Below are 56291 nucleotides of genomic sequence, written 5' to 3'. Positions count from 1 at the left end.
TGTCCGCCCCGCGGACCGCGGCCGACAGGTCCGCCGTCCGCGAGTGGCAGTACGTCACGGTGGCATCCCGGGCCAGCAGCAGCATGCCCACCGGCTTGCCGAGGATCGCGCTGCGGCCCACGACCACGGCCCTCCCCCCACGCTCGGCTTCGCTCGCGCGGGGGCACCCCCATCCGGCGGGGTCGACGCCGTACTCGTCCAGCAGCCGCAGGATGCCGCCCGGCGTGCAGGACACGAAGCCCGGCAGGCCGAAGCTCATCGTGGCGAACGAGGCGAAGGTGACGCCGTCGACGTCCTTCTGTGGCGCGATCGCCTCGAACGCGGCACGCTCGTCGACGTGGCCGCCCACCGGGTGCTGGAGCAGGATGCCGTGCACGGCCGGGCCGGCCGACAACTCCCGCAGCACGCCCACCAGTTCGCCGGTCGTCGTGGCGGCGGTCAGGGCGACGTGCCGGGACTCGATGCCGGCCTTGCGACAACGGTTCTGCTTCATGCGGACGTAGGTGACGGACGCCGGGTCCTCGCCGACCAGCACGGTCGCGAGGCCCGGTGCCGTGCCGGTGCGTTCGGTGAGGCCGGCGGCCTTCTTCGCGGTGTCCTCGACGATGCGGCGGGCGAGGGCGGTGCCGTCCATGAGGCGGGCCTGGGTCCTGCTGCACACTCCTGAGCTGGATCGACTCTCTCGCCCAGGCGCGCGGCATCCACCACGGACCGCTCCCCGGTGGTACTCCACCTCAGCGCCGGTCACGGCCCGGGTAGAGGGTAACCGAGCGCGCGTACGACCCCCGGCCGGCACCCACCGATGCGGGGGCCGTGGGGGCTGGCCCGCACGTACGGGCGGGGCCGGGCGCTGTCGGCACAGTGCAGACCGGGAACCTGGCACATCCCCGTCCGGCGCCTGACACGCCGGAGTGTGCCTACTCGTCCCAGGCCTGGATGATCAGCTGGTCGACTATCCTGCCGTCACGCAACGTGACCATGGACTCGGCGAGGACACGGGTGCCGTCCCCGTACTGGCAGGTCTCGCTGAACGCGGCGTGATCGCCCTGAACGACGCACTGGCCGAGCTTGTGCGTCATGTCGCGGCGGTAGACGTCGTCCAGCAACTCGGCGATCTGCCTCCGGCCGCGCAGCACGGTCGGATGGCTGGGCTGGTTGTTGCGGTCGACGATACGGATCTCCGCGTCGTCGGCGTAGAGCGACAGAAGGGTGTTCCCCGTGTTCCCTTCTATGCCCCGGCGCAGCGTCTCGACGTCGAAGGCGGAACCTGTCGCGGTGCCCATGGTGACCTCCTTCGGGCGCCCGCGGCCCGTCGGGGCGCGGGCCGCACGGACCCCCACCCTTCGAGGCTCCTCCGGCCCGGCGGCCACGGCAAGCGCAGCGGACCGCCCCGAGTCCCAGTCATGCTCACGGGACCGTCCTGCTGCCGTCGCGCTGCCGGCGGGCCCTCACCGCTGCGCGGCGCCGGAGCCGGCGCCCGGCCCCGACCGCAGCACCGACCAGTCGCGGGACAGCGCGAAAGCCGAAGCCTTACCGCCCGGGACGCACTCCGGGAGCAGGCGGGTGAGCCGGTCTCCGGGCCCCAGTTCCAGCCAGGTGCGCACTCCGTCGCGGTGCAGCAGGCCGACCGCCTCCGGGAAGCGCCCCGGCGCGCGCCGCACCCAGAAGGCCGGCTCCGCGGTCTCGGCGCCCACCGGGCGGGCGGTGACGTCGGAGACGAGCGGGAGGCGCGGCGCGCACGGGTGAAGGGTGGCGAGGGTCCGGCCGTAGGCCTCAAGGACCCCGTCCGGGTGCGGGGAGCGCGGTGCCGGGTCCGGGTGGCCGCCCAGCAGCCGGGCCAGGGTGCCGACCGCATGGCAGGCGTCCGCCAGTGAGAAGACGCCCGCGGCGTAGGCGGCGGCCATCCGCCCGGCCGCCTGCCCGAACACCACGTCCGGCCGGACTCCCCAGCTGCGCAGCAGCCGGTACTGCGCCACCTGGAGCGCGAACACCGCGGGGCCGGCGAAGGAGTCCCGGCCCAGCAGCTCGGCCGTATGTGACCCGTCGTCGGCGAACATCACGCAGGCCAGGGGGAGTTCGAGATACGGGTCGAGGCGCGCACAGATGTCGTCCAGCGCGTCGCGGAACACCGGGGAGGCGTCCCGGAGTTCACGCCCGGCCCCGGGCAGCGGCGCTGCGCCGCCCGAGAACAGGAATGCGGTGCGTCCGTCGAGGCCGTCAAGGGGCATGTCTCCATTGAGGCACGTCCGGGCGGGACGCACCCACCAGGCAGAGTCCCGCACCCTGCAAAAACATTTCCATCATGCAATGACGTTGTCCGGTCATCTTCTTTCATCCGTGGTCCGGCCGGCGGCCGGAAAGATCGGCGATCACCGCCGTGGTCTGCCCCGCGACCCATCGGTGGCGCGTAGGGTCGGCAGCGAAGGCAATCGAGGAAGGGGCCAGAGCATGGCGCAGGAAGTGCGCGGCGTGATCGCACCGGGGAAGGACGAACCCGTACGCGTCGAGACGATCGTGGTGCCGGATCCCGGACCCGGCGAAGCCGTGGTACGCGTCCAGGCCTGCGGCGTCTGTCACACCGATCTGCACTACAAGCAGGGCGGCATCTCCGACGACTTCCCCTTCCTCCTCGGTCACGAGGCCGCCGGTGTCGTGGAGTCGGTCGGCGAGGGCGTGACCGAGGTGGCGCCCGGCGACTTCGTCATCCTCAACTGGCGTGCGGTCTGCGGGAATTGCCGGGCCTGTCTGCGCGGCCGGCCCTGGTACTGCTTCAACACGCACAACGCCCGGCAGAAGATGACCCTCGCCGCCACCGGGCAGGAGCTGTCCCCGGCTCTGGGTATCGGCGCGTTCGCGGAGAAGACCCTCGTCGCGGCCGGCCAGTGCACCAAGGTGGATCCGGCCGTCTCCCCGGCGGTCGCCGGCCTGCTGGGCTGCGGGGTGATGGCCGGCATCGGCGCGGCGATCAACACCGGGAACGTCGGTCGCGGGGACACCGTCGCCGTCATCGGCTGCGGCGGAGTCGGCGACGCGGCCGTCGCAGGGGCGAACCTCGCCGGCGCGGTGAAGATCATCGCCGTGGACATCGACGACCGCAAGCTGGACAAGGCCCGCACCCTGGGCGCCACCCACACCGTCAACTCCAAGGAGACCGACCCGGTCGAGGCGATCCGCGAGCTGACCGGCGGCTTCGGCGCCGACGTCGTCATCGAGGCCGTCGGCCGGCCGGAGACGTACCGACAGGCCTTCTACGCCCGCGACCTCGCCGGCACCGTCGTCCTCGTCGGCGTCCCCACCCCCGAGATGAAACTCGAACTGCCGCTGCTCGACGTCTTCGGCCGCGGCGGCGCCCTGAAGTCGAGCTGGTACGGCGACTGCCTGCCCTCCCGCGACTTCCCCATGCTGATCGACCTGCACCTCCAGGGCCGGCTGCCGCTGGACGCGTTCGTCACCGAGACCATCCGGCTGGACGAGGTGGAGAAGGCGTTCGAGCGGATGCACCACGGCGACGTGCTGCGCTCGGTGGTGGTGTTCTGATGACCGTACGCATCGAACGCCTCGTCACCTCGGGGCAGTTCACCCTCGACGGCGGCACCTGGGACGTCGAGAACAACGTGTGGATCGTCGGCGACGAGCGCGAGGTGATCGTCATCGACGCCGCCCACGACGCCGAGGCCATCGCCCGTGCCGTCGACGACCGGCGCCTGACCGCCATCGTGTGCACCCACGCCCACAACGACCACATCAACGCCGCACCGGCACTCGCCGACCTCACCGGCGCCACCATCTGGCTGCACCCCGACGACCTGCCGCTGTGGAAGACGACCCACCCGGACCGCGACCCCGACCGGCATCTCCTCGACGGCCAGGTCATCGAGACGGCCGGCGCCGACCTGAGAGTGATCCACACCCCGGGCCACGCCCCCGGCGCCGTCTGTCTGTACGACCCCGCCCTCGGCACCGTCTTCACCGGGGACACCCTCTTCCAGGGCGGCCCGGGCGCCACCGGACGCTCGTACTCCCACTTCCCGACGATCATCGCCTCCGTCCGGGACCGCCTCCTCACCCTCCCGCCGGAGACCAAGGTCCTCCCCGGCCACGGCGACGCCACCACCATCGGCGCCGAGGCGCCGCACCTGGAGGAGTGGATCAGGCGCGGACACTGAGACCGCGCCGGCAACACCGACAGAAGGTGTCCGGCTTTCCCGTGACAGTGGACGGCGACAACAGTCACAGAACACGGGAGGCCGGACATGTCAGGACCGCTGACGGACAGGGTGGCGCTGGTCGCGGGGGCGACCCGGGGCGCCGGACGCGGCATCGCCGTGGAACTCGGCGCGGCCGGGGCCCTCGTCCACGTCACCGGCCGCAGCACACGCACGCGCCGCTCGGAGTACGACCGCCCCGAGACCATCGAGGACACCGCCGACCTCGTCACTGCGGCCGGCGGACACGGGATCGCGGTTCCCGTGGACCATCTGGACACATCCGCCGTACGGGCCCTGGTGGACCGCGTCGACCGGGAACAGGGCCGTCTGGACGTCCTCGTCAACGACATCTGGGGCGGCGAGAAACTCTTCCGGTCGGACACACCGGTCTGGGAGCACGACCTCGAGGCCGGTCTCCGGCTGCTCCGGCTCGCGGTCGAGACCCACGCGATCACCAGCCACTTCGCGCTGCCCCTGCTGCTGCGCCGGCCCGGCGGCCTGGTCGTGGAGATGACCGACGGCACCGCCGAGTACAACCGCGACACCTACCGCGTGAACCTCTTCTACGACCTCGCCAAGGCCTCCGTGCTGCGGATGGCTTTCGCCCTCGGCCACGAACTCGGCCCGCGCGGCGCCACCGCGCTCGCGCTGACCCCGGGCTGGCTGCGTTCGGAGCTGATGCTCGACCTGTGCGGCGTCGGCGAGGACGACTGGCGTGACGCCCTCGCCCGCGAACCGCACTTCGCCATCTCCGAGACTCCTCGCTTCGTGGGCCGTGCCGTCGCCGCCCTGGCCGCCGACCCCGACGTGGCCCGCTTCAACGGGCAGTCGCTCTCCAGCGGCGGACTCGCCCTGCTCCACGGCTTCACCGACCTCGACGGCAGCCGCCCCGACGCCTGGCGGTACCTGGTTGAGGTGCAGGACGCCGGCAGGCCGGCCGACGTCGCCGGATACCGGTGACCGGACGCGCGCGGGGCCGTACGGTCGGCGCATGACCGATCACACCCGCTTCGCGGGACACGGAGTTCTCGTCACGGGCGCGGCGCGCGGCATCGGCGCCGCCGTCGCGAGGAGGCTCGCCGAGGAGGGCGGCAGCGTCCTGGTCACCGACCGGGACCTGCCCGAGGCCGAGCGGACCGCCGCCGCGCTGCATCGACGGGGCCTGGCCGCCGAGGCACTGGCGTGCGACATCGCCGACCGGGCCTCGGTGGAGGCGGCCGTCGCCCACGCCGTCACCGCGTTCGGCTCCCTCGACGTGCTGGTCAACTGCGCCGCCCACTGCACCCCGGACGTCCCGCTCTTCGAGGACGACCCCGACGAGGCGTGGGCGCGCGACCTGGACATCACCCTCACCGGCGCCTACCGCTGCTGCCGCGCCGCCCTGCCCCATCTCGCCGCCTCCGGCCGCGGCGCGATCGTCGGCATCGGTTCCGTCAACGGCCTGCAGGACTTCGGCAACCACGCCTACAGCGCCGCCAAGGCCGGACTCGGTTCCCTCACCCGCACCCTGGCCGGGCACGCGGCGGCCAGGGGCGTGCGGGTGAACCTCGTCGTGCCGGGCACGGTGCGCACCTCGGCGTGGGAGGGGCGCGACGACGAACTCGACGCCGTCCGCCCGCTGTACCCGCTCGGCCGGGTCGGCGAGCCCGAGGACATCGCCGCCGCCGTCGCCTTCCTCGCCTCCCGCGACGCCGCCTGGATCACCGGCACCGCCCTGGTCGTGGACGGCGGCCTCACCGCCGTGAACACCGGCTTCCACGCGGCCGTACGGCACCCCTGAGCCGTCAGCCGGATGCCGCCGCCAGCGCCCGGAGCACCCGCTCGGTGTCGTCCTCGGTGGTACGCCAGTTGCTGAACGCGGCCCGCAGCCCGGGCACCCCGCCGTACACCGTCGGCGTCACATACGTCTCCCCGGACGCGGCGACCGCCCGGGCCAGCGCGTCCACCCGGTCCGGCGTGGGGTCCTCGCCCAGGGTGAAGCAGACGACGTTCAGCCGGACCGGCGCGAGCAGGCGCAGGCTGGGCAGCGCGTCGATGCCCGCCCCGAGCCGGCGGGCCTGGGCCACGTTCCGTTCGACGATCTCCCGGTGCCCGGCGCGGCCGTAGGCCACCAGCGAGAACCACGCGGGCAGCGCACGCAGCCGCCGGGAGTTCTCCGGGGTCAGATGCAGGAAGTCGGGCTCGCCGGCGGGCAGGCCGAGATACGGGGAGGCGTTGTGGAACACCCTCACCTGAAGGTCGCGCCGGCGGGTGAACTGCACGGCCGCGTCATAGGGGACGTTGAGCCACTTGTGCAGGTCCACGCAGACCGAGTCGGCCGCGTCCAGCCCGTCGACCAGCGCGGCGTACGCGGGGGAGAGCGCGGCGAAACCGCCGAACGCGGCATCGACGTGCAGCCAGAAGTCGTGGCGCTCCTTGAGGGCGGCGATCGCCCGCAGATCGTCGAAGTCGACGGTGTTCACGGTGCCCGCGTTCGCCACGACGATCGCCGGCCGGCCCTCCAGCCGGGCCAGTTCCGCCTCCAGCGCGGCCACGTCCACCGCCTCCCGGCCGCCGGGCAGCAGTGGCACCGGCCGCAGCCGGTCCCGGCCGATGCCCAGCACCGACATCGCCTTCGCGACGCTGGAGTGCGGACTGCCCGACAGTACGTCGACCGGGCCCAGCGCGGCCGTGCCCTCCCGTGAGACGTCCACACCGAGCCGCTCCCCGAGCCACTCCCGGCCGACCGCCAGCCCGACCGTGTTGGAGACGGTCGCCCCCGTCACGAACGCACCGCTGTGCGCCTCGCCGAGCCCGAAGAGTTCCCGCAGCCAGCCCACGGTCTCCCGCTCCAGTTGCTGCGCCCAGGAACCCCCCGCCCCGGACAGGTTCTGGTCGAACGCGGACGTCAGCCAGTCACCGGCGACGGACGCCGGGGTCGCACCGCCGGTAACGAAGCCCAGGTAACGGGGGCCGGCCGAGCCGGAGAAGCCGGGCGCCCACCGCTCGGCGAACCGCGCGAGAGCCGCCTGCCCGCCCTTGCCCTCCTCGGGCAACGGAGCCCGCGCGGGCGCCGGCCCTGTCGCGGCGACCGGCCGCTCGGCCGGCTCCGCCGCCTCATGGGCGGCGAAGTCACGGGTGGACTGGAGCAGCTCGGGTAGCCGGGTCAGGTCGTCGGCGAGCGTGGGATGCATGTGGCGCAGCGTAGACAGGCGGGGGAGTCGTAGGCGCGGTCCAATCCGGGGAAACTGGACCGGCAGGCGCGTCGTCAGCGACCCGAAGAGGCACGGGGACCCGCGCGAGCAATCCGCCACGCACCCGCACCCGCACCCGGCAACGGCTGGACCCCCGCGCCGCTCACCCGCCCCCAGCCATCCCCGCCCGCAGCCGTCCCGGGAGTTCCCGCGCCGCCGGGAGCAGGGGGCCGGGCACGACGGTCGCCCCCAGCCCGCGAGCCGCCGGCCGGCACAATGCATCCGGCAACGGCTGGACCCCCGCGCCGCTCACCCGCCCCCAGCCATCCCCGCCCGCAGCCGTCCCAGGAGTTCCCGCGCCGCCGGGAGCAGGGGGCCCTCGGTGCGCCATGTCAGGGCCACCCGGCCACGTGCCCGGGGGTCGTCCAGCGGCAGGACGGCAAGGCCGGCCCGGGCACCGAGGCCGGGCACGACAGCCGCCCCCAGCCCGCGAGCCGCCAGCCGGCACAACGCATCCGGAGTCGCCGCCTCGAACCCGATGAGCGGCCGGAAACCCGCCTCGGCGCACAGCCGTTCCAGCACCCCCCGCACCCCGGTGCCGCGCGGCAGGCCGATCAGCCGGTGCCCGCGCAGCGCCCCCGGCGCGACCGCATCCGCGCCCTCGTGCTCGACGAGGAGTGGGTGCCCGGGAACGGCCGCCACGACCAGCGGCTCGTCGATCACCACGTGCCGGCCGACGCCCGGTGGCGGTGCCTCCTGCGCGACGCCGACCACCGCGAGGTCCAGCTCGCCCCGGCGCAGCGCCGCCAGCATCCGGTCCGAGGTGTCCTCGGTGAGCGTGACCTCCACGTGCGGGTGCGCGGCGTGGAAGTCCGCCAGCAGCCCGGCCATGTCGAAGGGATGCGCGAGGGTGCCGGGTATCAGGCCGACGGCGACCCGGCCCCGCAGCAGGCCCGAGAACTCGTCCACCGTCTGGCGCACCCCGTCGACGGCCGCGAGCGCCGCCCGCGCGTACGGCAGGACCGCCTCACCCACCTCCGTCGGCCGCACCGAGCGGCCCGAACGGTCCAGCAGCGGCTGCCCCAACTCCCGCTCCAGCCGCCGTACCTGCGCGCTCAGTCCGGGCTGGGCCAGATGCAGCCGTTCGGCGGCCCGGGTGAAACCGCCCTCCTCCACGACCGTCACGAAGTACCGCAGCTGCCTCAACTCCATAACGGATCATGCTAGATGGCAGACGGATCATGTCTTGGACTTCCGGCAGGGCCGTCCCCACCCTTGAGACATGGGGAAAGCAGCGCTCACCGCAGCAGACAGGTCCGTCACGACCGCCGCCATCACCGCCGAACGTCGAGAACTGGCCGATCTGTTCGAGGAGTTGACTCCCGAGCAGTGGGACGCGCCCAGCCTGTGCGCGGGCTGGCGGGTGCGCGAGGTCGTGGCCCACATGTCGCTGGGCTTGCGCCACTCCACCGGGAAGGTGCTGGCGGAACTGGTCAGGGCGCGCGGCAGCCTGCACCGCATGACCGACCGGCTCGCCCGCCGCGACGCCGCGGCCCACCCGGACACCGAACTCGCCGCGTTCCTGCGCACCCACGCCCACCACCCCTGGACGCCCCCGGTCGGCGGTCTCGCCGCCGCCCTCGGCCACGACGTGGTGCACGGCCTGGACGTCACCGTCGCCCTGGGACTGGACCGCGAGGTCCCCGAGGACCGGCTGCGGATCCTGCTCGACGCCCTCGACCCGCGCGCCTTCCGCGTCTTCGGCACCGACCTCACCGGCGTACAGCTGTGCGCGGACGACCTCGACTGGTCCTTCGGCACGGGTGCGCCCCTGTACGGCCGTGGCCAGGACCTCTTGCTGGTCGCCTACGGCCGCAGGCTCCCCGCGGGCCGGCTGCGCGGCGAGGTAGTTCACCGTTTCGTCACAGTCTGACCGGAACCACAACCACGGGGCCCCGGCACAGGTCTAGAAGTCCGAGATCGTGGGAATCGCGCAGGGGAGCACCTGGGGCAGGCCCTGGGCGAACTGGGGAGATGAGGTTGCACATGGGGGACATACGCAGACGGGGCGTCGTCGCGCTGGGCGTCACGGGACTGGTGGCGCCGCTCGCGGTCGCACTCACCGCGGCCCCGGCCCAGGCCGCGAGCTGCACCACACAGGCGGGGCCGTACCAGAAGCAGGTGGAGAGGTTCCTCGGCCGGCCGGTCGACGGCAAGCAGTCCGCCGCCGACTGCAGCGCCATCAAGGCCTTCCAGGACAAGCACGGCATCACGCCCGACATCGGCTTCGCCGGCCCCGTCACCTGGGGCGTGATGGACCTGATGAACAAGCAGAAGGCCGTGGGGAACAATCCCAACAAGGACGGCAAGTGCCCGGTGAACAAGGGCCGGATCGCCTGCGTGAACCTCACGCTCCAGCTGAGCTGGATCCAGGACGGCAAGAAGCTCGTCCACGGACCGGTCCCCGTGCGCACCGGCCGCAAGGGCTACGTCACCCGCACCGGCCTGAAGAAGATCTACTGGCGGGACATCGACCACGTCTCGACCGTCTACAACGTGCCGATGCCCTACAGCCAGTTCTTCGACGGCGGCCAGGCCTTCCACTCGGTCGGCCTGAGCATGTGGAACCCGCCGGGCTCGCACGGCTGCGTCAACATGACGACCGAGGACGCCAAGGCGTACTGGTCGCTGCTCAGGACGGGCGACGACGTCTTCGTGTACGGCCGTAAGCCGGGCACCTGAGCCGTAGCCGCCCGGGGTTTCACCCCTCCGGCGCGTCCCCGAAGCCGGGGATCTCCAGCCGGACCCCGCCCTGCCGGGCGGACTCGTGCGCGACGATGCCCGGCAGGGTGTAGCGGGCGGCCACCCACGCGTTCACCGAGGGCAGCGAACCGGTGCCGACGGCGGTGACGAAGTCGTCGGCCAGGAAGTGATGGCTGCCCTCGTGGCCGTTGGGGAGGTGGTCGAACTCCCGCGGCAGCCGCGCCCGGTCGTGCACCGGCGCAGAGCCCGAGGTGAAGGCCGCCCGCAGCTCCGGCGCGACGTGCGCGAGCGACGGATCGTCGGGGGCCAGGCTCCGCTTGGGCTCCAGCAGCTCGCTGATGTCCTGCACCCCGTTCTTGTCCTGCCACAGCGCCACCGTGGCCAGCTGTTCCATGCTGGCCTGCGTGCCGAAGAACCGGATCCGGGACTCGCGGAGGTGCGAGGGGTAGCCGACCCGCCGGAACTCGGTCGTACGGAACGAGCCGCCGCCCGCCACCTCGAACAGCGCGGTCGCGTGGGAGACGTCGTTGTCGAACCGGCTGACCGCACGATCGAAGACGCCGTCGCCGCGATCGTCCCGCACTCCGATCGCCGACACGCTCACCGCGTGGGTCCGCCACGCTCCGAGCACCCCGCCCACCGAGTGCGTCGGATACAGCAGCGGCGGATGGCCGGCGGTCGCCTTCCAGTCCTCGCCGCCGCTGTACCGGTACGCGTCGTAGAAGCCGAGGTCCATGCCGTGGACGTAGTCCCTCGGCGTAGAAGAGCCGGCCGAAGGCGCCCTCGGCGATCCGGTCGCGGGCGTGCACGGTCGAACAGCTGTCCCGCACCGAGCTGGCCCGGCGCCTCGGCCTCTCCCAGGGCAGTCTGACCCGGCTGGCCAAGCCGCTGATCGAGTCCGGACTGCTGGCGGAGGCCTCAGAAACGGTTGGCCCGGCGCGGGCGCGGCAGGGCCGGCCGTCCCAGCCGCTCGGCGTCGTGGCCGACGCCTGCTCCTTCCTGGGCTTCAAGATCACGGGGGACATGGTCCACGGCGTCGTCACCACCCTGCGCAGCGAGGTCCTCGGGCGGCTCGGCCGGCCGCTCACCACGCGCGATCCGGGTGCCGTCGCCGCACTGCTCGCCGAGATGGCGGTCGCCCTGGCCGGCGGGCACCCCGCTCCGGCGGGCGTCGGGATCGGCGTGGGCGGGCTGGTGCGGGGGCGTGCGGTGGTGGCCGAGTCGCCGTTCCGCGGCTGGCGCGACGTGCCGCTCGCCGCGCTGGTACAGGAGCGCACGGGTCTGCCGGTCGTGGTGGAGAACGACGTGGCCGCCCTGGTCGAGGCCGAGACCTGGTTCGGCGCGGGCCGCGGACTCGACCGCTTCGCCGTCCTGACCATCGGCGCCGGCCTCGGCTACGGGCTGGTGCTCGGCGGCGGGCGCGTGCCCTTCGCCGAGGACGGGCACGGCTTCGGCCGGCACTGGATCATCGGCCCCGGCGGCCCGCTCACCGCGGACGGCGCACGCGGCAGCGCTGTGTCCATGCTCACCATTCCCGGCGTCGAGTACCAGGTCCGCGCCGCCACCGGCCGCGACACCACTTATGAGGAGATCCTCGCGGGCGCCGCCGCCGGCGAGCCCATGGCCTCCCCGGTCGTCGGCGAGGCCGCCCGGGCCCTCGGCACCCTGGTCGCGCAGATCGCCGACTTCGCCCTGCCGCAGAGGATCCTGCTCGCCGGTGAGGGCGTCGGCCTGATGGATGTGGCCGGGAACACAGTGCACGACGCCATCCGCGCCCACCGGCATCCGCTCGCCGACCCGGTGGACCTGGAGACGAAGGTCTCCGACTTCCACGACTGGGCGCGCGGCGCGGCCGTGCCGGCGATCCAGGTGCTGGTACCGGGTGAGGGCCCGGTGTGAACTCCCGCCTCCCGCTTGACACATGGACGTGACGAGTGACACGTCCGAAATGCCCGTATGGAGTGTACTTGCTCACAGCGCCTTCACCTGGATCGGCATATGCTTCACAGCATGTCCACCACTGTTGAACCCCTCTCCGAGCGATCGGCCGCGGAGGTCAACGAGGAGATCAGGGCCCTGTGGCGCCGGTCTGGCGGGACACTGACCACCGAGCAGCGCGCGGAGTACCAGCGCCTCGTGATGGAGTGGGCCGCCGCGACCCCGCGGTCACAGCGGGCGGCCTGACCGACCTCGCACCGACCGCACCACACACGTCCAGGGCACCCGCCGGCGCGGGTGCCCTTCGCATGTGTCCTCAGCCCCAGGTCGCCGAGTAGTACCGCTGATAGGCCTTGCGGTCCTGCTCGGCCCGGATGTAGCGGGTCGCCACGAGCGCGATCAGACTGCCCGCGATCACCAGCAGCCCGGGACCGACGTTCCGGGTGTCCGTCAGCCGTGCCAGGAGCGTCCTGCCCTGCGTGCCCGTCACCGGGGCCGAGGACCCCGGCGAGGCCGCGCTCGGCGCCACCGCGCCCTGCGCGGGCGACGCCGACGACGCGGGGGAGGGGGCACCCCCGGTGGCGCCGCCCGCGTTCTGGGCCGACACGATGAGTTTGACGTTGAGTGCCGTCAGCGCCCGCGTGACCGGCTGGAAGAACGTCGTCCCGCCCGTCGTGCAGTCGCCGTTGCCTCCGGAGGTCACGCCGAGCGCGATGCCGTCGGAGAACAGCGGCCCGCCGCTGTCGCCGGGCTCGGCGCACACCGTGGTCTGGATGAGTCCGGTGACCGTCCCCTCCGGGTAGTTCACCGTCGCGTTCAGCGCGGTGACCTGGCCGTTGTGCAGCCCGCTGGTGCTGCCGCTGCGGAACACCCGCTGCCCCACCGCCGCATCGGCCGCCCCGGTGATCCGCACTCCCTGCCCGCCGCCGATCGCGACGACGTCGGCTCCGTCACCGGCCTTGCCGGAGGCGTACTGCACGAGCGAGAAGTCATTGCCCGGAAAGGTGCTGCTCACCGTCCGGCCGAGCTGCTGATTGCCCTGGTTGTCGGCGAACCAGGTGGATCCCGCGGGACCGCAGTGGCCGGCCGTCAGGATGAAGTCGCTCTGCCCGTTGGTCACATTGAACCCGGCCGAGCAGCGGCCGCCGGTCGAGAGGATCGGCTGCGCGCCGTTCAGCCGCGTCGTGAACGCGCCCTTCGTACGCTCCATCCGCACGAAGTTCCCTATGCCCGCGGCCATATGGCTCATCCTGGTCCAGTCGGCGGCGGACACCGTGCTGTCCGCGCTGACCATGACCCGGTTGGTCCGGTAGTCCACGGCCCAGGCGGTACCCGCCACGCGCGGCGCCGAACGCAGTGTCGCCGTGGCCGACTTGAGTTCGTTCATGCTGTGCGGCACGACCTTCGCCACGGCCCCGGCGCGCCGCACCTCGCGCGCCGCCGCCTCGTCGGTCACCGCCACGACCGGCCGCCCGTCGGCCCCGATCCAGTTGCCCGCCGTGCGGGCCGTGCCGAGCCGTGCCACCAGCGCTGCGCCGGTGTCGCCGGCACCCGCGGCCGAGGACAGAGGCCGGGCGGCGGCCGGAGGCGTCTCGCTCGCCATGGCCGCCTGGGCGACCATGGCGCCCCCGAGAAGGAGTCCGCCGACCGCCGCCAGGCGTGTCACCCGCCTGACGATCCGTCGTCGTGCGTGCCGCATGCAGGGCTCCCGAAGCCGAACCGAACGCGCGCCGCCCGTGCCGGCGGCGCGGGGCCCTCGGGTCGTCGAGGGCCCCGCATCTCCATACGCGGCCCGTGGCCGCGGCGTTCAGCGACAGCGGTTAAGTCGGTCTGCGGGCTCAGCGCTTGCGGGCCACCCCGCCGAACATCGCGACCTCCTCCGGCTCCGCCCCGTGGCCGTGCTCCGGGCGCCAGCGCGAGCAGGACACGACTCCCGGCCGAAGCAGTTCCAGACCGTCGAAGAACCGGGCCACGTCCTCGGGGGTGCGCTGGGTCAGCTTCGGGGTGCCGTGCTCGTTCCAGAATCTCACCGCCTCGTCCACGTCCGGCATCGACGGGTGGGTCACGGTGTGCGACAGCACCAGGTGACTGCCCGCCGGCAGCCGGTCCGTCAACCGCCGCACCAGGCCGTACGGGTCCTCGTCGTCACCGACGAAGATGACCACCCCGAGCAGCATCAGCGCCACCGGTTCGCTGAGGTCGAGCGTCTTCGCGGCGTGTTCGAGGATCGCGTCGACGTCGCGCAGGTCCGCGTCCAGGTAGTCGGTACGGCCCTCGGGCGTGCTCGTCAGCAGGGCGCGCGCGTGCGCGAGGACCAGCGGATCGTTGTCGACGTACACGATCCGCGCCTCGGGCGCGATGCGCTGGGCCACCTCGTGCGTGTTGTCGGCGGTGGGCAGCCCGGTGCCGATGTCCAGGAACTGCCGGATGCCCACCTCACCGACCAGATGGCGCACGGCGCGGCCGAGGAACAGCCGGTCGGCACGCGCGTACTCCCCGATACCGGGGTGCAGCGTGCGGATCTGGTCTCCGGCCGCACGGTCGACCTCGTAGTTGTCCTTGCCGCCGAGCCAGTAGTTCCAGATCCGGGCGGTGTGCGGCTTGCTCGTGTCGATGCGGGCACGCAGCGAGACGGCCGCGTCGTCGGTGACTGCCGGGTTGTCGGTCACGCGGGTCAGCTCCTGGGTACGGATGGGATGCCTGACGAGGGATGCACCGTGCAGGAGGCAATCTAGACGCCCGAGTTGATCTCCGCCGCCCGCTCGGGGCATCCCGGCCCAACCCCCTCCGCCCTATCGTGAGCCCCGTGATCAGCGACCCGCACGCCCGCACCGGTGAACCCGACCCGCTGCGCGCCCTCGGTCTGGCACAACTGCGCCGGCGTACCAGCATGAAGTGGCGCACCTACCCCGAGGACGTGCTGCCGCTGTGGGTGGCGGAGATGGACGTACCGCTCGCCGCGCCCGTGGTCCGCGCCGTGACCGACGCGCTCGCCCTCGGCGACACCGGCTACCCGGCGGGCACCGCCTACGCCGAGGCACTGGCCGCCTTCGCCGCCGAACGCTGGGACTGGGACGGGATCGCCGTCGAACGCACCGCGATCGTTCCGGACGTGATGCTCGGCGTGGTCGAAATGATCAAACTGGTCACGGGGCCGGGCGACCCGGTGATCGTCAACCCGCCGGTGTACCCGCCGTTCTACCAGTTCGTCACGCACATGGACCGCCGGGTGGTGGAAGCGCCGCTCGGCGCCGGACTGCGCGTCGACCCGGCCGCGCTGGAGGACGCGTTCCGGCGGGCGACCACCGGGGGCGGACGCGCCGCCTTCCTGCTGTGCAGCCCGCACAACCCCACCGGCACCGTGCACACCGCGGGCGAACTGGCCGCCGTCGCCGCCCTGGCCGAACGGTACGGGGTCCGCGTCGTCGCGGACGAGATCCACGCCCCGCTCGTCACCCCCGGCGTCACCTTCGTGCCGTACCTGAGCGTTCCCGGCGCGGCACGCGGCCTGTCCCTGATGTCGGCGTCCAAGGGCTGGAACCTGGCCGGTATCAAGGCCGCCCTCGCCCTCGCCGGACCCGAGGCCGCCGGCGACCTCGCCGGTCTCCCCGAGGAGGTGAGCCACGGACCCAGCCACCTCGGCGTCATCGCGCACACCGCCGCCCTGCGCGAGGCCACCGGCTGGCTGGACGCCCTGCTGGCCGGGCTGGAGGCCAACCGGAGCCTGCTCGCCGGCCTGCTCGCCGACCACCTGCCCGCGCTCCGCCCGCATCCCGCCGAGGCCACCTATCTGGCCTGGCTCGACTGCCGCGCCCTCGGCCTCGGCGACGACCCCGCGCAGGTCTTCCTCGACCGCGGCCGTGTCGCCCTCAGTTCGGGCCTGCCCTTCGGCACCGGCGGCGCGGGGCACGTACGGCTGAACCTGGCGACCTCTCCCGAGATCCTCACCGAGGGGGTACGGCGCATGGCGGCGGCCCTGGCCTGACCGCACCGGTACGGCGCACCCGTGACCGGACGGGTCCGCCGGGTCCGTGGCCGAGGCGGTCCGCCGGGCGCGGCGGCCTCCTAGACTGCCGGGCATGGACGACACGCGGCTGGACCGGCTCGGCTCCGGCAAGTACCTGCTGGTGACCAGCTACCGCAAGGACGGCACCCCGGTCCCCACCCCGGTGTGGGTGGTCCGGGACGGTGACACCCTCGGCGTCTGGACGGCCGCCGACAGCTACAAGGTCAAGCGGATCCGCCGCCGCGCCGACGTCCTCGCCGGCCCCTGCGACCTGCGCGGCAACCCCACCGGAGAGCAGATCCCGGCCATCGCGGAGATCGCCGACGCCGCCACCACCGCCCGCTACCGGGACCTCATCGCCCGCAAGTACGGCATCCTGGGCCGCCTCACCCTGCTGGGCAGCCGGCTGCGGCGCGGTCTGGAGGGAACGGTCGGGATCCGCGTGACGTTCGAGGAGTGAGGGCCACCGGGGAGCAAGGGGTGCCCTGTTCCACCGTCAGCCCGGCGCCCGCGCCGGCCGGGTGGCGTCGTCAGGTCCAGGCGCCCCGGTACGGCTCGTCGAGCAGCTGGAAGACCGGCTCGCCCCGCACCGGATCCTGGGCGGTGGACAGCCGGACCCGGTCGCCGCTGTGGATGCCGACCGGCGGACCCATGACCCGGCCCCGGACCACGAACCCCTCCGCCATCTCCACCAGCGAGACGTTGCGCGCGGCGGGGGTGTTGCGGTGCACCACGGTGGAGTGCCGGACCGTGCCCACGCCCTCGCTGCGCTCCGTGCGCAGCTCGCTGCCCCGGCACACCGGACACAGCACCCGGTGGTACATCGAGGTGCCGCACCAGGTGCAGCGCTGATAGTGGATGGCGTCCTTGGTGTCCGCGGGGACGGGGTCGAGAAGACCCGCCGCGGAGCCGGCCGCCGGATGCGAGGCGTTTGCTGAGTGGTGGTACACGCTGGTCAACTCCCTGCGCTCGGCCGGAATCCCGCGTGTCCGGCGCGCACCGGGCACACGCGTGCACGGCAGCGGTGCCACCACGCACGCCCCACAGGGTATGGCACTGAGTGTCACTCGTAAAGGCACTCCGTACCCCGAATTTGACGAGGTCCGAACGCCTCAGGTGCGGCCGAACGCCGCCTCCAGCTCCTGCACCACCCGCCACAGGGGGGCGTCGCGACGGGAGACCAGCACGACCACGTCCTCGGCACCGCCTTCCGGTGCCGGGCCGGCCAGGACGGGTGCCGGCGGGGGCCCGGGGGTGTCCGCGAACGCCCGCTGCACGTACCCGAGGGCGTGGTCCACCGCCGCCCCGGCGTCGCCCAGGCCGTCCGAACGCAGCCAGGAACGCAGGGCGTTGTTGTGCGCGGCCACGACCCCGGCCGCGATGACGTCGGCCCGCAGTGTCCCGTCCGGCCGTCCGGCGAACCGCCCCCGCAGGTATTCGGCGAGGGCCTGCTCGTAGCGCCACACGACCGACAGCTCGTACGCCCTCAGCCCCGGGACCTGCTTGGTGAGCCGGTAGCGCTGCACGGAGAACGTCGGGTTCTCCGCGTACATCCCCAGCACCAGCCGGGCCGCGTCGCACACCCGCCGCACCGGTTCGTGCCCCTCGTCGCTCGCGGCGAGGAACGCGGTCATGTCGGCCAGGCAGCGCTCGTGGTCGGGGAAGACCACGTCCTCCTTGGACGGGAAGTAGCGGAAGAACGAACGCCGTCCGACCCCGGCCAGGGCCACGATGTCGTCCACCGTGGTCTGCTCGTACCCGCGTTCGAGGAAGAGCTGGAAGGCCGCCGCGACGAGGGCCTCCCGCATCGGCGGCTTCGCGGCCGGCGCCGCGCTGCTGGAGCTCATGGAGGGGAACGTAGCATCCGGACGGAACTTGTGACACTCAGTGCAGCACGAGTGGGAATGTGGGGGAACTGAGTGCTGTGAGGGTGGGTCGCGAACGTTCCGCTGCGGTCGTCGCCGACGGGCTGCCCACCCGGCATACCCTGGGCATCGACCCTCTGTCGTTCGATACGGCCGCCTCCGGCACCGGTCACTCCTCCGGCGCCGCAGCCGGCGTGGTGCGCGACGCAAGGAGCCCGGGACATGCGTTGGTGGTCATCGCTGATCACGATCGGCCGGGAGGGCCTGCACGTCCAGCGGGCCTTCGCCGCCCCGTCGGCCGTCGCTCGGGCAGTGCTGGCCGTGCTGCTCGCCACGGTGCTCGGTCTGCTGCTGGACCATCCGGTCGCGGGGGCGATGGCCAGCGTCGGTGCGTTCATCTGCAGCATCGGCACGCTGCTGAGTCCCTTGCGGCACCCGGTGGTGAACGCGCTCGGTATGGCCGCGGCCTTCAGCGCGATGGCGGTGCTGGGGGCCCTGGTGCACGGCACCACCTGGCTGTTCCTGCTGCTGCTCGCGGCCGCGGCGTTCGCCGCCGGGCTGTGGCGGACGCTGGGCGTCGCACCCGGCATCCGGGCCTGCCTCACGCTGATCGGGCTGATGATCACGGCCGAACTCGCTCCCGATGTGCACGGCGGCCTGGTGATCGCCGGATGGATCGCGACCGGGAGCGGACTCGTCGTGGTCGTGCAGCTGCTCCCGCCCTACGGTCCTCGGTTCGCCGCCCAACGCCGTGCCCTGGCAGCGCTGTACCGGTCACTGGCCGAGGCCTCGGTCACGGCCGACTCCGCCGCCTTCGTCCGGTCCGCTCCGTTCACGGCGGCCCGGCAGGCCCTGGAGCTGCTGCCGCAGTTCAGCCGACCGCCGGCGGCGGCTCTGTTCGGACTGCTGGGAGAGGCCGAGCGCATCCGTCGCGCGCTGCAGACCGAGCGGCTCACGGTACCCGCAGGCGCAGCGGCTGGGAGCCGGCAGGCGCTGGGCGCCGTTGCACAGGTGCTGGGCGACATCGCCCGCACGGTGGCCTCCGGCCGCGAGCACCGCACACCCGACGGGGTCTGGACCCACCTGGAGTCGTGGGCGGCCGTCGCGCCCGGGCGCGGCCCGCACGACCTGGCCGCACGGCTGCGGCCGGCCGAACAGCTCGCTCTGCGCTCGACCGACGACCGTCTCGGCGATGCACTGGAACCCCACTCCGAGGTGCCGGGCCTGTACGCGGGTACCCCCGCCGCGGCACGTTCCGCCCGGCGGGTGCGGGCGCAGCTGCGTGCCCAGTCGCCGATCTTCCGCCATGCGGTGCGGCTCGCGGTGGGCGTGGTGGTCGCCGAGGTCATCGGCCGGTCGATCGGCGGATGGGGCGGGCTGGGCATCTCCGCGCACGGCTTCTGGGTGGCCCTGACCACCATGCTGGTGCTCTTTCCCGAGTACGGGCACACCGTCGCCCGGGCCTGGGGACGGGCGGCCGGGGCCGTGCTGGGCGGGCTCCTCGCCGCCGTTCTGTCGCTGCCGCACTGGTCGCCCGTCGGTCTCGCGGTCGCGTCGGTGGTGCTGGCCGCGGCCTCTTTCGTCACCCTGCGGACCGGACAGCTGATGCTCAACCTGTGGCTGACCGCCTGGATCGTCTTCCTGATCCACGACGTCGGCGGGCTCCCCGGACCCACGGCATGGGCACGCGCCGCCGACACCGTGATCGGCGCGGCGCTCGCCGTACTGATCTTTCTGGTCTGGCCGACCTGGTCCACCCGGCGGCTGCCGGGCCTGCTCGCGGAGTGGCTGCGGGTGCAGGACCGCCTGCTGCCCGAGCTGCTGACCGGCTATGCCGACGTCAAAGCGTCCGATCCGGCCGCCATCGACGAGCTGAGGGCGCGATCGCGGCAGGTCAGAGAGCAGTTGGAGGCCGCGGTGAAGCAGTCGCACGCCGAACCGGCCCAGCACCACAGCCCCTGGTCGACCGCCCAGCTGGAGTACATCGGCGTCCAGGTGTCCACGGCCGCCGGGTGCGTCACCCTGCTGCGCGAACACCTGCCGCGTACTTTGCAGGACACCGTGCCGGAGCTGGCCGAACTGGCCGATCCGGTGCACGAACACCTCGCCGCCCTGGCACGCGCCGCCGCCGGAGCCGAGAGCGTCGTCCCGGGGGCGCTGCGGTCGGTGTTCGACTCCTTCACCGCCCGTTCCGGCCTGCCGGCCGAGCTGTCCGACGGCTCCGGCAGCACCGCGACGAACCGGGCCGTCGCCCTGAGCTCCGCAACCGTCGACGCCGTCGAGGCCCTCACCGCCACCATCGCCTCCCGCCAACGGCCCCGTCGCCACGCGTCGGCCTGACCTTCCGCAGGCACGAGTGCCACGGTCGTCGCCGGCGGATTCAGTCGGCCGGGCCGGCCGTGTCGCGCAGGGTGGCCAGGACCGAGCCGTACATGCGCGCCTTGATGGCGCCGAGGGTGTCGCCGGCCTTGCCCAGCTGCGCCCGGGCGATCTCCACGGCCGTGGAGCGCACGGCGTCCTGGTCCACCGCCCGGTCGACGATGCCGGCGGCCGCGGCGTCCGACCCCCCGTAGCGGCGGGCGGTGACCATGGCCTCGTGCGCGGTCTGCGGCGCCAGCCGGGACCGGATCAGTGCGGACATGCCGGGCGTGAAGGGGATGTTGATGTCGGCCTCGGGCAGGCACCAGTAGCCGCGGTCGGCGCGCATGACACGAAAGTCGTGCGCGAGGGAGAACATCGCGCCGGCTGCGAAGGTGTGTCCCTGCAGAGCGGCCACCGTGACGACCGGCAGGGACAGCATCCGGGCGAAGAGCTCGTGGACGGAGCTGCGGTAGCTCTGGCGCTGGTCGGCGTGGGCGCCGAGCCACTCCAGGTCCAGGCCGTTGGAGTAGAACTTGCCCGTCGCGGCGGTCACCAGGGCACGCGGTCCCCCGGTCCTGTCCACCTCGTTCAGGGCGGCGTCGACCGACGCGATCCAGTCGGGGTGGAAGCGGTTCTCACCGGCTCCGAGATCGAGCACGAAGACGTCGTCCTCGAGGTCAAGAGTAGGCATGTGCGCTCCTGCTGGGTCGCGTGACTGAGGGAGTGGCGGGATGGGGGAGGCGGACTACCGAGCGGGCACCCAGTACGGCCCCGGGAGCAGCGAGGCGCGGGGGACGACCGGCACCGGCACGTCATCGAGGTGGGTGTCCAGGGTCAGCGCGGCGTTGATGATGGCGAGGTGGGTCAACGCCTGGGGGAAATTTCCCAGTTGTTCGCCGGTCAGCCTGATCTCCTCCGAGTAGAGGCCGAGATGGTTGGCGTACGTGAGCATCCTCTCGAACACCAGCCGGGCCTCTCGGAGGCGACCGGCGAGAGTGAGGGCTTCGACATACCAGAAGGTGCATGCGGAGAAAGTTCCCTCGGAACCGCGTAGCCCGTCCGGGGAAGCGGCCGGATCGTAACGGTAGACGAGATTGTCGGACACCAGATCCTTCTTGATCGCGTCCATCGTGGAAATCCATCGGGGGTCGGTGGGCGCGATGAACCCCACCGCCGGCATGACCAAGAGGGAGGAGTCGAGGACGTCGCTGCCGAGGTATTGCGTGAACGCGGCCCGCTCCGGGCTCCAGCCGTGGTCCATGACCTGGGAGTAGACGGCGTTGCGGTGGCGGATCCATTGGCCCAGCTCGGCCGGACGGCCTCTGGCGGTCGCCATGCGGATGGCCCGGTCCAACGCGATCCAGGTCGCGACCCGCCCGTAGGTGAAGTCCTTGTCACCACCGCGGGTTTCCCATATTCCCGCCTCGGGCTGCTCCCAGTTCTCGCATACCCAGTCCACTATGCGGGTCAGGGCCTGCCAGTTGGCGTAGCTCGTCTGCAGACGGCGCTGGTCGGCGTGTTGGAGGCAGTCCAGCACCGATCCGTAGATGTCGAGCTGCAACTGGTCGGCGGCGCCGTTGCCGATGCGCACTGGAGCGGAGGCCCGGTAGCCTTCCCAATGGTCCAGCGTCTCCTCTGTCAGATCCGCCGAACCGTCCACCCGGTACATGACTTTCAGGGGGTGTTCCCCCTCGCCGGCTTGGTCCCGGACACGGTCGCCCATCCAGTCCGTGAACGCGGCGGCTTCCTCGGTGAAGCCCATTCCCAGGAGAGCGTGCAGGGACAGGGTGGTGTCGCGGATCCAGGCGTAGCGGTAGTCCCAGTTGCGCTCGCCGCCGATCTGTTCCGGCAGGCTGGTCGTGGGAGCCGCGATCATGGCCCCGGAGGGGGCGTAGGTCATGAGTTTGAGCGTCATGGCGGAGCGGTTGATCATTTCTCGCCATCGGCCTCTGTACCGGGAATGTGCCAACCAGTCGTGCCAGAAGCTGACGGTGTCCTCCAGAAGCTGGTCGCAGCTCTCCGGCGGGATGACGCGGGGCGGGCCGTCGGGGTCCGTCTCCAGCAGCACTCCGCTGGCGCTGCCCGCCGTCAGCCTGGCGGTCAACTGCAGCGCACCGTCGCGGATACGCCCCTCGCTCACGCACTTGTCGCCGAGCGAATCCACCACATGTACGGCCAGCCGCTCGTCGCCGCCGGTGAATTCCCATCCCTCCGCGGTCGCGGTGACCTCGTGCGGTTGCCGCGCGTAGTCGAACCGGGGCGCGACCTCGATGTCGAACGTCATGGCGCCGCGCGCGCACCGCAGCAGACGTACCAGCCGGTGGGTCTTCGTCGGCTTGCCCGTCAGTACCGGGGGCATGAAATCGATCACCGCACCCACGCCTTGTTCGGTGAGAAATCTGGTCACCAGCACGCAGGTGTCCGGAGAATAGTGCTGCCGTTTCGCATAGGTCTGTACTCGAGGACTGATCTTGCAGTAGCCGCCGTTCTCACGGTCGAGGACCGCACCGAAGATACTGGGCGAGTCGTACCGCGGGCTGCAGAACCAGTCGATCGTCGCCTCGGTGGAGACCAGTGCGGCCGTCTGCAGATCACCGATGAGCCCGTGTTCCGATATCGGCGGGTATTCGTCCATCGAGCATCTCGCCTTCCGACCGGCCGTACCGCCCGACGAGCCGCGTCTGCGGCGGGCCGTGCCCCGCTGGTCGTCTGCCGCATGACCCAGCGCTCACCACTGGGCGGTGCCCCATGTCCAGACTGCATGCTGGGGCCAGGTCCTGCATGATTTGTGCCGTTCGGTCAGTCCCGTGGCGGAGCCGCCGTCGACGAGCACCCGCGGGAGCAAGTGGCTGGCGAAGTCCTGGGCGAAGACGAAGTCCTGGGCGCAGAGCGGGACTCCCTCCCTGGGCGCGGTGTCGACCAGCCGGCACCAGGTCCGTGCTCTTGCCGCCGCGCCGCTACCGGGCCGGCTCATGCCCGTACCGGTCCGATGATGCTCAGCAGTACCAGCCGGCCGTCGTCCGGATGCCCGCCCCCGGTGCAGCAGACCGCGGGACACCCGGGTGCGGCGACACCGGTGAGCGTGCCCTTGGCGGTCCGGCCTCCTCGGCGTCGTGCCGGGGCGCCGGCTTGTCCCGCACCCACACCACCCCCACAGCCCGACGAACGCCGTCCAGGTCGGGGTCCGAGCCGGGCAGCAGCGAGTTGTCCAGGTGCTGCCGCACTGCGGAGGCGGCCCGGCCGATGGGTGGCCACGGCGGCCATCCGCTCCCGGCGGACCGGGACGCCTGCGAGCGCGGCGGAGGCGAGCCGTTCGGCTTCGGTGATCGATCGCCCGCCGGGCACGGCCGCTCCTCGGGTCGCTGAGCGGGACACCGTGGCCCGCGCCCCGGCCACGAAGGTCGCCTCCCGGGCTCGAATGGTGCGGAGGCCCGGCCCGGGGAGGGGAGGGGCCGCACCCCGACGTAACCTTTCTGCACCCATGGCCGACACGGCCCACCGCCGCACCGGCCGCCGACACGGCCGAGCCCGCCCGAGGAGACCCCGTATGCCCGCCGCCCGCCCCCGCCTGCTCTACGTCACCGACCTGGCGTACGAGGCCCGCGGGCGCCGCTACTGCGACGAGGACGTCTTCCTCACCTCCCGGCTCCGCGACCGCTTCGACCTCGCCCTGTGCCACCCCTTGGACGCCGCGGCCCTGATGGACGGCTTCGACGCCGTGGTCGTCCGCAACAGCGGCCCCGTCCTCGGCTACCGGCACGCCTACGACGCCTTCCGCGCGCAAGCGCTCGCGACCGGCACGCGCGTCTACAATCCGCTCACCGGCAAGGCGGACATGGCGGGCAAGCAGTACCTGCTCGACCTGAGCGCCGCCGGTTTCCCGGTCATCCCGACGGTCGGCCGCGCCGAGGACCTGCACCTGCTGCCGGACGCCGGTCGGTACGTGGTCAAGCCCATGCTCGGCGCCGACTCCCTGGGCCTGCGCATCGTCCCCGCCGGCCAGGTCGCCGCGCTCGCGAGCGGCGACGTCCTCATACAGCCCCGCGTCGACTTCGTCCACGAGGTGTCCTTCTACTTCGTCGACGACGACTTCCAGTACGCCCTCTACGCCCCCGACCCCCGGCGCCGCTGGGAACTGAAGCCCTACGCGGCCACCGCCGCCGACCTGGAGTTCGCTCGGCGCTTCATCGACTGGAACGACCTCGGCCACGGCATCCAGCGCGTCGACGCCTGCCGCACCCTGGACGACGGCCTCCTGCTGGTCGAGCTGGAGGACCTGAACCCCTACCTGTCCCTGGACGCCCTGCCGGAGGAGACCAGGGAGGCCTTCGTGACCGCGTTCACCGCGTCCCTGAGCCTGTTCGTGCAGGGGGCGCTCAGCGCAGCCTGACGGTGACCCGCTGGGTGGCCCCGGCCGCGTCGGTGAGATCGCCGAAGACCAGCGTCAGCGTGGAGCCGGCGCGCACCGAGGCGAGCGTGGCCGGTGCGGACGTCACGGCGGCGACCGCCCGCCGCCAGATCAGGGTGAGGCTCGCACGCATGCGCATCGGATCGCTCACCGCGATCACGGCGGTGCCGTCGTCCCGTTCGCTGATCATGGCGCAGCACGGGTCGCTCGCCGTGAGGGTCCCCACCGTCCCGCCGGACCAGAAGTTCACCCCGGTGAAGCCGAGCGAGCGCACGGCAACGCCCTGCCCGCGGTCGCCGTTGGCGAGCACCGTCAGCCACTTCGCGTCCGCGGCGCGGGCCTGCGTACGGGCCGCGCCGGCACCCGGCAGCACGAGGTAGGCGTACGACGCGTTCGCGGGGTCGGTGCCGTGATCGACGTACATCGTCAGGTACCTGCGGTTCAGGACGGCCGTCGAGCCGCTCTTGTTGATCGTGCTCCAGCTGCCGTCACGGGCGTCGCGCAGGGCACACACCGTCGCCCCGCCGGGGAACACATAGCCGCCGTGCCCGCCGATGTGCGCCCAGGCCGCCCGGGTGAGCGTCGCCGACCAGGGGTGGGAGGCGGGCTGCACCGTGCCGTCCACGGTGAAGGGCGAGCCGCCGGTGGGGCCGAGGTTGCGGTTTTCGACCGTCGTCTCCACGGCCGTGCCGTCGGTGCAGGTGATGCCCGCGCCGAGGCAGACGACCGTGTCGTCCAGGAAGAACCACGACTTCTTCGCCACCAGCGTCGACTGCAGGCCCTTGAGGTGCTGCCCCACGGCGGCCCACCGGCCGTCCGTCGCACCGCCCACCCAGGTCACGTCCGGCTTCGCGACCCCCCAGTCGCCGCCGGCCCCGTCGGCCAGTGCCTTGCGGGACACGGTCGTGCCGGGCAGCCGCCAGGGGTCGACGGTGGGCCAGAAGGCGTCGCTGTACTGGCCGTTCGCGAAGGTGTCGCCCCACCAGTACAGCATCCCGGACCCGGTGTGCCAGCCGCGCAGGTTCTCTCCGTTGCCGGTCTCGTAGTAGGTGATCCGGCTGTCGGCCATGCTCAGCGCCGCGGCCCAGCCAGGACCGCGGTGGGTCGCCCGTGCCATGGACGGGAACAGCCGGTGCCCGACCGGCTCGGGGACCGCCGTCACCGACCCGTCGTCCCGGAGCCCGTCGAGCCGCGCCAGATGCGGCAGGCTCAGCACCGGGTCGGCGAGCGGCGGGCTGTAGTGGTCCCGCTGCATCCAGCCCTTCACCAGAGCGCGCCAACGGGCGTTCTCCACCGCGCTCGCCCCCTGTCCGAGCAGCACGATCGAGGCCAGGATCGGGTGGCCGCGCAGATGGTCGTCCTGCTGGATCCGCTTCGGGTCCGCCGCCGCGAGCCCGCGGCTGATCGCCCGGCCCGCGACCGCGTCCATGACCAGGCCGTTGTGGAGGAACGGCGCCCAGGAGCGCTCCACCGCGTCGAACACGATCTGCCGGTTCGGGTCCGTCACCTCCCAGCTGGACCCGGCCAGCAGCGCGAACAGCAGCCCGAGTCCGCCCAGCAGGACCGAGCCGTAGGAACCGGTGTACGGCACCGTGCCGTGCTGGATGAACGAGCCGTCGGCGTACAGACCGTCGCCCGAGGTGACGTACGGGAAGACGGGGGAGAGGGCGTCACGGGCCAGCGCCACCTTGTCCGCGCTCGCCCCGAGGAGCCCGCGCAGCGCCAGCACCCGGCACAGATCGACCCGGTTCGCGCCCGTGCTCGTCCCGCTGTAGCTCGCCACCGCCGAGTCGGGGACGAAGTGGTCCACCGCCGCGAGGCAGCCGGCGAGCCGGGTGGCGGACAGGACGTCGTACATCAGCACGCACGCGTCCAGCAGTGCCTGCGGGGCGCCGATCCGCCAGCTGTACCAGTTGCCGTACCAGGTCTGGCTCGCGTTGTAGACGTCGTCGTGGAGGTGGTCCAGGCCGGTGAGGATGGCGTCCCGCAGGTCCGCGTCGCCGGTCATCCCGGTGGCCGGCTGGCAGTAGGCCTGTGCGAGCGTGCCGAGCCGGGTGCAGCTGGTGTTCATGTTTCCCGAACGGCCGTACGGCTCCTGGCCGGTGTCGGGACCCGGGTCGGCGTAGACCAGGTCGGGCCACAGGGAGCCGGCGGCGGGGGCCATCGTGGCCCGGTACCGGTTCGCCGTCGTACCCAGGTCGGCGAGCCGGCTCCGGAACGGTTCGGTGGCGGGGTCGAACCCCTCGCCGAGGATCAGGGTGCGCCACCTCGCCCGGAGCGTCGCGAACTCGTCCGACGCCGCGGACGCCCGGGTGCCCAGACCCAGGGCGGCGGCGGTCTTCGAACACACGGTCAGGAAACCACGGCGTGACCAAGGAGTCGTCATGACGGCGCTTTCTAGCATGCGCGGGCGGAGAGGACGGGCTGAACGCGGCTGCCGCCGGGGCCGTATCTCAGCACGGGGAGCTCGGAAGTCCCGCCCGTACGGGACGGAAGGAGAGCCAGGTGCCGACACCGCCCGATCCCGCACGACCGCACGCCGGACCCGTCCTGGAACCCGTCCGGGTGCTGCGGCTCCGCAGCTTCGACGCCCTCGCGGAGCTGATGCGCGAGATGGAGACCGACTCGGTGCCGGTGGCGCGCACCAGTGACGACGAGACACAGGAACTGCCGCCCGTGCCGCCGGACCGCAGCTCCGCCGGCACCGGGAGCCCCGCCCGCCCCGCCCGCGGTCTGCGCCGGACGGCCGTCGCCGTGGCCGTGGCCGCCGCCGCGCTCCTGGGCTTCGGCTGTGCCCTGCTGCTCCCCGCCCGCCAGGAGGCCGCCGCGGCGCCTCCCGTGCACCGGCCGGCGACCAGCGCACCGCCCACCGCGGCCCCTCCCGTGCACCGGCCGGCGACCAGCGCACCGCCCGCCGCGGCGCCACTCACACCCACCGCGTCCGCCGACCCCGACGGCCCCGGCACCCTCCGCCAGGGTGACACCGGCCCCCAGGTGACCGAACTCCAGGAACGCCTGCTGCGGATACCGGACGTCTACCGCGACGGCTCCACCAGCGGCACCTACGACGCCAGCCTCACGGCGGCCGTGGCCCGGTTCCAGCTCTGGTACGGCATCAGCGGCGACGAGACCGGCGTCTACGGCGACGACACGCGCCGCGCCCTCGAGTCGCGGACCGCCCCTGACGACGATTCATGAGCGGCACGCGGGGAACCCCGGGACGTCGATGCCCCCACGAAGTGAGCCGGGACCGGGCCGCAGCGGTGACGGGTGCCGCCGGGGTCTCTCGCGCCCCCGCCCCACCGCGCTCCGCCGTACGTGTTCCGTCCGCAGTCCGTCGCACCGTCTGTGTTCGTCGTGGCGCCGTGCGGGGTGGCGCCACGGGGGAGGCCGGCGGTGCGGCAGGCGTGTGAGGCGCGGGCGGTGCGGTAGGCGTGTGGGGCGCGGGCGGTGCGGCAACCGCGAGCGGCCTTGGCCGGGGGCGGGCGTGACGGACCCGGCGGGGTGGCAGGCGCAACGGGCGGGGGTGCCAAGGAAACCATGCCGGACGCGCAGGACGGGGGACACGGCGGGCACACGAGCAGCATGGCAAGCATGGTGGACGTGGACGGTACGGTGAACATGGCGGACGTGAGCAGCACGGGGAGCGCGGCGGACGTGAGCGATACAGGGAGCGCGGCAGGGCTCGGGCCCGACGACGGTATGGACGGCTTCTTCGGTCGGCTGAACCCGGACATGTGCGTCGTCACCGCCGTGGCCGGCGGCGAGCGGGCCGGGTGTCTGGTCGGCTTCGCCTCGCAGTGCTCCATCCGGCCGCCCCGGTTCGTCGTCTGGCTGTCCAAAGCCAACCACACCTACCGCGTCGCCCGGGCCGCCCAGCACCTCGCCGTCCACCTGATCACCCGCGACCAGCGGGAGCTCGCGGAACTGTTCGGCGGCCGGACCGGCGACGAGACCGACAAGTTCGCGTGCCTGGACTGGACGGAGGGGTACGGCGGCGCAGTGGTCGTGCGGGACGCGGCGGCCTGGTTCGTCGGCGCCATCCTGCACCGCACCGAGGGCGGCGACCACGTCGGCTTCGTCCTGGACCCGGTGCAGTGGGGCGAGGGACGCGGCGGGAAGCTGCTGCGCCTGTCCGACGCGGTCGGTATCAAGGCCGGCCACCCCGTGGACTGAGTGCCTTCGAACACCGGGCAACGGCCTGGGAAAGCCCTTGCCGCGGCGGTGACCTGGCTCCATCATGGGCACCCCGCGGCCGACGGCCGCGTGTTCCCCGCACCACGATCGAAGGCCCGCCCGATGACCGGCTCCCGCCTCCTCGGCCTGCTCGCACCCGCCGTCTTCCTGTCGGCCCTGCTCGTCGGCGTCTGCTGGTACTGGCGACATCGCAACGACGACTGACCCTGGCCCTGCCGGCCGGGCGGCCCTACGCCTCCGAGGCCGCCTCACCCTCCAGCGGCATCCTGATGTCCAGCACGCACACGTCGTCGCGCCGCTCGTCCGCGAGCATCGTGGCGAGCAGCGCGTCCAGGGAGCCGGAGTGGCTGCTGTCGTGGGAGCGCACCGCTTCGGCCAGCCGGCCCAGGCCCGCGTCGAGGCCCTCGCCGGGCCGTTCGACCAGGCCGTCGGTGTACAGCAGGAGCCGGTCGCCGGGTTCCAGGCGGAGCTCCGCCGACTCGTAGACGGGGGCCGCACTCGCGCCGAGCAGCATGCCGCCCGGCCGGTCGAGGAAGCGCACCTCGCCCCGGCGCACGAGCAGCGGCGGCAGATGCCCGGCCTGCGCCCAGGCGAAGATCCGCCGGTCGGGGTTGTAGCGGCCGAGCACCATGGTGGCGGTGGTCTGGCTGTCGCGGGAGTGCAGCACCAGGTAGTTGAGCCGCGTCAGCGCCGTGGTCAGCGAGGAGCCGGTGGTGACCATGCCCTTCGCGATAAACCTGAGCTGGGCCATCGTGGCCACGGCGTCGATGCCGTGGCCCGCCACGTCACCGACCACGAACAGCGCGTCGTCGTCGGGCATCTCGATGGCGCTGAACCAGTCGCCGCCCACATGGATGCCGGACTGCGCGGGCAGATAGGCGACTTCGACCCGAAGCCCGCCCAGCCGTACCGGCTTGCTCGGCAGCGGCAGCAGGGCGTGCTGCAGTCGGGCGGCCAGTGCCCGCTCGGCCTGCAGGACGCCGCGCTGCAGCAGCATCGCACGCTCGCTCTCCACCAGCGCCAGTTCCGCGCTGCGCTGCCGGGTGAGGTCCTGGATGAAACCGTGCACCTCGGCCGTGGTGCCGTCCGGCGCCGTGACGGCCTCAGCGACCAGCCGCAGATGCCGGACACCGTCGGGCGCCGTGATGCGGAACGGGATGTCGAACGGCCGGGCGTGACGGAGGAGTTCGGCGATCGCGTGAGCGAGCGGCTCCGCGTCCTCCGGCAGGGCCACGTCCGGCAGCTGTTCCAGGGCGAGCGGCTGCTCACCGCCGGACCGTCCGAGCACGGCATACGTCTGCTCGGACCAGGAGGCCTCCCGGGTGACCAGGTTCCAGTTGGCCCAGCCGAGGTTGCCGAGCCGCTGCACGTCGGCCAGGCGCTGCTCCTGGCGTTCCACGGACTCGTGCCGCAGCCAGGTCACCAGCAGGCCCTCGCCCAGCGGCGCGGCCCGCACCGAGTAGGTGCCGTTCACGGGCACCTCGCCGACGACGTCCTGGTAGAGGAACGGCTCGCTCTCGAACGGCACCCCCGTCCGCATGGCCTCCAGATAGCCCTGCCACAGCGGCTCGCCCGCGACCGACGGGTAGCTCTCCAGGACCTGCCTGCCGACCATCTCCCGGCCGGCCCGGCCGAACACGTCGACCGCCTCCGAAGTGGCCGCCCGGATCCGGTAGTCCTCCACCTCGCCGGAGGCGGAACGCAGCGGAGCCAGCAGGATCGCCGCACCCGGCAGCGCGTCGAACACCGCCTGCACGGTCTGGGTGACGCCGTCGCCGGTGCGCTCCTGGTCGGAGTCGAAGGCGCGCAGCCGGCCCGCGCACAGCCGGGCCACGGCGCGCAGCAGTTCCCGTTCGCGCGGCGTGAACGCCCCGCTGCGGCGGCGCAGTACGCCCAGGGCGACACACGCGGCGTCCCGGGTCGGCACCGGCAGCCAGGCCCGGCTGGGCCAGCGCTCCGGCGACTCCCCGATCAGCAGGTACCGGTCATCCTCCCCGGCGAGGTCCTCGAGCCACCGTGGTTCGCCGGACCGCAGGGCGTCGAGCGGCACCACTCCGGTCGCCGGGGGCACGTACCTCCACTGCGCGGCCAGCGTCGGGTCCACGCCGGCGTACCCCAGCAGTTCGAGTCCGCCCTCCGGCACCCGCTCGTACAGCATCACGGCGTCGGCGTCCGCTTCGGCCGCGAGGTGGTCCAGCAGGCACCGCGCCAGCTCGTGGGGCGTGTCAACCCGGACCAGGTCCCGGCCGACGTAGCCGAGTATCTTCGCGAGCTCCACCGTGCCGGTGGGCGCCACCCTCCAGGAGCCGGCGGTCGGCGGCCCGGCCGCGGCCGGCGGTGCGCCGGACGGCTGCCGACTCGGCGGCGGCAGTGCGCCCAGGGTGAGCCAGCACTGTTCGAGGATCGTGCGGTTGCCGTCCTCGGCGCGCTGCAGCAGCACCTCGTGCGCGGCTTCCGGTGTGCATCCCGTGACGGCCATGAGCACGCCCTTGGCTCGCTCCAGGACCGCCGAGGACGCGGCCAGGTCCCGCAGGCGTTCCAGCTCTGCGCGCTGCCGGGCCACGACCTTGGCCAGGGCCGACAGCTCGGAGCCGGCGCGGTCCACCGGGTGCAGGGGCTCGCTCGTCACGGGATCGAGGATTGCACATCACAGGCCGTTCGATCACTCGTCTGCCGGGTCCGGCTTCATACGGGCGTCACCGGAACTCCGTGAGACCGCCCCGCGGCGGTCGTGACGTCTCCACGGACAGCGGCGGACGGTGCCCCTCTGCCTGGCCGGAGAGCCGGGCCGGGCCGGAGTTCAGCGGCCCGCGCCGCGCCCCGCCAGGGCTTCGCTGACCGCGCGGACGCTGCGGGCGATGTGCTGCAGCTGCAGCATCTCGGCGGCGTACAGCTTGATCGTGTGTTCGATGACCGACTCGGGCAGTCCGAGCATCGGCAGCTCGGCCCGGGCGGTCTGCAGTGCGGTCCTGGCCACCCTGATCTCCTGCTGGACCTGCAACTGGGCGTGCCGGGCGAGCAGGACGGGGTGGCGGATCAGGGCCGGATAGCTGGCGTAGCGCGCGGGGATCAGCTCGCGCAGCCACTTGGCCGCCGAGCGCTCCCAGTCGTACGAGCCCGGCGTCTTGACCTGGCAGGGCCAGTCGGGGCTGATGCGCGTACTGGTCAGAGGCATGATGATCGCTTCCGGTGTGCGGCGTCGTGAGGGTGTCGACGGGTGTGGGGCGGCCCCGGCCTAGGGGATGGCCGGGGCCGCCACGGGCGCGTCGTGCAGACGACGCGCCCCGGTACACCCCGGGCGCCGACGTGGGTAGGGGACGGCGGCTGGGGGTGTACGTGCGGGGACCCCGGTCGTCCGGAACCGGCGCTGCGCGGCGACTTGCAAACGCATGGGCGGTCCGTCGGCTTTCTCGGGGCGGGTGGTGCGAGCGGTGGATCCGCAAGTGCGGAACACGCCCGGAGTGGGCCGGGCGAGGAGCAGTATTTATATATGCCGTCCGCTTTGCAAGACGTATGAAAACATTCATGCGTGATTTGTCGTGGATGATCCCGTTCGGGATGCGGGAGGCCGCAGGATCTTCACCGCGCCCGGCGGGTGGGCGCGTGATCTGCCGGGATTCAGTCCCTCTGGAAGAACTGGTGCTGGTCGGACAGCTGCTCGTACTTCTCCAGACGGGCCTGGGTGCGCTCCGGGTCCGCGTCGGTCATGGCTTGCAGCAGCGCGGCGGCCACCATGCCGGGCGCGGCGTACGAGTCGAACACGAGCCGTGAGCCGGTGCCGATGGCGAAGACGACGTCGGCCTCGTCGGCCAGCGGTCCGAGCGCCAGGTCGGTCACCAGGGCGACCTGCAGCCCGGCGTCGCGCGCCACCCGGACGGCCTGCAGCGTCTCCTGGGAGTGCCGGGGCATGGCGAAGGCGAGCACCCAGGTACCACCGGCTTCACGGCACTGCAGCAGCGCGTCGTAGGCCACGCTGCCGCCCCGTGTCACCAGCCGTACGTCGGGGTGAATCCGGCGGGCGGCATAGCCGAAGTACTCGGCCAGGGACTCCGAGATGCGCAGGCCCAGCACCGTCAGCGGAGTGGAGCGGGACAGCTCGCGACCGACCCGGATGATCTGGTCGGGGTCGGCGAAGTCGCGCCGCAGGTTCTCCAGGTTCTCGATCTCGGCGTCCACGGCCGCCTGCAGCTCGTTGGCCCGGTTCTCCTCGCCGGGGCCGCCGGCCAGGGTGCTCAGCGCGATCGACTGGAGCTTCTCGCGCAACGCCGGGTAGCCGCTGAAACCGACGGCGGCGGCGAAGCGGGTGACCGAGGGCTGGCTCACCCCGACCCTGTCGGCCAGCTCGGTGATGGACAGGAACGCGGCCTCGGTGATGTGCTCGATCAGGTACTGGGCGATGCGCCGCTGTCCCGGCGACAGACGAGGGCCGTCGAAGAGTTCCCTCAGCCGGGAGGTCGGGGCGGCCTCGGCCGCGGGCACGGTCTTGCCGGACGTGATCGCTGACGCCTGTGCGCGTGCCTGCTGCGGCGAGGGCACCGGTCCGCCTCCATTGTCTGCCACAAGCACTCAACATAGCTCACCCACCGTCATGAACACGGGTTGAGCAGGAGTTTTCAGCGCCGGTAGAGGCTGATCGAATGGCCCACCTCACCGACCGGCCGGCTGCTGCCGATCAGCTCGGCGAGCCGTCCGCGTGCCTTGGCGACCGCCGAGTCGGACACCACCAGCAGGCCGTGCACGCGCTCCGGCGGCACCGTGCGCGGATCGGCCGCGTGGATGCCGTAATACGACGGCACGCCGCTGCCCTTGTACACCAGCCACACCCGCTCACCCGGATACCGCAGGCGGAGCCGGTCGGCGAGCCGGCCCAGGTCCTGCCCCCAGTCGACGTTGGAGTCGTGCAGCAGCCGGTGGGTGCGGGCCGGCCCGCCGAACGCCTCGTTGGCGTACGGCAGGTAGTACGGGAACGTCCGCAGCGAGCTCACGGCCGTGAGCAGCACCAGGGCGGCCGCCGCCGCGGCGGCCGTCCCCCGCCGGCCGGGCCGTGGCGCGCAGGCGGCCGTCACCGCGAGGAACATCGGCACGAACAGGGCGTATCTCGTGCCGAATTCCCGCGATCCCGTCATCGCCGCAGCCAGCAGCACCCCCGGCGGCAGCAGCAGATACGGCGCCGTGGCCCGCAGCCGCCGTACCGCCACGACCGCCAAGACGCCGGCGCCGCCCAGCACGAGCAGCCCGAGCGGTGTCTTCACCAGCAGGGCGACCGGCAGGTAGTACCAGAGGCGGCCCGTGTACAGGTGCCCGAACAGATACCCCTGCCACGGCTGGTTCTCCAGCGCGAACTGCACCCGCATCCCGGCCCGGTAGGCATCCGGCAGCGGCAGCAGGTCCACCAGCAGGTCATGCAGCCCGTGCAGGGCCGGAACCGGTTCGGCGGGGGCGAACCGCAGCCGCGGATCGACCGCGAGATAAGCGGCCCAGACGACGGCGATCGCCACCACTCCCACGACGACGGCACCGGTGACCGCCACCAGCGGCTTCCGCCACCGCCCGCCGGCAGGGACCGCGAGCGCGCAGCGGGCGCCCCTGTGCCGGTGCGTGCTCTGCGGACCCGTGCGCAAGGGTGGCGCCTTCGCCGCCCGGCCGCCGAGCGCGCCGGCCATCGTGGACAGGGCTTTCCGCCGGCCTGCGTCGCCCGGGTCCACGAGGGCGGAGAGCACCCGGCGACACCGGCCCGTGCCGGCGTGCGGCCCGGACGCCCGGGGCAGCTCCCGGGCCGCACCGGCGCCGGTGGCCGTCCCGCCGGCCGGGGAGGGCTGTTCGTCGCGGACCGTGTCCGTGTCCGTGCCCGGGGCGCTCGCCGGCGACACGCGTCGGTGCCGGTCCGCGGCGAGGGCCGACAGCGCGGCCAGGACCAGCAGGACCGGGACCGCCGGCAGGGCGCTCATCTTGGTGGCCGTGGCCGCGCCCAGAGCCGCGCCGGCGAGGGGCAGGTACAGCCGGGGCCGCCGCCGTGCCCGCCACACCAGCCAGGCCGAGGTCAGCGCGAACCCGGCCATCGGCACGTCGAGCGTGGCCAGCGAACCGTGGGCGATCAGGTCGGGAGAGAAGGCGTACAGCGCGAGCGCCGCCAAACCGCCCACCGCGCCCGTCAGTTCGCGCGCGAAGGCGAAGGCGACCAGCCCGAACAGCAGCGTCAGCACGATCACCGGCACACGCGCCCACAGCATCACCCGCCAGGGGTCGTTGCCCGACTCGTACAGCAGGTGTCGGCCCACGTCCCCTTGGATGCCGGTGAAGGACGGGTCGTAGCGCGGGTCGGCCACCGCCACGCCGGCCGCGATCAGCAGCTTGCCGAGCGGCGGATGCTCGGGGTTGTAGCGGATCCGGTGCTCGTGCAGATAGTCGGCGGCCGTCGCGACGTACACCGGCTCGTCGATGGTGGGGGTCTGCTGCACCGCCGTGGTGACCATCGCCGCGGCCATCTGGGCGAGCAGCAGCACGGCCAGCAGGGGCACCAGCCACTGCCGGTGGCGGCGCAGCCATGCGTGCGCGCCGCCGGGGTCCGGCCGGGGCGGTCCTGCTACGGAGGTCTCACGCGTGAGGACCAGGTGCTGTGCGCGCGCCATCATCCGCCCCGCGGTGGCACCGGCCGAGGGGCGCCGGGAACGGTCATGGGCCGGAACATGGCCCTACTGTCGCACCGCTCCCGCCGCCTCGCGGGTCACCGCTTCACGAGTCGTACCGACAGACCTTCTGCCGTGTACACCGGTACGGTCCGCAGCCGGTCGGAGTTCATCCCGAGCCGGGGGAATCGGCCGAGCAGCCGGGGCACGTCATCGGCCGAGCAGCCGGGGCACGTCGAGGACCGGCAGGGTGCTTCCCCCGGCCGGCGGCCGTTCGGTGCCGAGCCGCCGCGGCAGCACCGCCGCGCCGCCCGGTGCGGCCGAGTGCCCGATGGGCAGCGGCGCCTCACGGCCGACGCCGGCTGACCTGGAGCGTGCCCGCGCCCTGTGCGCACGCGCCGCGCGCCCGGAGCCGCCCGGTCACCCGCAGCGTGCCGCCCGCGACTCCGCGTGCCCCGGTGCGGGGGAGCGCGTCTCCGTGGCCGAGCGCGTCCCGTGGCGGAGCGGGTCCTCCGGGCCGAGCGGGTCCCTCCGAGCCGAGTGGGTCCTGCGAGCCGAGTGGGTCCTGCGAGCCGAGCCCGTGCCCCCGAGCGAGCCCGTCCCCCGAGCCGGCCACCGGCGAGCCCTCGGCCGGCACCGTCCCGGCCCTGTACCGGTTGCGGCCGCCGGTCAGCGTCAGGCAGCCGGTGCCGCGCCCGGTCAGGCTGCCCCGCCCGTCGGCGTCACGCGGCCGGCGGATGAACCCGACGCGCGCGCCGCACAGCATCGCGCCCGCACGCACACCGCACGCGGCGTGGGCACGAGGAGTTCGTCGCCGGCCCTCGCGGACGCCCGGAGCCGGCGCGTTCCTCACCGCTCGTCCGCGCGATGTTCGCCTCGCCGACACTCGCCCTCGCCCCGGCGCTCACCCGCCTCCCCGTCGTCCACGGGAGACTGGTGGACGGCCTGCCGACCACCGGAACGAAGGGCTGAACAGCGTGCATCTGCCGTACCAGCGCGGCCCGCTGCACGACCTGCCGGACACCCCGCAGGCGTACGACGCGGTCCTCGCCGACGTCACCGAGCAGGCCCTCGCCCGGATCACCCCCGAGGGCAGCCTCGAACATCCCGACGCCCACCTCGACGTCGGTGACACCTCCCTGGGCGTCACGTCCCTGCTCGCCCTCGCCTGGCAGCGCGGCAGGGACCCCCGGCTGCCTGCGGCAGTCCGCCGCAGCCTCGCCTTCCACCTGCGAGAACGCGTCCCCACCGAGGACAACCCCGGCTACCCGAACCTCAAGGTCACCGACTGCGGGCTGCCCCACGCCCGCTACGTCCTCGAGGCGGGCGCCCACCCGATCGGCGACTGGCCCAGCACCGTCTGGGCGCTGCTCCAGGCGGTCAACGTGCTCGACGCGGCCGACGGCCTCCTGGACGGTGAACAGCGCGCCGGACTGGCAGAGGTGGCGCACGGCTACTGGCGCTGGCTGACCGAGGCCACCTGCTTCAACCCGCAGGAGGCGGGCAACCAGGCCATCGGCTGTGTGGTCGGGGGCCTCATGCTCGCCCGGCACCTGCCCGCCGGGCAAGCCGAGCCGGTCCGCTCCCGCGCCCTCGCCCTGTACGCCGACCGGATCCGCGCCCACCGGGTCCGCGACCGGGGTGCCCTGCTGCCGCCCGAGCACGGCGGCGCCTACGACAACAACTACGGCCCGATCTCCCTGTCGTTCCTGGCCCAGGCCCACCGGGTCAGCGGCGAGGAGATGTTCGCCGAGGACGGCGACACCCTCGCCCGCTACCTCGACGCCCGGCTGACGTCCGGCGGTTACGACTACGGCGGCCCCCGCTACAGCGAACAGCACTCCGGCTTCGAGTCGGTGCTGGGCCTGCGCTACTTCGGCGCGCGCATCGGCTCCGACCTCGGCCGCTACCGGGGCGACACCCGCTGGGCCCGGCACGCGGCCCAGCCGGACGGCCGGCTCGACGGCCACTTCGCCTTCATGCTGGTCTGGCAGATCCAGGACCCCACGCGCTGGCATCGCACCCCGTCGCCGGCTCCCACCCGCCACCAGCTGCGTCTCGGCACGGTCTCGGTCGCCTTCGACAGCCGGATGACCCCCTCGCTGATCGAGGCGGCCGGCACCTACCACCTGCCCGCGGCCGTGCGCCGGCAGCACGGGTTCGGGCCGGTCACGGACGGTTTCCTGCTGTGCCGCCCCATGGGAGCCGTCCGGGTCGCGGACGTCCGCGACCCGGACGGGCTCGCGGCGAAACTGGTGACCAAACCGGTCGTCGGCCGCGACCACGTCCTGCGCCATGTGCGCTCCCTGTACGTCACCGACGGCGCGCGTCTGTGGGTGACGGTCGCCGTGGAGCGGCTCGACGGGGCGCCGTACCTGCTGTCCGGGCTGCCGTACGCCGCCGACGACGGCGACCGGGTGCGCCGCACGTCCGGGGGCGAGGTCGCCTCGGCCGGCGGCCTGCGCCTCACGCACCCGACGGCCCCCGGCGCCGACCACTTCGACACCCGCGCCGAACTCACCCAGGAACAGGCCGCGTTCGCGCTCGCCGCCGATCCGCGTGGCTACGGCAACCCCGACGAGGGCTGGCGTCACCTGGTCTCGTCCAGCGCCCTGGAGGCAGACCCGGCGCCGGGCGCACCGGAGGGACTGCACGTGTTCGCCGTGCGGTACGGACCCGGCGGCGCGTTCACGCCGGTCTTCGAGGAGGGCGCGGACGGGCTCACCGTCCGTACTGAGGGCTTCACGGCAGTCGTCGGCCCGGCGGCGGGCGACAGCCGCGGGGAGCCGTCGCTCACCCTGTGCCGCTGAGCTTCAGCGCTCCGGAAGCACCGGTGCCGGCAGCGCGCCGGCCGGCACCACCAGGTCCGCCCGGTGCCGGGTCGCCGCCACCAGGCCGGCGTTGCGCTCGTCCGTGTCCAGCACCCAGGCCACGGCGCGCTCGTGGTCCTTGCCGAACTCCTCGTGCCGGGCGACCAGCCGGCGGATCCGCTCCTCCTCGGCGAGCTCGCAGAACCAGACCTCGTCCAGACAGGGCCGTACCCGCGCCCACGGCCCCTCCGCCAGCAGCAGGTAGTTGCCCTCGGTCACCACCAGCCGCGCGGCCGGCGGCACCGGGATCGCGCCGGCGATCGGCTGTTCCAGCACCCGCTCGAACCCGGGCGCGTACACCACCTCGTCGGTGTCCTCGCGCAGCCGCCGCAGCAGCGCCGCGTACCCGGCCGCGTCGAAGGTGTCCGGCGCCCCCTTGCGATCCCGTCGGCCGAGCCGGTCCAGTTCGGTGTCGGCGAGGTGGAAGCCGTCCATGGGCACGTGGGCGGCCCACGCCGGCGCGTCGGCGTTCAGGGCGCGCACCAGGTGCTCGGCGAGGGTCGTCTTGCCCGCGCCCGGGCTGCCCGCGACACCGAGCACGGCACGCCGGCCGTCCCGGACGAGGTGACGGGCGCGGTCGAGGAGGTCGTCGAAGGTGAGTGGCACACGGCAGAGTGTGTCATCGGGAGTTTGCGAAAACGTGTGGCGTGCACCACCCACTGGACGGCACCTCATGGGGAACAGTGCTGGGTATGACTCAGCTCGGTCTGCCCGACACCATCCAGGCCTGCCTCTTCGACCTCGACGGGGTCGTGACCAAGACGGCCGTCGTGCACGCGGCCGCCTGGAAGGAGACGTTCGACGCCTTCCTGCGGGACTACGAGGGGGAGCAGGGGCGGCCCTTCGACGCGGTCGCCGACTACGACGAGTACGTCGACGGCCGCCCCCGGGCCGACGGCGTCCGCGCCTTCCTCGACTCCCGCGGCATCCACCTGCCCGAGGGCACCCCCGAGGACCCACCGGACGCCCGTACCGTGCACGGCGTCGGCAACCGCAAGAACGTCCTGCTGCTGGAGAAGATCCGCACCGGGGGCGTCGAGGCCTACGAGGGCACCCTGCGCTATCTGGAGGCGGTCCGCGCCGAGGGGCTGCGCACGGCGATCGTCTCCTCCAGCGCCAACTGCAAGGACGTGCTCCGCTCCGTCGGCGCCGAGCACCTCTTCGACGTACGGATCGACGGCGTGATCGCCGCCGAACGGCATCTGCCGGGCAAGCCGCACCCGGACACCTTCCTCGCCGCCGCCCACGACCTGGGGGTCGAGCCGTCCCGGGCGGCCGTCTTCGAGGACGCGCTGGCCGGCATGGATGCGGGCCGCACCGGCGGCTTCGGCTACGTCGTCGGCGTGGACCGCGTGGGCCAGACCGACGCGCTGTACGCGCACGGCGCGACCGTCGTCGTGCAGGACCTCGCCGACCTGGGAGGCAAGCAGTGATCACCGACAGGTCGTACGGCGTGGAGCCGTGGGCCGTACGGGAGACCGCCCTCGATCTCGACGTCCTCGCCCAGAGCGAGTCGGTGTTCGCCCTCTCCAACGGGCACGTCGGCTGGCGCGGCAACCTCGACGAGGGCGAACCGCACGGCCTGCCCGGCAGCTACCTCAACGGCGTGCACGAGGTGCACCCGCTGCCGTACGCGGAGGCGGGCTACGGCTACCCGGAGTCCGGTCAGACGGTCATCAACGTCACCAACGGCAAAATCCTGCGGCTGCTGGTCGACGACGAGCCGTTCGACCTGCGCTACGGCCGGCTCGTCGCCCACGAGCGGGTGCTGGACCTGCGCCGCGGGGTGCTGGAACGGATCTGCGAGTGGACCTCGCCGGCCGGCTCCACCGTCCGGGTGCGCTCGACCCGGCTGGTCTCGCTGACCCAGCGCGCGGTGGCCGCCGTGGCGTACGAGGTGGAGGCCGTCGGCGACCGCAGCCGGGTGGTGATCCAGTCCGAGCTGGTCGCCAACGAGACGCTGCCGGAGTCGAACGGCGACCCGCGCGCGGCCATGGCCCTGCAGTCGCCGCTGGAGCAGGAGGACCACTTCGCCTCCGGCGGCCGGCTGCGGCTGGTGCACCGCACCCGGCGCAGCGGACTGCGGGTGGCGGTGGCCGCCGACCACCTCGTCAGCGGCCCGGAGCGCACCACCATGCGAAGCGAGAGCGGCACCGACGTGGCCCGGTTGACCGTGACCTCCGTGCTGGAGCCCGGGCAGACCCTGCGGGTCGAGAAGCTGGTCTCGCACGGCTGGTCCGGCACCCGCTCGCTGCCCGCGATGGCCGACCAGGTCGACGCCGCGCTCGCAGCCGCGGCGCACGACGGCTGGCAGGGGCTGCTCGCGGACCAGCGGGCCTTCCTGGACGACTTCTGGGCCCGCGCGGACGTCGAGGTGGAGGGCGACGAGGAGGTCCAGCAGGCGGTCCGGTTCGCCCTGTTCCACGTCCTGCAGGCCGGAGCGCGCGCCGAGCAGCGCGCCATCCCGGCCAAGGGCCTGACCGGTTCCGGCTACGACGGGCACGCCTTCTGGGACACCGAGATGTTCGTGCTGCCCGTGCTCACCCACACCGCGCCCGCGGCCGTCGCCGAGGCGCTGCGCTGGCGGTACAACACGCTGGACGAGGCCCGCGAGCGCGCGGCCCAGCTGGGGCTCGGCGGTGCCGCCTTCCCCTGGCGGACCATCGCGGGACCGGAGGGCTCGGCGTACTGGCCGGCCGGCACCGCCGCCTTCCATGTGAACGCCGGCATAGCCGACGCCGTGCTCCGGTACGTCGAGGCCACCGGCGACTCGGTGTTCGAGCGCGAGGCCGGTGTGGAGCTGCTGGTGGAGACGGCCCGGCTGTGGCGTTCGCTGGGCCACCACGACGGGCACGGCGTCTTCCACATCGACGGCGTCACCGGCCCCGACGAGTACAGCGCGGTCGCCGACGACAACACGTACACCAACCTCATGGCCCGCCAGAACCTCCTCGCCGCGGCCGACGCCGTCGAACGCCACCCGCGCGAGGCGGAGCGGCTGGGCGTGGACGAGGAGGAGAGCGCGGCCTGGCGGGACGCCGCCGAGGCCATGCACATCCCGTACAACGCGGGGCTCCGCGTCCATGAACAGCACACCGGGTTCACCCGCTACCAGCGCTGGGACTTCGCCGGGACCCGCCGCGACCAGTACCCGCTGCTGCTGCACTTCCCCTACTTCGACCTGTACCGCAAGCAGGTCGTCAAGCAGGCCGACCTGGTGCTGGCCATGTACACCTGCGGCGACTTCTTCGACAGCCGGTACGACGAGGAGCAGGTCGCCCGGAACTTCGCCTACTACGAGCCGCTCACCGTCCGGGACTCCTCCCTGTCCGCCTGCTGCCAGGCCGTCATCGCCGCGCAGGCGGGCCACCTGGACCTCGCCTACGCCTACACCAGTGAGGCGGCCCTGATGGATCTGCACGACCTGGAGCACAACACCCGCGACGGTCTGCACATCGCCTCGCTGGCCGGCACGTGGATGGCGCTGGTGGCGGGCTTCGGCGGGATGCGCCGCGACGGCGAGCGGCTGCGGTTCGCGCCGCGCCTGCCCGACCGGCTGAGCAGGCTCGCCTTCAACGTCGAGTTCCGCGGCCGGCGGCTGCGCGTGGACATCGGCGCGGACAAGGCCACGTACGCGCTGCTGGACGGTCCGCCGCTCACCCTGCGCCACCACGGAGAGTCGCTCACGGTGTCCGCCGACGAGCCGGCCGTGCGGGCGGTGCCGCCCGTCGTGCGCCGGCCCACCCCCGAGCAGCCCTTGCATCGGGCCCCCAACGGGGGGTGAGGCGCGCTCCGCCGGGGCACGCCGGTGCGCCCTTGGCCGTGCCGGACATGCCGGGCGTACGGGACGTGCCGTCGGGCGGCTGCGGGCCTCGTCGTGGCCGGTCGTGCGCACGCGGCGCAGCCGCATGTCGACACCGCTCCGCGCCCCTTCGGGGGCGCTCTCAGTCCAGCACGCCTGACAGCAGGCGCAGCAAGTCGTCCGTCGCGTCGGCGGCGAGCAGGGCGGGCAGAGCGCCCAGCAGCAGGACGGCCGCCGCGGCCGGCCACAGCCGCGGGGGCGGGCTCGTCTGCAGGGCCGCGATCCGCCGGGTGACGGCCCGGTCGGTGAAGTGCAGGGCGCAGGCGGTGTGGTCCCGGCCGGCGGTGAGCGCGGCCCGGGCCAGTGCCCGGGCCGCGGTCCGCCGGTCCCCGACCGTGGCCGCCGCCTGCTCGTCGGCCCACCGCTCCACGAGGAAGCCCACGGCCCTGCGGACCGGCGCGAGCAGCGGGTCGGCCGCCGCCGCGAGCGTCGCCGCCGTGAGCAGCGGCCCGTGCCGGTGGGTGAGATGGGCGCGTTCGTGTGCGAGGAGCACCCGCCGCTCGGCGGGCCCGAGGACGCTCAGCATCCCCGAGGTGACCAGGATCCGGCCCGGTCGGCCCGGTATCGCGAACGCCCGCGGCACCTCGCAGGCGGCGACGATCAGCTCGGTCCCCTCCGGGTGCGCCGCGCACAGCAGGCGCAGGGCCCGCCGGGTGCGGGCTTCGGCGCGCACGGCCCGGTACACCCGTACGGCGATCGCCGCCAGCGCCAGGCAGGCGGCGAGCCCGATGGCCCCGGGCACCGGATCGGTCACCGGATGTCCGTCCGCACGGGCCTCGCGGATCACCGGCGGTGCGTGCCCGACGAGCGCGGCGGCCAGCAGGAACAGCGACCAGGTGGTGGCGGCGGCGGTCAGCACGGCCGCCGAGGCGAGCACCCGGGCGGCCAGAGCCGGAGCGACCCGCCGGGCGGTCAGCGGGCCGACCGCCGACAGCAGCAGCGACAGCACCAGCGGGCTGTACACGTCGAATCTCATGCGCCCCCTCCGGCGAGCAGTTGGCGCAGCGCCCGTTCCTCCTCGCAGCTCAGCCCGGTCACGAACTGCTGGAGCGCGGCGATCGGGTCCGGACCCCGGTCCAGCGCTTCGTGCATCGCCTCGGCGGTCAGCTCGGCCGCGTTCTTCGCCGGACGGTAGGCGCCGCGCCGCCCGTCGGCGTCCCGCAGCACCAGCCCCTTGTCGTAGAGGCGTTTGAGGATGGTGTGCACGGTGTTGTAGGCGAGTCCGTCGTCGATCTCGGCCTGGATCTCCGCCGGGGTCAGCGGCCGCTCGGTGGCCCAGAGCGCGGCCAGCACCTCGCTCTCCAGCTCACCGGCATTGCGCCGCTCCGGCCTGCCGCGGGCCCCTGTGCCAGCCATGTCCCAACCTTACAGCGCGTAGTGCCGTCGGCCGGATGGCCCCGTCGGCCCGGCGGAAGGCCGCGATTCAGGGTAGTTTGACGGTGTTTTCCCCTTGGGTCCACGGTGTTCCCGATTCCCGTCCTCGACCCTACAGGTTGTAGGGTTGACAAGGGCTCCGCAGGCCGCGGGGCAGAGGGGTGATCATGGCCGGCAGCGCCCACGCCACACTCGCCGGGATACGGCGGGAACGCTCACTGCGCATGTCCGGGGGTGTGCGGCGGCCCGGCGCCACGGCGGCGCTCGGGCTCGTGGCGGCCGCCTTCACGCTGGCCCAGCTGCTGCTCGTCCGGCCCGGAATGGGCCTCGGCTGGGACGAGACGGTGTACGTCAGCCAGGTCAGCCCGCACGCCCCGGCGGCCTTCTTCAGCGCGCCCCGGGCCAGGGGCGTCCCCCTGCTCGTCCTGCCGGTCGCCTCCTGGTCCTCCTCCACCGCCCTGCTGCGGATCTATCTGGCGGTCCTTTCCGGACTCGCCCTGTTCCTGGCCCTGCGCGCCTGGCGCGGGCTGTTCCCGGGGCGCGTCCTCGCCCTCGGCGGCGCCCTCTTCGCCTCCCTCTGGGTCACGCTCTTCTACGGCCCGCAGGCCATGCCCAACTACTGGGTCGCGGTCGGCGCCCTGGCCGCCGTCGCCTGCTTCCTGCGCGCCCGCCGCGGACAGGAGCGTTCCGTCCGGTGGGGCCTGGCGGCGAGCGGGGCGCTCATGGCCGGGATGCGGCCCATGGACGCCGTCTGGGCGGTGCTGCCGCTGCTCGCCCTGGGCCTCGCCCGGCGCCCCCGCCGGGTAGTCGCCTTACTGCTCGCCGGGCTCGCGGCCGGCGAGGCAGCGTGGGTGGTCGAGGCCTGGGTGCGGTTCGGCGGCCCGGTGCACCGGCTGGCCGACGCCTCGGCGGTCGAGGGCGGCCTCGGCTGGCATCTCGCCGTCGCCGACCAGCTGCGCAGCCTCGGCGGCCGGGCGCTGTGCCGCCCCTGTACCGGCGCTCCGCCCGCCCCGGCCGTCACCGTCTGGTGGTTCGTCCTGCCCGTGCTCGCGCTGATCGGGCTCGCCGTCGCCGTACGCGCCCGTCGCCCGGCCGCCACGCTGCTGCCGCTCGCCTGCGGGGCGACCGCGGCCTTCCCCTACCTGTTCCTGATCGGCTACGCGGCTCCGCGCTTCCTGCTGCCGGCCTACGCGCTGCTCGCGCTCCCGGTCGCCGACGCGCTGGTGTACCTGGTGCGCGCGCCGCGCCGGCCCTGGCGCCCGGTCGTGGCGACGCTCCTCTGCCTCGGGCTCGCGGCCCACCTCGCGGTGCAACTCGCCGTCCTGGTGCACACGGTGGACACCGCCGGTGCAGAGCGCCGCGGCTGGTCCCGCACGGCCGCCACGCTGCACCGGCTCGGTGTCCGCCCGCCCTGTCTGCTCACCGGGGGCGAGGCCATCCCCGTCGCCTTCTACACCGGCTGTGCCTCGGCCGCGACCGCCGGGCACAACGCCAACAGCACCGGCGCCCAGATCGCCGCCACCGCCCGGCGGATCCCGGTCGCCGCGCTGGTGTCCGCCGGCTCCCGGCCGCCCGGATACGCCCGCGCCTGGCCGTCCGAGCCCTATGACGGCGGACGGCTCTCCTACTCGGTGCCCAGGAGCGGCCCATGACATCACCGGCGGACCTCGCCGCCTCCCTCGGCCGGCGCCGCGCGTACTGGCACGCCGGTGTCCTGCTCACCGTCCTGCTCGGTGCGCTGTACGTGGTCCGCCGGCACTGGCCCACGGTCGAGAGCGGGGCCGGGCGGCTGGCCGGTGCCGACCAGGGCTGGCTGCTGGTCGGCGCGACGGCGGCCCTCGGCACCTGGGCGGCCTCGGCACTCGCCCAGCAGGGCGCGGTCATACGGCGGCTGCCCGGACGCCTGCTGCTCGCCGCCCAGTTCGCCGCCTGTGCCGCCAACCATCTGCTGCCCGCGGGGCTCGGCGCGGGCGCGGTGAACGTCAGGTTCCTGATGCGCTGCGGGCTGCCCGCGGGCCGCTCGGCCAGTGCACTCGCCGTCAAGGCCACCGCCGGCGCCACGGTCCGCCTGGCACTGATAGCGGCCCTCGCCCCGGCCTGCCCGGGTCTGCTGCGCCCGCCACGGTTGTCCCCGGCGGCGTTCGCCGTCGTCCTGGGCGGACTCGTGCTGGTCGCCGCCCTGCCGGCGACCCCCTGGTGGGCGCGCTGCCGCCGGGCCCTCACGGCCGTCCTGGCCGACCTCCGCGCCCTGCACGGCTGCCCCGCGCGATCGGCGGCCCTGTGGGGCGGCTCCCTCGCCTTCGCCGCACTGCACTCGCTGGTCCTCATCGCCGTCACCCAGGCGGTCGGACTGCCGCTGCCGCCGCTCCAGGTGGCCCTGCTGTACCTCGCGGCCAGCAGCGCCGCCGCCCTGTTGCCCACCCCGGGCGGTCTCGGCTCCCTCGACGCGGCGCTCGCCCTCGCCCTCACGGTCGCCGGGGCCCCCGGCGCGGCCGCCGCCTCCGCCGTGCTCGGCTACCGGCTGCTGACCGTGTGGCTGCCCCTGCTGCCGGGGCTGCTGGTGCTCGGGCTGCTGGTGCGGCGCAAGGCCGTGTGACGCACGGGGGTGGGCCGCGCACTCCGGCACAGGCAGGACCCGGGTGCACGTGGCGTCTCCGGAGGGCAGAGCCATGCCGGGGACGACACGACGGGGCGGCCGAGCCAGGCGTTCTTCACGCCGGTACGCCGTCCTTGAGCCGCGTTCCTGTCCGCGCACCGCCCGGGCTGCTGCCCACCACGCCCGCTGCCCACCACGCCCGCTGTCCTCCGACGTACGGACGGCTCCGACGCCGGAGACCGAGGACCCCAGCCGGCAGATGGCAGGGCCGCGCACGGCCCGCCCGGACGGACCGCACGCCGCCCCCGACCGCAGTGGCGCTGCCCGCTCCATCGGCCGGCGGGACGACGCGACCGGGACGTCCCCGAGGCGCGCGAGGCGGAGCGGGCCATTTCGTGGGTGCTCAGGGCGCTCAGCCGGCGGGCAGGGTCACCACGAACCGGGCCCCGGGCGCATGCCCCGGCTCGTGGGACACCTCGCCGCCGGCGGAGCGGGCCAGGCGCCGCGCGAGCGGCAGGCCCAGGCCCGCGCCGACGTGGCCGTCGCCGGGATCGGCCCTCCTGCCCGGCTGGAAGAGCTGGTCCGTGAAGGCTCCGGGCACGCCCGGACCGTCGTCGGTGACCTCGACCCGTACGCCGCCGGCCGTCCGGCGCGCGGAGAGCGTGACCGTCGTACGGGCGTAACGCACGGCGTTCGCCAGCAGCGGGCTGACGATCCGTTCGAGGAGCGCCGGCTGGAGCCCGGCCGTGAGCGGCTCCGGGCCGACCCGGGTGACGATCCGCACCGCGGCCGGGACGTCGGCGGAGGCGGACAGGCGGTGCAGCACGGCCGGCACGTCGGCCGTGCCGGGTGCCGTCGGCACACCCTCGCGGGCCTGGTCCAGCAGCGTGTCGCAGATGGTGCGCATCGACTGCGCGGCCTCGGCCACGACCTCGTGACAGGCCCGGGTCTCGGCCTCGGAGCGGGGGCGGGACCGCCACCAGTCCAGTTCGGCGACGATCCGGCTGAGCGGGGTGCGCAGTTCGTGCGACAACTCGCCGGTCAGCTGCCGCTCGTGTCGCAGCACTGCCCGGATCCGGTCCAGCAGGGCGTCCAAGGAGGCCCCGAGCGCGGCCAGTTCGGCCGGCCGGCCCCGGCCCGCGAAGCGCTCCTCGGAGCCCACGGCACTCCACTGCGTCGCCTGGTCCGTCATCGTCCGCACCGGACGCAGCGCCCGGCCGACCGCCAGCCGGGTCAGCGCATAGGTGCAGGCGAGCATCACCGCGTCCAGCGCGAAGGAGCCCAGCAGCAGCGTGCCGGCCGAACTGCGGTACGGCGCCAGGTCCAGCGCCGTGACCACGGTGGCCCCGGCCCCGGGCACCGGCTCCGCGCACAGCCGTACGGTGTCGGGCCCGTGCACCGTGGCGCAGCCGCCCTGGCCGCGCGCGGCCAGGGCCCCGGCGGCGTGGGTGAGCTTGCCCGCCCCGGCCGGAGGCCGTTCCAGCAGCCGGCCGCCCGCGTAGATCCACGCGTTGGTGTCCAGGAGCCGGTCGCCGGAGGTCTCCAGCACCCGTACCCGGCCGCGCCGGGTGTCGACGGTCGTGGCCACGGCCGCAGCGCGGGTGCGCAGCTCGTCGTCGGCCTCCCGCTGCAGGCGGTGGCGGGCCACGGTGTTGAACGCGATGGTGAGGGCCAGCATCAGCAGCGCGGCGGTGGTCAGCGCGACCAGTGAAAGGCGTCCGCGCAGGGTGCGTGGCGCCAGACGGGCGAGGACGTCTCGCGTGCGGCGGGGCGGCCTCATGTCAGCCGGTGGCCGATCCCGCGCGCGGTGGCGACGGTCCGCTCGCTGCCCGCCGTGCGCAGCTTGCGGCGCAGCCGGGTCAGGTACTGGTCCAGCGTGTTGTCGCTGACCTGCGCCCCCTCCGGCCAGCCCGCGCGGAGCAGCTCGCGGCGGCGCACCAGCTCTCCGCCGGCCGCGCTGAGCGCCGCCAGCAGCCGGAACTCCGTCGGGGTGAGGTCGACTCGCCTGCCGTGCACGGTGACGCTGTGCCGGACGGCGTCCAGCAGCAGTCCGTCCACGGCGGCCGGCGCGGCCCGTGGGGCGGTCCGGCGCAGGGCGGCACGCAGCCGGGCCGCCAGCTCCGCGAGGTGGAACGGCTTGGGCAGGTAGTCGTCACCGCCGGCCGAGAAGCCCGACAGCCGGTCCGTCAGTCCCTGCCGTGCGGTCAGGAAGACGACCGGGGCCAGGAAGCCGCCCGCCCGCATCGCCTGGCAGACGTCGCGGCCGTCCGCGTCGGGCAGCCCGACGTCCAGCACGACGGCGGACACGTCCGGCGTCGCCAGGCGCAGCGCGGTGGCGCCGTCGCCGGCGCAGACCGTCTCGAAGTCCTCGTCGTGCAGTCCGCGGCGCAGTACGTCACGCAGGGCGTGATCGTCCTCGACGATGAGGATCCTGGGGTGCATCTCTCTCCACCGGCCCGCCGGCCGTGTCACTCGGGTGCGGTGTGCCCGGGTCCGGGGCACGGGGGACGAATCGCCCGGGCGGCCACCGGGCCACCACCAGGACGAGGACACCGAGCCAGCCGGCGGCGAACAGCCAGCCGCCGACCACGTCGGTGAACCAGTGCACGCCCAGGAAGACACGGGTCAGCCCGACCCCCGTCCCCCAGCACGCGACCAGGACGCACAGCGTGGTCCTGCCGCGCGGCGCGCGCAGGCACAGGGCCACGATCAGCAGACCGGCCGTCAGCGCGGCCGTGGTGGTGTGCCCGGAGGGGAACGACCAGCCGGAGGCCCGGGTCTGCCAGTCGTACTGCGGCGGCCGGGTCCGGCCGACCAGGTCCATCACGCCGTAGCGCACCGCCTGACCCGCGCCGAGGCAGACAGCGCAGAGCAGCACGGCCACCAGCCGCTCCCGCGCCGTGCGTCCCGCGATCAGCCCGGCCAGGACCACCAGGACGTACGGTACGACGCCCGTGCCCGTGGCGGTCAGGGCGCGGGCCACCGCGAGCGCGACCGGCGGGCGGTGCCCGACGGACCAGGACAGCAGGCTCTGGTCCAGGTGCAGGGGCCCACCGTGGCCGCTCGCCACCACCGCGGCCAGCGCACCGAACGCCGCCCAGGCGCACAGGACCACCATGCCCGCAGGCTTCGCGAGCCGTCCGGGCCTCATGCCGTTCCCGGCGGACGCTGCCGGACCCGCGACGGCCGGCCCGCCGGCCGTCGCCGCAGGACGCTCGCCGCCGGGAAGCCGGCCGGCCCGCCGAGCGCCGCCCCCGCGACGGCGTCGTGCGGATACGGGACCCCGGCCCACGTCCGGGAGGCCGCCGTGGCGAGTGCGCACACCGGGGCGGGCGCGCCCGGCCGGGCGGCGAAGAACAGGGCGGCCGCCGCGCTGACGGCGACCGCGGTGCGCCTGCCCGGGACCGAGCGGTCGCCGCGCGGGGGGCCCGCCTCCGGCGTCCGCGAGGCCCGCCCCCGGCCCGGCCGGTCCTCGGCCGTATGCGGCTTCACCCCGCTGTCCACGACGAACGCCGTCGCCACCGTCGCCGGCGCGGTCAGGAACGTCAGCGCCGTCAGGGTCGCGGTCGCACCCCGCCGCCGGGCCCGGCACCGGTCCGCGCCCCTGAGCTGCGCGAACAGCGCCGGGCCGGACGCCGATCGCGCCGCCGTCGTGCCGCCGAGCGGGCCGGGTGAGCGAGGGGCGAGATCCGCCCCGTCGGCGTGGAGTGGCCCGTCGGCCGGCGTGACCGACGGGGCGTGCCCCATCAGCGCATCTCCTTGGCCGCCCTGCGCGAGCGCAGCACCTCGGCGACGAGCGGCAGCACGGACACGACGACGATGAGCGCGATCAGCGGGAGCAGGTACTTGTCGACGTTCGGGATCGAGGAGCCCAGTGCGTATCCGGCGAGCGTGAGACCGAGGCTCCACACGAGCCCGCCCGCCACCTGCCAGAGGGTGAAGGTCCGGGCCGGCACGGCGAGCGCGCCCGCCATCGGGTTCAGCACCGTCCGCACGACGGGGATGAAGCGGGCCAGCACGATCGCCTTCGCGTAGCCGTAGCGCTCCAGCAGTTCCTCGGCCCGCCGCGCGCCCTCCCGCAGTTTCGCCGACCGGCTGCGCGCCAGCAGCGCGCCGCCCGCCTTGCGCCCGAGCAGGAACCCGCACTGCGAGCCCGCCAGGGCGCCGACGGCCGCCGCGACGAGCAGCGGGCCGAGCGAGAGGTGCACGCCGCCGGCGGACGTACCCGTGCACAGCAGCCCCGCCGTGAACAGCAGGGAGTCGCCGGGCAGGAAGAATCCGATCAGCAGCCCCGTCTCCGCGAAGAGCACCACGCCGACGCCGAGCACGCCGAAGGCGGCGAGCAGGGAATGGGCGTCGAGCACGTTGACCGCGAGCTGCGACGCCAGGTGTGGGGGAGTGGCCATCGGCGTACGCCTTTCCATGGGGCTTCGACTGCGACGTCGGCTTCGACCGGCTTCGGCTTCGACCGGCTTCGGCCTCGGCTCGGCTTCGACTGGATCTGACTACACATTTGTAGACCGTCTACCAACCTGTAGACGACGGTAGGCGGCGATCGCTCCTGGACTTTACCCCCCCATTACCTCTTTATGACCGGCCGACTACACGGCCGTCGCCATGATGGTCCGCGAAGGTAAGGTTTGCCTTCACTAACTGGCAGGGAGGGCAGCAGGGCATGTGGGACGACGCGTTTCCGAGTTTCCTGATCGGGCTCAGGGAGGGACTCGAAGCCGGACTCATCGTCTCCATCCTGGTGGCCACCCTGGTGCGGGCCGAGGCGCGCTCGCGCCTGCCCCAGGTCTGGACCGGCGTCCTGGCCGCCGTGGCCGTCGCGATGAGCTTCGGCGCGGTGCTCACCTTCACCGCCGCGTCCATGCCGGCGACCGCCCAGGAGGCCTTCGGCGGCACCCTCAGCGTGATCGCTGTCGCGTTCGTCACCGCCATGGTGTTCTGGATGCGCCGCTCGGCCCGCAGCCTCTCCGGCGAGTTGAAGGAGAAGGTGACCGGCGCCCTCGCCATGGGCTCCGGCGTGCTGATCCTCACCTCCTTCCTCGCGGTCGGCCGTGAGGGCCTGGAGACGGCCCTTTTCCTGTGGACCACCGCGCAGGCGGCCGGTGAGTCGGCCGGTCCGCTGACCGGCGCCGGGATCGGCCTCGTCCTCGCGGCGGGCCTGTGCTGGGGCCTGTACCGGCGTGTCCTGAAGATCAACCTCACGAAGTTCTTCACCGCCACCGGCGTCGTCCTGATCGTCATCGCGGCCGGCGTCCTCGGCTACGGCCTGCGTGACCTCCAGGAGGGCGGCGTCCTGCCCGGCGGCACCGCCTACGCGGTCGACCTCGCCGGCAGCGTCGACGCCGGCTCCTGGTACAGCACGCTGGTCCAGGGCGTGCTCAACCTGACCCCGACCATGACCTGGCTGCAGGTGGTGGCCTACGTCGCCTACCTGGCCGTCGTGACGACCCTGTTCGTGCGCGGCGTGCGGGCCTCGGCCCCGAAGCCGGCGAAGGAGCGTGCCGCGGGCGAGCCGGAGCGCGCGCGGCCCGAGCGGCGCCGGCCCGTCTGGGTGGTGCCGGCCGCCGTGGTCGCCGTACCCGCCGTGATCGCCGGATGCGTCGTCGCCCTCTCCAGGCCCAAGCCCGCCGGCGACCAGACGGTCGCCGTCTCCGAGAGCGACTGCGGCAAGGGCTTCAGCGCGCCCAAGCCCGGCCGGCAGACCTTCAAGATGCAGAACACCGGCGGCAAGACCTCCGAGGTCTACCTGGTCGACCCCTCGACCGACGCGGTCTACGGCGAGATCGAGGGCCTCGCCCCCGGCACCACCCGCGACCTCGTCGCCACCGTCGCCGGCGGCACCTACGCCTGGCGCTGCGTGCCCACCGGCGGCAGGGCCGTCACCTCCAAGTCGGTGACCGTGAGCGGAGGCGGGGCCGCCAAGCCGGTCGCGCCCGTCTCCGAACAGGACCTCGCGACCCCTCTGAAGGCGTACAAGGCGTACGTCGAGCAGGGCCTGGACACCCTCGTCACCCAGACGCGCACCCTCGACGACGACATCGAGCACGGCCACCTGGACAAGGCCCGCACCGACTGGCTCACCGCCCACCGGACCTACGCCTCCCTCGGCGCCGCGTACGGCACCTTCGAGGACTACGACAAGAAGATCGACGGCCGGGCCGACGGACTGCCCGACGGCGAGCGGGACAAGGACTTCACCGGCTTCCTGCGTCTCGAGTACGGCCTGTGGCACAACCAGTCCGCGAGCGACCTGAGCGCCTCCGCCAAGCAGCTCGTCACCGACGTCCAGGGCCTGCGCAAGGCCTTCCCGAGCCAGGACTTCGACCCCGGCGACCTGCCGCTGCGCTCCCACGAGATCCTGGAGAACACCCTCCAGTTCGAGCTGACCGGCGACACCGACGAGGGCAGCGGCACCGGCCTCGCCACCGCCGACGCCAACCTCGCCGGCACCCGCGAACTGCTCACCGTCCTCAAGCCGCTGCTCACCAGCCGCGCCCCCCAGCTGCTCCCGACCGTGGACGCCGACATCGCACGCGTGCAGAAACTCCTGGACGCGGCCCGCCACGGCGCCGACTGGACCCCCGTCGAGAAGCTCGCCGCCGACGACAAGCAGCGTCTCGACGGCGCCACCGGGCAGCTGCTGGAAGACCTCGCCCCGATTCCGGACCTCCTCGAGATCCGGAAGTCCGCCTGATGACCGACGCCCGCCCGACGCCGTCCGCGTACCCGCATTCCGAAGGGACCCCTGCGATGCCCACTGCCGAACCGTCGGCCTGCCCCGTCGGCCCCGCCCGCCGCTCCTTCGTGCGGACCGCGCTGGGCGCCGGTGCCGCCGGAGCGGTGCTGGCCGGCGGCGGCTTCGCGCTCGGCGAGAGCGGCGGCACCGCGCAGGCCCAGCAGGCGAACGCCGACGGCACCGCGAAGGTCCCCTTCCACGGGGCCCACCAGGCCGGCATCGTCACCCCGGCACCTGCCGCGGCCACCTTCGTCTCGCTGAACGTCATAGCCGAGGACCGCAAGGGCCTGGCCGACCTGCTGAAGACCATCACCGAGCGGGCGCGGTTCCTCACCTCCGGCGGCATCCCCACCGACCTGGGCGTCGGCGCGCCGCCCTCCGACAACGGCATCCTCGGTCCCGAGGTCCCCTCGGACGGCCTCACCGTCACCGTCGGCGTCGGCGCCTCACTGTTCGACGACCGCTACGGCCTCGCCAAGGCCAGGCCCGCCCGGCTCACCCCGATGCGGACCTTCCCCAACGACAACCTGAACGCGGCCGAGTGCCACGGCGACCTGTCCCTGCAGATCTGCGCCCAGAGCACGGACACCGTGCTGCACGCCCTGCGCGACATCGCGCGCCACACCCGGGGCGCCATGCAGATCAAGTGGCGCATCGACGGCTTCCAGAACGCCCCGCGCCCCACCGGTGCCCAGCGCAACCTGCTCGGCTTCAAGGACGGCATCGCCAACCCGGACGTCACCTCCGCGCGCGAGACGGACAAGCTGATCTGGGTCGGCGACGGCCAGGGCGAGCCGGCCTGGGCGGCGGGCGGCAGCTATCAGGTCATCCGGATCATCCGGATGCTGGTCGAGTTCTGGGACCGGGTCTCGCTCACCGAGCAGGAGAAGATGTTCGGCCGCCGCAAGGACACCGGCGCCCCGCTCGACGGCGCCAAGGAGACCGACATCCCCAACTACGCCAAGGACCCGCACGGCACCGCGATCCCGCTGGACGCCCACATCCGCCTCGCCAACCCGCGCAGGGCGGACACCGACAGCTCCCGCATCCTGCGCCGCGGCTACAACTACGACCGGGGCGTGGACAACGTGGGCGACCTCGACATGGGCCTGGTGTTCTGCTGCTACAACCAGGACGTCAAGCGCCAGTTCGAGGCCGTGCAGACCCGGTTGATCGACGAGCCGCTGGTGGACTACATCTCCCCGACCGGCGGCGGCTACTTCTTCGCCCTGCCCGGCGTCCGGGACAGCAGGGACTGGCTGGGCCGGGGCATGTTCTCCGCCTGACCCCGAAGGCCTGCCGCCGTCCGGGCAGTTATTGCACATCAGTTGCAAGTGCGGTTGTATAGCGCAAGGCTGTGCTGTGCAGCCGTACCCGCACCACCGAAGGATGACCCTCCCGATGACGGCCGCCCCTGGTTCCGCTCCGTCCCTTCCCGCCCAGGCCGACGCCAAGCGCTCGGCCTGGAGCCGAGTCCGCGGCTCCATGACGCGGCAGGAGTGGATCAGGGTCGGTTCGATGGCGGCCTTCGTGCTCGCCCTGCACATCATCGGCTGGGGCACCCTGATCGGTGTGATCGCGCCGCAGCACTTCAGTGTCGGCACCGGATCCGCCGGAAAACCGGTGGCCTTCGGCATCGGGATCGGCGTGACCGCCTACACCCTCGGCATGCGGCACGCCTTCGACGCCGACCACATCGCGGCGATCGACAACACCACCCGCAAGCTGATGGGCGAGGGACAGCGTCCGCTGTCGGTCGGCTTCTGGTTCTCCCTGGGCCACTCCAGCATCGTCTTCGGCCTGGCGCTGCTGCTCTCGCTCGGCATGAAGACCCTGGCCGGACCGGTGCGCGACGGCAACTCGCATCTGCACGAGGTGACCGGCCTGATCGGTACGACGGTCTCCGGCACCTTCCTGTACCTCATCGCCGGCATCAACCTCGTCATCCTGGCCGGCATCTGGAAGGTCTTCCGGCAGATGCGCTCCGGTGCCTACGACGAGGCCGCCCTGGAGACGCAGCTGAACAACCGCGGCTTCATGAACCGTCTGCTCGGCCGGGTCACCGGCTCGATCAGCAAGCCGTGGCAGATGTACCCGCTGGGCCTGCTGTTCGGGCTCGGGTTCGACACCGCGACGGAGATCGCGCTGCTGGTCCTCGCCGGCTCCGGCGCCGCCTCCGGCCTGCCCTGGTACGCCATCCTGTGCCTGCCGGTGCTCTTCGCGGCCGGCATGTCCCTGCTGGACACCATCGACGGCTCGTTCATGAACTTCGCCTACGAGTGGGCCTTCTCCAAGCCGGTCCGCAAGGTCTACTACAACCTCACCATCACCGGCCTGTCCGTCGCCGTCGCCCTCCTCATCGGCACGGTGGAACTCCTCGGCCTGCTCGCCGACAAGCTCGGCCTGCACGGCGCCTTCTGGGACTGGATCTCCGGCCTCGACCTCAACATCGTCGGCTTCGTCATCGTCGGCCTGTTCTTCGCCACCTGGGCCGTCGCCCTGCTGGTGTGGAAGGCGTGCCGGATCGAGGAGAAGTGGACGGCGGGCCTGGCCGAGCAGGCCGCCGACTGACCCGGACGCCGGGCGCGGGGTTAATGATCCCGTTGCGGGAAACGCGGACCTGGACCCCCCGTGAGCCCAGGAGGAGGCGACCATGAGCGACCAGCAGTCCGAGCAGACCCCGATGGCGGACGACGTCTACCAGCCCACCGGAACCAACGAGGAGCAGGAGGACGCCGGTCCCCTGGACCTGCAGGACGCGGTCGGCGAGCGCACCTACGACGACGTCCTCGACGAGGGCTACTCCCCGCCCGAGCGGCCGCTGGGCGTGACCAAGCGGGGCGTCACCGCCGCCGAACAGCACGCGGGGGAGACCCTGGACGACCGGCTCGCCCAGGAGGTCCCGGACGCCCAGCCCGCGGCCGGCGACGGGATCGGCGACCTGCCGGGCGGCGAGGGCGAGCCCGTCGATCCCGAGGCCGGCGAGGCCCGGGCGGGCCGTCTGGTCGCTCCGGACGAGGGCGCCCACGCCGAGACCGTCAAGGAGGAGATCGCCCGGGACGTCGGGATCGACGGGGGAGCGGCGGGCGCCGAGGAAGCGGCGGTACACGTCGTACCGGACGAAACGGACCTGCCCTAGGGGCGCGGCAGTGTGCGAGCCACCACCCACCGCCCGCGCCTTGCCAGGGACCCCGACGGGCGCTAGGGCCTGTGTGAGGTCGTGATCAATCTCGGGTTCTGGTCCCGTGCGGGGGCGGGACCTGGTAGGACGCTGGGTGTGACACGTAGGCAACTCA

48 protein-coding genes, 1 pseudogene and 1 riboswitch (1 of these 50 running past the window's edge) are annotated in these 56291 nt (G+C 73.4%); of the genes and pseudogenes, 23 read left to right on the top strand and 26 right to left on the bottom strand.

Annotated features, from left to right (window positions below):
- The 3 genes from ABZ919_RS38295 to ABZ919_RS38285 form a co-directional block, all read right to left on the bottom strand.
- A protein-coding gene (locus tag ABZ919_RS38295; RefSeq protein WP_361257906.1) for a bifunctional 5,10-methylenetetrahydrofolate dehydrogenase/5,10-methenyltetrahydrofolate cyclohydrolase crosses the window boundary here: on the bottom strand, positions 1-634 show its 5' portion. Its footprint begins 233 nt before the window's first position; the window shows 634 of its 867 coding nt (coding positions 1-634); the start codon lies at positions 632-634; the stop codon falls past the left edge of the window.
- Positions 635-677: 43 nt separating this feature from the next.
- Positions 678-758, bottom strand: a riboswitch (ZMP/ZTP riboswitch).
- Positions 759-917: 159 nt separating this feature from the next.
- Positions 918-1283 carry a nuclear transport factor 2 family protein gene (locus ABZ919_RS38290; protein ID WP_361257903.1) on the bottom strand — a complete coding sequence of 122 codons (366 nt, stop codon included), beginning with the start codon at positions 1281-1283 and terminating at the stop codon, positions 918-920.
- A gap of 165 nt (positions 1284-1448) precedes the next feature.
- Positions 1449-2228, bottom strand: coding sequence for an acyltransferase domain-containing protein (locus ABZ919_RS38285; RefSeq protein ID WP_361257900.1), 780 nt, complete (start codon positions 2226-2228; stop codon positions 1449-1451).
- A 220-nt stretch (positions 2229-2448) separates the two neighbouring features.
- Between ABZ919_RS38285 and ABZ919_RS38280 the strand changes: the two genes are divergently transcribed.
- The 4 genes from ABZ919_RS38280 (at position 2449) to ABZ919_RS38265 (ending at position 5988) form a co-directional block, all read left to right on the top strand.
- Positions 2449-3537, top strand: a complete 1089-nt coding sequence (locus ABZ919_RS38280) for an S-(hydroxymethyl)mycothiol dehydrogenase (RefSeq protein WP_361257897.1) — start codon at positions 2449-2451, stop codon at positions 3535-3537.
- On the top strand, positions 3537-4166 hold the full coding sequence (locus tag ABZ919_RS38275) for an MBL fold metallo-hydrolase (protein WP_361257894.1): 630 nt from the start codon (positions 3537-3539) through the stop codon (positions 4164-4166). The genes ABZ919_RS38280 and ABZ919_RS38275 overlap by 1 nt, the downstream gene beginning before the upstream one ends.
- Before the next feature lie 87 nt (positions 4167-4253).
- Complete coding sequence (locus ABZ919_RS38270; protein WP_361257891.1) at positions 4254-5168, top strand: SDR family oxidoreductase; 915 nt, start codon at positions 4254-4256, stop codon at positions 5166-5168.
- Between the two features lie 31 nt (positions 5169-5199).
- Entirely contained in the window at positions 5200-5988 is a 789-nt protein-coding gene (locus tag ABZ919_RS38265) for an SDR family NAD(P)-dependent oxidoreductase (protein WP_361257888.1), read from the top strand.
- A gap of 4 nt (positions 5989-5992) precedes the next feature.
- On the opposite strand, the gene ABZ919_RS38260 is transcribed toward ABZ919_RS38265, so the two are convergent.
- Positions 5993-7381 carry a pyridoxal-dependent decarboxylase gene (locus ABZ919_RS38260; protein ID WP_361257885.1) on the bottom strand — a complete coding sequence of 463 codons (1389 nt, stop codon included), beginning with the start codon at positions 7379-7381 and terminating at the stop codon, positions 5993-5995.
- A 309-nt stretch (positions 7382-7690) separates the two neighbouring features.
- On the bottom strand, positions 7691-8593 hold the full coding sequence (locus tag ABZ919_RS38255; protein ID WP_361257882.1) for a LysR substrate-binding domain-containing protein: 903 nt from the start codon (positions 8591-8593) through the stop codon (positions 7691-7693).
- Positions 8594-8663: 70 nt separating this feature from the next.
- Between ABZ919_RS38255 and ABZ919_RS38250 the strand changes: the two genes are divergently transcribed.
- Positions 8664-9314: a maleylpyruvate isomerase family mycothiol-dependent enzyme gene (locus ABZ919_RS38250; RefSeq protein ID WP_361257879.1), complete on the top strand. Its 651-nt coding sequence runs from the start codon at positions 8664-8666 to the stop codon at positions 9312-9314.
- Positions 9315-9427: 113 nt separating this feature from the next.
- Positions 9428-10123 carry a L,D-transpeptidase family protein gene (locus ABZ919_RS38245; protein WP_361257876.1) on the top strand — a complete coding sequence of 232 codons (696 nt, stop codon included), beginning with the start codon at positions 9428-9430 and terminating at the stop codon, positions 10121-10123.
- Between the two features lie 19 nt (positions 10124-10142).
- On the opposite strand, the pseudogene ABZ919_RS38240 reads toward ABZ919_RS38245, so the two are convergent.
- Positions 10143-10959, bottom strand: a pseudogene (locus ABZ919_RS38240) (gfo/Idh/MocA family oxidoreductase); the annotation flags it as partial.
- Here ABZ919_RS38240 and ABZ919_RS38235 point away from each other — a divergent pair.
- Both ABZ919_RS38235 and ABZ919_RS38230 read left to right on the top strand, forming a co-directional pair.
- Positions 10934-12043: an ROK family transcriptional regulator gene (locus ABZ919_RS38235; protein WP_361257914.1), complete on the top strand. Its 1110-nt coding sequence runs from the start codon at positions 10934-10936 to the stop codon at positions 12041-12043. The pseudogene ABZ919_RS38240 and the gene ABZ919_RS38235 overlap by 26 nt on opposite strands.
- Before the next feature lie 99 nt (positions 12044-12142).
- Entirely contained in the window at positions 12143-12328 is a 186-nt protein-coding gene (locus tag ABZ919_RS38230) for a hypothetical protein (RefSeq protein ID WP_361257873.1), read from the top strand.
- Between the two features lie 70 nt (positions 12329-12398).
- On the opposite strand, the gene ABZ919_RS38225 is transcribed toward ABZ919_RS38230, so the two are convergent.
- Together ABZ919_RS38225 and ABZ919_RS38220 are read right to left on the bottom strand one after the other, a co-directional pair.
- On the bottom strand, positions 12399-13781 hold the full coding sequence (locus ABZ919_RS38225) for a S1 family peptidase (RefSeq protein WP_361257870.1): 1383 nt from the start codon (positions 13779-13781) through the stop codon (positions 12399-12401).
- A 139-nt stretch (positions 13782-13920) separates the two neighbouring features.
- Positions 13921-14751, bottom strand: a complete 831-nt coding sequence (locus ABZ919_RS38220) for an SAM-dependent methyltransferase (RefSeq protein ID WP_361257867.1) — start codon at positions 14749-14751, stop codon at positions 13921-13923.
- Between the two features lie 137 nt (positions 14752-14888).
- Between ABZ919_RS38220 and ABZ919_RS38215 the strand changes: the two genes are divergently transcribed.
- Entirely contained in the window at positions 14889-16067 is a 1179-nt protein-coding gene (locus ABZ919_RS38215; protein ID WP_361257864.1) for an aminotransferase class I/II-fold pyridoxal phosphate-dependent enzyme, read from the top strand.
- Between the two features lie 94 nt (positions 16068-16161).
- Positions 16162-16548, top strand: a complete 387-nt coding sequence (locus tag ABZ919_RS38210) for a PPOX class F420-dependent oxidoreductase (RefSeq protein WP_361257861.1) — start codon at positions 16162-16164, stop codon at positions 16546-16548.
- Positions 16549-16618: 70 nt separating this feature from the next.
- Here ABZ919_RS38210 and ABZ919_RS38205 read toward each other — a convergent pair whose 3' ends face one another.
- Positions 16619-17038, bottom strand: a complete 420-nt coding sequence (locus ABZ919_RS38205; protein WP_361257858.1) for a zinc ribbon domain-containing protein — start codon at positions 17036-17038, stop codon at positions 16619-16621.
- Positions 17039-17200: 162 nt separating this feature from the next.
- Complete coding sequence (locus tag ABZ919_RS38200) at positions 17201-17935, bottom strand: TetR family transcriptional regulator (RefSeq protein ID WP_361257855.1); 735 nt, start codon at positions 17933-17935, stop codon at positions 17201-17203.
- A gap of 240 nt (positions 17936-18175) precedes the next feature.
- Between ABZ919_RS38200 and ABZ919_RS38195 the strand changes: the two genes are divergently transcribed.
- Positions 18176-20293: an FUSC family protein gene (locus ABZ919_RS38195; protein ID WP_361257852.1), complete on the top strand. Its 2118-nt coding sequence runs from the start codon at positions 18176-18178 to the stop codon at positions 20291-20293.
- 40 nt (positions 20294-20333) lie between these two features.
- On the opposite strand, the gene ABZ919_RS38190 is transcribed toward ABZ919_RS38195, so the two are convergent.
- From ABZ919_RS38190 to ABZ919_RS38180, 3 genes are all read right to left on the bottom strand, one after another.
- A complete protein-coding gene (locus ABZ919_RS38190) occupies positions 20334-21005 on the bottom strand; it encodes an enoyl-CoA hydratase-related protein (RefSeq protein WP_361257849.1) in 672 nt (223 codons plus the stop codon).
- A 54-nt stretch (positions 21006-21059) separates the two neighbouring features.
- Positions 21060-22949 (bottom strand): glycoside hydrolase family 15 protein, encoded by a 1890-nt coding sequence (locus ABZ919_RS38185; protein WP_361257846.1) that lies wholly within the window; start codon positions 22947-22949, stop codon positions 21060-21062.
- A gap of 93 nt (positions 22950-23042) precedes the next feature.
- Entirely contained in the window at positions 23043-23288 is a 246-nt protein-coding gene (locus tag ABZ919_RS38180) for a hypothetical protein (protein WP_361257843.1), read from the bottom strand.
- A 573-nt stretch (positions 23289-23861) separates the two neighbouring features.
- Between ABZ919_RS38180 and ABZ919_RS38175 the strand changes: the two genes are divergently transcribed.
- A complete protein-coding gene (locus ABZ919_RS38175) occupies positions 23862-24704 on the top strand; it encodes a hypothetical protein (RefSeq protein ID WP_361257840.1) in 843 nt (280 codons plus the stop codon).
- On the opposite strand, the gene ABZ919_RS38170 is transcribed toward ABZ919_RS38175, so the two are convergent.
- Positions 24691-27108, bottom strand: a complete 2418-nt coding sequence (locus ABZ919_RS38170; protein ID WP_361257837.1) for a polysaccharide lyase 8 family protein — start codon at positions 27106-27108, stop codon at positions 24691-24693. The two genes, ABZ919_RS38175 and ABZ919_RS38170, sit on opposite strands and share 14 nt — an antisense overlap.
- Positions 27109-27227: 119 nt before the next feature.
- On the opposite strand from ABZ919_RS38170, the gene ABZ919_RS38165 reads away from it, so the two are divergent.
- Together ABZ919_RS38165 and ABZ919_RS38160 are read left to right on the top strand one after the other, a co-directional pair.
- On the top strand, positions 27228-27920 hold the full coding sequence (locus ABZ919_RS38165; RefSeq protein ID WP_361257834.1) for a peptidoglycan-binding domain-containing protein: 693 nt from the start codon (positions 27228-27230) through the stop codon (positions 27918-27920).
- A gap of 504 nt (positions 27921-28424) precedes the next feature.
- Positions 28425-28898: a flavin reductase family protein gene (locus ABZ919_RS38160; RefSeq protein WP_361257911.1), complete on the top strand. Its 474-nt coding sequence runs from the start codon at positions 28425-28427 to the stop codon at positions 28896-28898.
- 250 nt (positions 28899-29148) lie between these two features.
- Here the strand turns inward: ABZ919_RS38160 and ABZ919_RS38155 are convergent, their stop codons facing one another.
- The 4 genes from ABZ919_RS38155 to ABZ919_RS38140 all read right to left on the bottom strand — a co-directional run bounded on the left by ABZ919_RS38155 (position 29149) and on the right by ABZ919_RS38140 (position 35551).
- Positions 29149-31548 carry a SpoIIE family protein phosphatase gene (locus ABZ919_RS38155; RefSeq protein ID WP_361257831.1) on the bottom strand — a complete coding sequence of 800 codons (2400 nt, stop codon included), beginning with the start codon at positions 31546-31548 and terminating at the stop codon, positions 29149-29151.
- A gap of 171 nt (positions 31549-31719) precedes the next feature.
- Entirely contained in the window at positions 31720-32094 is a 375-nt protein-coding gene (locus ABZ919_RS38150) for a hypothetical protein (RefSeq protein WP_361257828.1), read from the bottom strand.
- A 443-nt stretch (positions 32095-32537) separates the two neighbouring features.
- Positions 32538-33455, bottom strand: coding sequence for a MurR/RpiR family transcriptional regulator (locus ABZ919_RS38145; RefSeq protein WP_361257825.1), 918 nt, complete (start codon positions 33453-33455; stop codon positions 32538-32540).
- Positions 33456-33532: 77 nt separating this feature from the next.
- Entirely contained in the window at positions 33533-35551 is a 2019-nt protein-coding gene (locus ABZ919_RS38140) for a phospholipid carrier-dependent glycosyltransferase (protein ID WP_361257822.1), read from the bottom strand.
- A 971-nt stretch (positions 35552-36522) separates the two neighbouring features.
- On the opposite strand from ABZ919_RS38140, the gene ABZ919_RS38135 reads away from it, so the two are divergent.
- Positions 36523-38355 carry a hypothetical protein gene (locus tag ABZ919_RS38135; protein ID WP_361257819.1) on the top strand — a complete coding sequence of 611 codons (1833 nt, stop codon included), beginning with the start codon at positions 36523-36525 and terminating at the stop codon, positions 38353-38355.
- A gap of 3 nt (positions 38356-38358) precedes the next feature.
- Here the strand turns inward: ABZ919_RS38135 and ABZ919_RS38130 are convergent, their stop codons facing one another.
- Positions 38359-39021 (bottom strand): nucleoside/nucleotide kinase family protein, encoded by a 663-nt coding sequence (locus tag ABZ919_RS38130; RefSeq protein ID WP_361257816.1) that lies wholly within the window; start codon positions 39019-39021, stop codon positions 38359-38361.
- An 86-nt stretch (positions 39022-39107) separates the two neighbouring features.
- On the opposite strand from ABZ919_RS38130, the gene ABZ919_RS38125 reads away from it, so the two are divergent.
- Together ABZ919_RS38125 and ABZ919_RS38120 are read left to right on the top strand one after the other, a co-directional pair.
- Positions 39108-39848: a beta-phosphoglucomutase family hydrolase gene (locus ABZ919_RS38125; RefSeq protein WP_361257813.1), complete on the top strand. Its 741-nt coding sequence runs from the start codon at positions 39108-39110 to the stop codon at positions 39846-39848.
- Entirely contained in the window at positions 39845-42199 is a 2355-nt protein-coding gene (locus ABZ919_RS38120) for a glycosyl hydrolase family 65 protein (RefSeq protein ID WP_361257810.1), read from the top strand. The genes ABZ919_RS38125 and ABZ919_RS38120 overlap by 4 nt, the downstream gene beginning before the upstream one ends.
- 160 nt (positions 42200-42359) lie before the next feature.
- Here ABZ919_RS38120 and ABZ919_RS38115 read toward each other — a convergent pair whose 3' ends face one another.
- On the bottom strand, positions 42360-43253 hold the full coding sequence (locus ABZ919_RS38115; protein ID WP_361257807.1) for a M48 family metalloprotease: 894 nt from the start codon (positions 43251-43253) through the stop codon (positions 42360-42362).
- Entirely contained in the window at positions 43250-43633 is a 384-nt protein-coding gene (locus tag ABZ919_RS38110) for a BlaI/MecI/CopY family transcriptional regulator (protein WP_361257804.1), read from the bottom strand. Before ABZ919_RS38110 ends, ABZ919_RS38115 begins: the two co-directional genes overlap by 4 nt.
- A gap of 185 nt (positions 43634-43818) precedes the next feature.
- Between ABZ919_RS38110 and ABZ919_RS38105 the strand changes: the two genes are divergently transcribed.
- Positions 43819-45303 (top strand): hypothetical protein, encoded by a 1485-nt coding sequence (locus ABZ919_RS38105; RefSeq protein ID WP_361257801.1) that lies wholly within the window; start codon positions 43819-43821, stop codon positions 45301-45303.
- On the top strand, positions 45300-46247 hold the full coding sequence (locus ABZ919_RS38100; RefSeq protein ID WP_361257798.1) for a lysylphosphatidylglycerol synthase domain-containing protein: 948 nt from the start codon (positions 45300-45302) through the stop codon (positions 46245-46247). Before ABZ919_RS38105 ends, ABZ919_RS38100 begins: the two co-directional genes overlap by 4 nt.
- 412 nt (positions 46248-46659) lie before the next feature.
- Here the strand turns inward: ABZ919_RS38100 and ABZ919_RS38095 are convergent, their stop codons facing one another.
- Genes ABZ919_RS38095 through ABZ919_RS38075 form a run of 5 tightly spaced genes read right to left on the bottom strand, consistent with a single transcriptional unit; the run spans position 46660 to position 50653 of the window.
- Positions 46660-48027, bottom strand: coding sequence for a HAMP domain-containing sensor histidine kinase (locus ABZ919_RS38095; RefSeq protein ID WP_361257795.1), 1368 nt, complete (start codon positions 48025-48027; stop codon positions 46660-46662).
- A complete protein-coding gene (locus tag ABZ919_RS38090; protein WP_361257792.1) occupies positions 48024-48689 on the bottom strand; it encodes a response regulator transcription factor in 666 nt (221 codons plus the stop codon). The genes ABZ919_RS38095 and ABZ919_RS38090 overlap by 4 nt, the downstream gene beginning before the upstream one ends.
- On the bottom strand, positions 48643-49398 hold the full coding sequence (locus tag ABZ919_RS38085) for a phosphatase PAP2 family protein (RefSeq protein ID WP_361257790.1): 756 nt from the start codon (positions 49396-49398) through the stop codon (positions 48643-48645). Before ABZ919_RS38085 ends, ABZ919_RS38090 begins: the two co-directional genes overlap by 47 nt.
- Positions 49395-49994, bottom strand: coding sequence for a hypothetical protein (locus tag ABZ919_RS38080; RefSeq protein WP_361257787.1), 600 nt, complete (start codon positions 49992-49994; stop codon positions 49395-49397). Before ABZ919_RS38080 ends, ABZ919_RS38085 begins: the two co-directional genes overlap by 4 nt.
- Positions 49994-50653, bottom strand: a complete 660-nt coding sequence (locus ABZ919_RS38075) for a DedA family protein (RefSeq protein WP_361257784.1) — start codon at positions 50651-50653, stop codon at positions 49994-49996. Before ABZ919_RS38075 ends, ABZ919_RS38080 begins: the two co-directional genes overlap by 1 nt.
- Before the next feature lie 269 nt (positions 50654-50922).
- Here ABZ919_RS38075 and efeU point away from each other — a divergent pair, with 269 nt between their 5' ends.
- From efeU to ABZ919_RS38055, 4 genes are all read left to right on the top strand, one after another.
- Positions 50923-52953: an iron uptake transporter permease EfeU gene (gene efeU, locus ABZ919_RS38070; protein WP_361257781.1), complete on the top strand. Its 2031-nt coding sequence runs from the start codon at positions 50923-50925 to the stop codon at positions 52951-52953.
- A gap of 56 nt (positions 52954-53009) precedes the next feature.
- The gene (efeB, locus tag ABZ919_RS38065; protein ID WP_361257778.1) at positions 53010-54281 is read left to right on the top strand and encodes an iron uptake transporter deferrochelatase/peroxidase subunit; all 1272 of its coding nucleotides are present in this window, start codon (positions 53010-53012) and stop codon (positions 54279-54281) included.
- A gap of 115 nt (positions 54282-54396) precedes the next feature.
- A complete protein-coding gene (locus ABZ919_RS38060; RefSeq protein WP_361257775.1) occupies positions 54397-55566 on the top strand; it encodes a HoxN/HupN/NixA family nickel/cobalt transporter in 1170 nt (389 codons plus the stop codon).
- Between the two features lie 82 nt (positions 55567-55648).
- On the top strand, positions 55649-56134 hold the full coding sequence (locus ABZ919_RS38055) for a DUF5709 domain-containing protein (protein ID WP_361257772.1): 486 nt from the start codon (positions 55649-55651) through the stop codon (positions 56132-56134).
- Positions 56135-56291: the final 157 nt, after the last annotated feature.

Source organism: Streptomyces sp. NPDC046759 (genome assembly GCF_040645475.1).
Taxonomy (GTDB): Bacteria; Actinomycetota; Actinomycetes; order Streptomycetales; family Streptomycetaceae; genus Streptomyces.
Note: the sequence above shows the minus strand (reverse complement) of the source record. Positions and strands in the feature narration are given on the sequence as shown.

Excerpts from the sequence above, each read along its gene's own strand:
- ABZ919_RS38290 (WP_361257903.1), bottom strand. The coding sequence starts at position 1,283 with ATGGGCACCGCGACAGGTTCCGCCTTCGACGTCGAGACGCTGCGCCGG.
- ABZ919_RS38285 (WP_361257900.1), bottom strand. The coding sequence starts at position 2,228 with ATGCCCCTTGACGGCCTCGACGGACGCACCGCATTCCTGTTCTCGGGC.
- ABZ919_RS38280 (WP_361257897.1), top strand. The coding sequence starts at position 2,449 with ATGGCGCAGGAAGTGCGCGGCGTGATCGCACCGGGGAAGGACGAACCC.
- ABZ919_RS38275 (WP_361257894.1), top strand. The coding sequence starts at position 3,537 with ATGACCGTACGCATCGAACGCCTCGTCACCTCGGGGCAGTTCACCCTC.
- ABZ919_RS38270 (WP_361257891.1), top strand. The coding sequence starts at position 4,254 with ATGTCAGGACCGCTGACGGACAGGGTGGCGCTGGTCGCGGGGGCGACC.
- ABZ919_RS38265 (WP_361257888.1), top strand. The coding sequence starts at position 5,200 with ATGACCGATCACACCCGCTTCGCGGGACACGGAGTTCTCGTCACGGGC.
- ABZ919_RS38260 (WP_361257885.1), bottom strand. The coding sequence starts at position 7,381 with ATGCATCCCACGCTCGCCGACGACCTGACCCGGCTACCCGAGCTGCTC.
- ABZ919_RS38255 (WP_361257882.1), bottom strand. The coding sequence starts at position 8,593 with ATGGAGTTGAGGCAGCTGCGGTACTTCGTGACGGTCGTGGAGGAGGGC.
- ABZ919_RS38250 (WP_361257879.1), top strand. The coding sequence starts at position 8,664 with ATGGGGAAAGCAGCGCTCACCGCAGCAGACAGGTCCGTCACGACCGCC.
- ABZ919_RS38245 (WP_361257876.1), top strand. The coding sequence starts at position 9,428 with ATGGGGGACATACGCAGACGGGGCGTCGTCGCGCTGGGCGTCACGGGA.
- ABZ919_RS38230 (WP_361257873.1), top strand. The coding sequence starts at position 12,143 with ATGCTTCACAGCATGTCCACCACTGTTGAACCCCTCTCCGAGCGATCG.
- ABZ919_RS38225 (WP_361257870.1), bottom strand. The coding sequence starts at position 13,781 with ATGCGGCACGCACGACGACGGATCGTCAGGCGGGTGACACGCCTGGCG.
- ABZ919_RS38210 (WP_361257861.1), top strand. The coding sequence starts at position 16,162 with ATGGACGACACGCGGCTGGACCGGCTCGGCTCCGGCAAGTACCTGCTG.
- ABZ919_RS38200 (WP_361257855.1), bottom strand. The coding sequence starts at position 17,935 with ATGAGCTCCAGCAGCGCGGCGCCGGCCGCGAAGCCGCCGATGCGGGAG.
- ABZ919_RS38195 (WP_361257852.1), top strand. The coding sequence starts at position 18,176 with ATGCGTTGGTGGTCATCGCTGATCACGATCGGCCGGGAGGGCCTGCAC.
- ABZ919_RS38190 (WP_361257849.1), bottom strand. The coding sequence starts at position 21,005 with ATGCCTACTCTTGACCTCGAGGACGACGTCTTCGTGCTCGATCTCGGA.
- ABZ919_RS38185 (WP_361257846.1), bottom strand. The coding sequence starts at position 22,949 with ATGGACGAATACCCGCCGATATCGGAACACGGGCTCATCGGTGATCTG.
- ABZ919_RS38180 (WP_361257843.1), bottom strand. The coding sequence starts at position 23,288 with ATGAGCCGGCCCGGTAGCGGCGCGGCGGCAAGAGCACGGACCTGGTGC.
- ABZ919_RS38175 (WP_361257840.1), top strand. The coding sequence starts at position 23,862 with ATGCCCGCCGCCCGCCCCCGCCTGCTCTACGTCACCGACCTGGCGTAC.
- ABZ919_RS38170 (WP_361257837.1), bottom strand. The coding sequence starts at position 27,108 with ATGACGACTCCTTGGTCACGCCGTGGTTTCCTGACCGTGTGTTCGAAG.
- ABZ919_RS38160 (WP_361257911.1), top strand. The coding sequence starts at position 28,425 with ATGGACGGCTTCTTCGGTCGGCTGAACCCGGACATGTGCGTCGTCACC.
- ABZ919_RS38150 (WP_361257828.1), bottom strand. The coding sequence starts at position 32,094 with ATGCCTCTGACCAGTACGCGCATCAGCCCCGACTGGCCCTGCCAGGTC.
- ABZ919_RS38140 (WP_361257822.1), bottom strand. The coding sequence starts at position 35,551 with ATGATGGCGCGCGCACAGCACCTGGTCCTCACGCGTGAGACCTCCGTA.
- ABZ919_RS38125 (WP_361257813.1), top strand. The coding sequence starts at position 39,108 with ATGACTCAGCTCGGTCTGCCCGACACCATCCAGGCCTGCCTCTTCGAC.
- ABZ919_RS38115 (WP_361257807.1), bottom strand. The coding sequence starts at position 43,253 with ATGAGATTCGACGTGTACAGCCCGCTGGTGCTGTCGCTGCTGCTGTCG.
- ABZ919_RS38110 (WP_361257804.1), bottom strand. The coding sequence starts at position 43,633 with ATGGCTGGCACAGGGGCCCGCGGCAGGCCGGAGCGGCGCAATGCCGGT.
- ABZ919_RS38105 (WP_361257801.1), top strand. The coding sequence starts at position 43,819 with ATGGCCGGCAGCGCCCACGCCACACTCGCCGGGATACGGCGGGAACGC.
- ABZ919_RS38100 (WP_361257798.1), top strand. The coding sequence starts at position 45,300 with ATGACATCACCGGCGGACCTCGCCGCCTCCCTCGGCCGGCGCCGCGCG.
- ABZ919_RS38095 (WP_361257795.1), bottom strand. The coding sequence starts at position 48,027 with ATGAGGCCGCCCCGCCGCACGCGAGACGTCCTCGCCCGTCTGGCGCCA.
- ABZ919_RS38090 (WP_361257792.1), bottom strand. The coding sequence starts at position 48,689 with ATGCACCCCAGGATCCTCATCGTCGAGGACGATCACGCCCTGCGTGAC.
- ABZ919_RS38085 (WP_361257790.1), bottom strand. The coding sequence starts at position 49,398 with ATGAGGCCCGGACGGCTCGCGAAGCCTGCGGGCATGGTGGTCCTGTGC.
- ABZ919_RS38080 (WP_361257787.1), bottom strand. The coding sequence starts at position 49,994 with ATGGGGCACGCCCCGTCGGTCACGCCGGCCGACGGGCCACTCCACGCC.
- ABZ919_RS38075 (WP_361257784.1), bottom strand. The coding sequence starts at position 50,653 with ATGGCCACTCCCCCACACCTGGCGTCGCAGCTCGCGGTCAACGTGCTC.
- efeU (WP_361257781.1), top strand. The coding sequence starts at position 50,923 with ATGTGGGACGACGCGTTTCCGAGTTTCCTGATCGGGCTCAGGGAGGGA.
- efeB (WP_361257778.1), top strand. The coding sequence starts at position 53,010 with ATGCCCACTGCCGAACCGTCGGCCTGCCCCGTCGGCCCCGCCCGCCGC.
- ABZ919_RS38060 (WP_361257775.1), top strand. The coding sequence starts at position 54,397 with ATGACGGCCGCCCCTGGTTCCGCTCCGTCCCTTCCCGCCCAGGCCGAC.
- ABZ919_RS38055 (WP_361257772.1), top strand. The coding sequence starts at position 55,649 with ATGAGCGACCAGCAGTCCGAGCAGACCCCGATGGCGGACGACGTCTAC.